This window comes from Hoeflea sp. 108, assembly GCF_000372965.1.
In the GTDB taxonomy this organism is placed as follows: Bacteria; Pseudomonadota; Alphaproteobacteria; order Rhizobiales; family Rhizobiaceae; genus Aminobacter.
The window spans coordinates 1-57671 of sequence record NZ_KB890025.1 but is presented as its reverse complement, the minus strand read 5'-3'; the positions used below and the strand labels follow the sequence as shown (position 1 = coordinate 57671).

Genomic DNA, 57671 nt, shown 5'->3' with positions numbered 1-57671 from the left:
TGGCGTCGCCGATGCCACCGTCGATCAGCGCCACATAATCAGGTGTCTCGATGACGTAGCAATTGAAGCTGAGCGCCACCGTCCCGCCCTCGGGATCGACAGTGCCTTCAGGCGAACGCCTGCGAGCAGCTTCCAGATCCTCGCGTGACAGCCCCGCGAAGATCGCACGCGCCGGCCAGGCAACATTTGCCATGTCGGGGATGCAGGTCACCACAACTGAGCCGGCATGTAGCTGCTCCAGTTCGATGCCGAATTCTGGAAGTTGGAGCCGACGGACCCTCATTCCGCCCTCAGAGGTCGCATTCGCCGGCGAACGGATCGCCATGCGCTTCGAGCAGCTTTTTGCGCGTCTTCAGCGTTAGCTGGCCGGCATCGTCCTTCACCACCTGCATCGCATACCAGTCCTGCACGGGATGCTGGTTCTTGCCGAAGCTGAAGCTGCCGCGCGTGGTCTTGAACTCGGTTTTGAGCAGCGCTGCACGGAATGTATCGAGATCTTCTACGTCGCCCTCGGACTGCTTGAGCGCCGAAGCGATGGCAAGTGCGGTATCGTAGCCTTGCGCTGCATACATCGTCGGCGTGCGCTTGTAGGTCTCGGAGAACCTCGCGACAAACTCGCGGTTGGTGTCATTGTCGAGGTCGGTGTTCCAGGAGCCCGAGACATTCAATCCCTCCGCCGCCTCGCCCACTGCCTTGAGGATGGCGTGGTCCATCGAAGGCTCGGCAACCACCATCGGCACTGTGCCAAGCAGGCCAGATTGCTGGTATTGGCGCAGGAAGGCGATCCCAAGCCCACCTGGCTGGAACTGGAATACCACGTCCGGATTGGCCGCCTTGATCTGGGCCATCTCCGCTGCAAAGTCCGTTTGGTCAAGGCGCGTATAGATCTCGCCCGATATCTCGCCCTTGAAGTAGCGTTTGAAACCCGCGACCGCGTCCTTGCCGGCCTGGTAGTTCGGCGCAAGCACGAACGCCTTCTTGTAGCCGAGGTCGGTGGCGTTCTGGCCCGCGCTACCCTGCATCGTGTCGGTCAGCCACGAAAGGACAAAGTAGTTCGGGTGGCAGCCCTTGCCGGCAAATTCGGAAGGCCCCGCATTGGGGCTGACGAAGATCGCGTCCGCGTCGACGATTTCGGGAACAGCCGCACCCGCCACGTTGGAGAAGACGATGCCGGTAAACAGCCTGACGCCTTCATCGTTCAGAAACCTCTCTACGATCTGGCGACCGTTGCCAGGCTTGAGACCGTCGTCTTCCACCAGCACCTTGACGGGGACGCCGCCAAGCTTTCCGCCTTCGAGGTCGATCGCGAGCTGGAAGCCGTCGCGCACATCCTCGCCGAGATAGCCCGCCGGACCGGAAAGCGTCGTGATCATGCCGATCTTGACCGGTTCCAGGGCGAATGCAGTCGAGTTGCACAGCGAGGCGACCGCGAGGGCAATGAGCGAGGACTTCAGTTTCATGTCTTGGTTCCAGATCTGAGGGGCGGCGCGCCACCGAGTGGCGCGCATGCATCACGAAGGCAGGCCGATCAGAGCTTCACCCAGCCCTCCGGCGGGGTCTTGCCCGGATGAAGCGCGCCGCATTTCGGGCAGGTGCGCGCCTTTTCGTCGGCATAGAACGCCTGGTAGATCGGCGGCAGATCGCGGACGATGCTCTTCAGCGTGACTTCGACGCGCTTGACCAGCCCGTTGCACTCGAAGCAGTACCATTCGAAGGCGTCGAGCAGGCCGTCATTGCGCTTCGGTTCGACGACCAAGCCGATGGAGCCCTCCTGCGGGCGCTGCGGCGAGTGGCGCACATGCGGCGGCAGAAGAAAGATTTCGCCTTCGCGGATCGGCACATCGTAGAAATTGCCGTTGTCCACCACCTTGAGCATCATGTCGCCCTTGAGCTGGTAGAAGAACTCCTCGACCGGATCGTCGTGATAGTCGGTGCGCTTGTTGGGGCCGCCGACGACAGTCACCATCAGGTCGGCGTCTTCCCAGATCTGCTGATTGCCGACAGGCGGCTTGAGCAGGTGGGCGTGCTCGTCGATCCACTTCGAAAAGCTGAAGGCCGAAAGGCGTCTGGTCATTGTCGTTCCTCCTTTTGGTCGGCGCGCAAGCGTCGGATTTGGCAGGTCGGGCCCCAGTCTTCAGGCTTCACCCTTCAGGCTGAGGTCTTCAGACCGCAGGCTTCGAAGGCAGCACGGGTGGCGCGCTTCTCGGCCTCGGTAAGTTCCAGCAGCGGCGGCCGCACACGTCCACCCGACTGACCCAGCAGCTCCTGCCAGTATTTCTGGTGCGAATGCGGCTTCTCGGCCGGGCGTGTGTTCTTGAGCGCTGCGCGCACCGGATCGAGGCTGTCGCGGATGCGGCGTGCCTCTTCCGCTTTGCCGGCAAAAGCAAGGTCGGTGTATTCGCGCATGCGCTTGTCGTGCCTGGTCTGAATGAGATAGGGCGGCGACGAACACAGATAGAGCTGCCAGTTGAGCTCCAGAATGTTGTCCAGCCACTCCTCCTCGGAAGCCGTGCTGACGAGGATGCGATCGCCCGCGAGTCTGGTCAGTTCGGAGTACATCGGCCGCGGTACCGAGTATTTGATGGCGACGACGTTCTCGATGTCGGCCAGCTTGTTGCACAGTTCGGGGCTCATAAGGTAGCCGCTGTCGGGATGGCTCCAGAGCGCTATGCCGATGTCCACCTTGTCGGCAATGGTGCGGTAGTAGTTGAGCAGCGTCTCGTCCTGCTCCTTGAAGAAATGCAGGATCGGTGCGTGCACGACAATGTAGTCGGCGCCGCATCTCTCAGCATGTCTTGCCAGATCGATCACCACGTCCATGTTCTGGTCCGAGCAGGACATGATGGTCTGGGCGCGGCCGGCGCAGGCTTCGACCGCCAGATCAAAGCTGCGCTTGCGCTCGTCGATCGACATCGAGAAGAACTCGCCCTGCTTGCCGGCGATGAAAAAGCCGTCGATGCCGAGATCGCCGATCCAGTGGTCGACATTGCGGCGGAAACCGTCCTCGTCGATCGACAGGTCATCCTTGAACGGCATCAGCGCTGCGGCCCAGACGCCCTTCATAGTCGCCCTCGAATGGGCCTTGGCGGTCTTCTTGTCGTACTTCATCGAATGCGAACCTTTCCGGGGACTTCGGGCTTCGGCTAGATCGCCATGCGGTGCGAGATGTTCTTGACCACGGTGTAGTGCAAGATGCCTTCCGCTCCGCCTTCGCGGCCGAAACCACTCTCCTTGACGCCGCCGAACGGCGTCTCGGCGACCGAGGCCTCCAGCGTGTTGATCGACACGTTACCGGCTTCTAGGTCGTCGGTGAGCTGGTCGACATTGGCGGCCGAATTGGTGAAGGCGTATGCGGCAAGTCCGAAGGGCACGCCATTGGCCTTCTCGATCGCCTCATCGAGCGAGGAAACGGGATTGATCACCGCCAGCGGGCCGAATGGCTCCTCGCGCATGACACGGGCATCGTCGGGCAATTCCGACAGGATCGTCGGCGGGTAGAAGTAGCCGCTGTTGCGCGGACGCTCGCCACCGAGCAACAGCTTGGCGCCCTTCGACAGCCCGTCCGCCACCAGCATTTCCATCGCCTCGACACGGCGGTGGTTGGCCACCGGGCCCATCTCGGTGCCCTCGTCGAGGCCGTTGCCGACTTTCACGGCGCGAGCACGCTCGATGAAGGCTTCGGTGAACGGCTTGTAGATGCTCTCATGGACGAAGAAGCGCGTCGGCGAGGTGCAGACCTGACCGGAATTACGCACCTTGCGGATGGCCGAGGCGATGCCGGCCTTCACCGGGTCGGCATCGTCGCAAACGATCACGGGTGCATGACCGCCGAGTTCCATCAGCACCGGCTTCACATATTGGGCCGCAAGGCCGGTGAGGCGCTTGCCGACAGCGGTCGAGCCGGTGAAGGCGATCAGGCGCACCGGCTCCTGCGGGATCAGGTATTCGGAAATCTGGGCAGGCACGCCGAAGACGAGGTTAAGCACGCCAGCCGGCAAGCCGGCGTCATGGAAGGCCCGGGCGATGTGCAGGCAGCCGGCCGGGGTTTCTTCCGCAGCCTTGATGATGATCGAACAGCCTGCGGCCAAGGCGCCAGCGATCTTGCGCGCCGGCTGGCTCATCGGAAAGTTCCACGGCGAGAATGCCGCCACCGTGCCGATCGGCTGGTGATGGACGATGTAGCGGATGCCCGGCTCGCTGGGGATGACGCGGCCATAAATGCGCTGTGCTTCGCCCGCATCCCATTCGAAGAACTCGGCACCGCGGATCACCTCAAGGCGCGCCTGCTGGAATGGCTTGCCGTGCTCCCGGGTGATGTCGGCAGCGATCTCGTCAATACGCTCGCGCAGAAGCGACGCCGCCTTGCGCAGCACTTCGGCGCGGCGCGCCGGCGAGGTCTTGCGCCAGGTGACAAAACCACGCTCGGCAGCCTCAAGGGCCGCGTCGAGGTCGTGAGTGGATGCAACCGGAACCGCGCCGATCACGCTCTCGTCGGCCGGATTGATGACAGGCAGCGTTTCCGCCGTCTTGCGCCAGGCGCCGCCGATATAGAGCTGGAGATCGGGATAGTTGGGCATTGGGGCGTCTCAGCTCCGTAGTGGCATGTTTCTGCGAGGCGCCTGGAAGCCCTCGGCTCCGACGTCGTGGACCCCAAGATCAATGGAAACGATTATATCGACAAGACGGATTTATCTGATAAATTAATATTCTTTTCTGTATAAATGCCGGGCATGCGGCAGACGTCTACATTCCAGCCCTGCGTCAAGGAGGCCGCCTGCGTGAAGATCACCATCAAGCAGATCCAGCAGTTCCTGGCGGTCGCAGAGCTTGGCAGCTTTTCGCGCGCCTCGAAGCGGCTTGGCACGGCGCAGCCGGCCCTGTCGCAGGCAATCCGCGATCTCGAGGCGGAGCTGTCGGTGCGCCTGTTCGATCGCACCACCCGCCGCGTCGAGCTGACCGATGCCGGCCGCGAATTCCAGAACTCCGCAACCAAGGTGGTCGAGGAGCTGGAGCACGCAGTGGAAGGCGTGCACATGCTGGCGGAACGGCGGCGCGGACGCCTGCGCATCGCAGCGCCTCCGCTGCTCGCCTCGGTCGTGCTGCCCCAGGCCATCGCCGAGTTCCAGAAGAGTTATCCCGGCATCTCGGTACAGCTGGCAGACGTCGGCACCGAGCAGATCGTCGAAAGCGTGCGCAGCGGCCAGGCCGATTGTGGCCTCGGCACCTTCTCGCCGGCAGAGGATGGCATCGAACGACTGTCCCTGGTGCGCGACAGCCTGATGCTGTTCTGCGACCACCGCAGCCCGTTCCATAGCGAGTTGCAGGTCAAATGGGCCGAGCTGGCGGAGCAGCCGCTGATCACGCTGACACGCGACAGCGGCATCCGGCTGCTGGTCGAAGTAGGCTTCGAAATGGCGCAGATACCGTTCAAGCCGGCCTTCGAGGTGACGCAGGTGACGACGGCCATCGCCTTGGTCGAGGCAGGCCTCGGCATCGCCGTGCTGCCCACCTACGCACTGGCGGCAGCGCGTTTCCGCAAGGTCTCGGGCAAGCCCTTGGCAGAGCCTACCATCTCGCGCGAGGTGTCGTTGATCCATGCGACCGGCCGCTCGGTCTCGCCTGCCGTCTCGGCCTTTGCTGCCGTCGTGCGCCGCTACGCCCAGCAATTGACGCCGCGCGAAACCAGCTGACGGTCAGCCGTTGATGAGCCTGACCAGAGCCTTGGACAAGGCGGCATCTGCGGAGGCGAGGTCGAGGAGCACGTCGAAATGGTTGCGGTCGGGGATTACCAACAGCTCCGAGACAAAGCCTGCCTCGCGCCAGAGACGATCATATTCGGCCGATTGCCGCCGGAACCCGTCCGGCTCACCATCGGCATAGGCGACGATAATTGGACAGCCGACCCTGGGCAGGTTTGCCGTAGGGCTCAGTCGCTCGACGGCCGCCTCGTCCAGCTTAATCCAGTCCTGCACGAAGGATCTCGAGATCGGCGCGAGATGGAACAGGCCGCTGATCGGCAAAGCGCCCTTGATGACATTCTCTGGCACGCCTGAAGCATCGTGCCAGCCGCCCGAAAGCACCGCACCCGTCAGGTGTCCGCCGGCCGAGCTGCCGCCGACATAGATACGATCGGGATCGACGCCGAACGCGCGGCCGTTCTTCCACAAGAAGCCGATGGCCGCCCTCACCTCGCGCACGATCTCGTCAAGCGACGCCTCGGGCGCCAGCTTGTAGTCGACCACGGCGGTGGCGATACCATTCTTCGCCAGCATCGCCGCCATGAAGGCGGAGTCGTTTTTGGACAGCATGCGCCAATAGCCGCCATGGATGAACACGAACACCGGCCGCAGCCCGCCTGATGTGCCGTAGATGTCGATCGTCTGGCCGCTCTGCTCGTCATAGACGACATCGAGATGCGTGGCGTGGCTCCGCATCTCTTCGGAGCGGCCGCGATAACAGCGCATGGCGGCCTCGAAGACCTCAGGCGTCACGGAAGCCCGCGCGCCGTAGTCGCGGTCGAGGACTTCACGCTTCCAGTTGGCTTCTTCGGCAAGCACGCTCATGCGTTACTCCTGTCAGGCGACGAAAGCGCGGATGGTGTCGGCCACCACCTTCGGCTGCTCGAGCGTCGGGAAGTGCGTCTTGCCGGGCAGCTTGTTGGGCTTGTACCAGCTGTTGCCCGCAGCGAAATCGAGCTGCGCCTGAGCATATTCCGGCTCGAAAGGCTGCGAATAGATGTGGGTGATCGGACGCTTCTCGCCGAGCGCGGCCATGCGCTGCATCGGGTTGCCCCATTTGCGGTAGGCCTTGCCGATCTCGCGGCCCGAACGCGCCCACATCTCGAAGCTGTACTTGGCCATCTCGTTGTTGACGTGATTGATGATGTCCTGGTTCTCGGTGTCGCCGATCCAGTAGTTGAAGAAGTCGCCGCGGCCATTCTCCCAGTTCGTCCGATCCTGGATATGGTCGATCATGCGGAAGAAGTCTTCGTGGGGCGTGGTCTGAATCCAGTCGATCACGACTGAACGCGGGATGCGCGCCGTGCCGAGACGGTCGGTCACCTCGATGTTGGCCCAGCCGCCATGCGAGGTCGACACCGGCACCACCTTGTCGATGTTCATCTTGTCGAGGAAGGCAACGACGTCAGACGCCTGGTCGTCGACGGTGAAGTCGCCGTCATGCTCGCGATGCTCGCCATGGCCGCGCCAGTCCAGGCGGACGACGCGATGGGTCTTGGCCAATTCCGGCGCGAGCGTCTTGAACAGACGGTGGTCCTGGCACCAGCCCGACAGAAGCAGCAGCACCTCGCCCTCGCCCGCTTCGTCATAAGAAAGCGTGTTGGCACCGATCTGGATGGATTTCATCATTGGTCTCCGGAAACTCAAGGCGCGATGCGCCAGTCATCTGTGGTCAGGCGAGCGGCTCGGTGGCCGTCGGCGCATAACGCGCCGTCTTCATGCGCTCGGCGCCAAGTTCGCGGCTCTTGCCGGTAATCTTCATCACCTGCGAGCGCAGATCGTCGGGCCAGAAATTCATGTCGCCGAGACGCTCGGCGGTATCCTGCGTGTGCTCGGTGATCGGCCGCTCGCGTTCTTCCCAGGCGGCCAGCGCCTGCTCGATGTCGACAGCATCGGCTACGGCAGCGGCTAGCCCCAGGCCGTTCATCAGCGCGCAACCACCGCCCTGGCCGAGATAAGGCGGCATGGCATGCGCCGCATCGCCGAGGATCGCCGTGCGGCCTTTGCTCCACTTCTTGAGCTTGACCACCTCGAAGGCATCCCAGCGGCCGGCATCGCCGAAGCGCGAGACGAGATGGGCGAGATGCGGGAAGGACTCGGTCCACAAAGCGCGGTCGGCCGGAACCTTGAGCGCCGCCGCATCGTCGGCCGCGCAACACAGCGCGACATAGAGGTCTGTGGCGCTGGCCGGCGTGTAGAGAATGCGGCGCGTGCCCGTGAAATGTTCGATATAGCGGTCGCGATCCTCTGATGGCACGTCGGCGTCGTCGCGGGAAATCAGCATGCGGATCGCGCCATAGCCAAGATGCTTGCGGTACATCATCAGGTCGAGTGAGTCGCGCACCTTCGAATTGATGCCATCGGCGCCGACAACGAGATCGGCCTTGCGCCTGGTTCCGTCGGCGAGCAGCAGTTCGCCCTCAGCGGTCGCGCCCACCGCTTCCGAATTGGTCAGGATCTCGACGCCGCTGCGGCGGCAGGTGTCGACGAGCGAGTTGATCAGCTGCTCGCGCAGGATGGTGATCAGCCTGGCGTCACCCGCGCCGTTAATGGGGATTTCCTCCATCGTCGTGTTGTCGTGGTCGCGGGTGTGGAACTGCGGCCCGATATGGGCGCCGACGACTGCCTGGTCGTAGGCGCCGATCGCCTGGAGCACGCGCAGGCCGTTGCTCCAGATGTAGATGCCGGCGCCGAAGGTGCGCAGGTTCGGCGCGCGCTCATGCACCGTCACCGACCAGCCGCGCTGGGCCAGCGCCGCAGCAGCCGTGAGCCCGCCAATCCCCGCGCCAGCGATTTCTGCGCGGCGTCCGGTTCCACTTGTCTCGGTCATGTCTGGATTGTCCTCCCCGTACGGCATGCCCGCCGACGCTTGCAGCCGGCCCGCAACGGCGGCGGATACCGGCCAAAATACCTCCACGCGCCGGCCATCCTCGTGGGCGGCCAACGCCTCTGGGACAAAAGTTCCAGCGAATGGAAATGCAGACAAGTGAATTCTCTGGAAATCTCTATGAGGATTTGGAATACCAATTCTCGGACAATCATTTGGGAGGATGATGCGCAATGAAGCTTTTGACGAGCCGGCTCACCATCCGGCACCTGCGCATGGTCGTGGCCATCGTGGAGGAGGGAAACCTGGTTCGCGCCGCCAAGCGGCTGAACATGACCCAGTCGGCCGTCACCAAGGCGCTGCAGGAAATCGAGGCGATCACCAAGGCGCGCCTGTTCGACCGCACCAACCGCGGCGTCGTGCCCACCATGTTCGGCGACACGCTGGCACAGCACGCCCGTCTCGTCATCACCCAGCTGGCGCACGCCGAGGAACACCTAGCCGATCTGCGCGACGGCACCGGCGGCCGCGTCGCCATCGGCACGCTTTTGTCGGCCGCCGCCGAGCTGTTGCCGACAGCCATCGCCCGACTGCGCAAGGAACGGCCCAAGCTGGTGGTCAAGATCGTCGAGGGCACCAACGACGTGCTCATCCCGGCGCTCCGGGCCGGCGAACTCGACATGGTCGTCGGCCGCCTGTCCGAACTGCGCGACAGGCTCAACGTCGTCCAGGAGGTGCTGATGGACGATATCGCCTGCGTCGTCGCCCGACGCGGCCACCCGCTGGCCGAGCGCACAGATCTCAGCCTCTCCGACCTTATCGGCTGGGAGTGGATCCTGCCGCCCCAGGAGACCAGCCTGCGGCGCCAGATCGACATCGCCTTCCGCGAGGAAGGGCTTGAGCCGCCGCCGCATGCGGTGGATTCCGTCTCGCTTTTGACCAATCGGGCGCTGCTCATCGACGCCGACTATCTCGGCGTTTTCCCGGCCCAGGTGGCGCGGCGCGAAGCAGCACTCGGCGCCATCGTCATCTTGCCGGTGACGCTACAGGCGACGGCCATCCCGATCGGCATCACAACTCGCACCAATGCGCGCCTGTCCCCTGCGGCCGAGGTGTTGGTCGAAACGTTGAGGCGTACCGCCGGCGACCTCGCGCAATGACGTATCAGTAATCGGCTTTTCCCAACTATTCCTCTTAGTCATGTCTGGATGACGAGTTTTCCATTTACCGGATTGCCCGTTGCGCCAAGTTTGACGGGTCGGACAACACTGCGGAGGAGCAGCGTGTTGCCTGCGACCCCTCATTCGCTGCCGCCCGCCCGAGAGGAGGCCGGGCGCCACCCAAGCGCGGATGCATGATCGCCTGACGCTGCAACTCCCGTCCTATCAGGCTTGTCTGCAACGGTGCCGCACACAACCGCGAAGCTCAGATCGCGGCAGCAGCGCCCGAGCGGTGGGGAACTTTTGACGAGAGGAACGCAAATGAAATTCAAGGGAATTCTGTCGGCCGCCGCCCTGGTGCTGTCGGTAAGTGCCGCCTACGCCGAGGATCCGGTCAAGATCGGCATGATCACGACGCTGTCAGGGCCGGCCGGCTATCTCGGCCAGGACATCCGCGACGGCTTCCAGCTGGCTATCGACCAGGCCAAGGGCAAGCTCGGCGGCAAGGATGTCGAGCTCGTCGTCGAGGACGACGGCCTCAAGCCCGGCAACGCCAAGCAGATCGCCGAGAAAATGCTGTCCGACCAGGGCATCAAGCTGTTCACCGGCATGGTCTTCGCCAATGTCGCTTATGCCGCCGTGCCCGACATCCTCGACAATGACGCGATCTATGTCAGCGCCAACACGGCGTCTGCCACCTTCGCCGGCAAGGATTGCCACCCCAACTATTTCGTCAGCTCGTGGCAGGACGACAGCCAGGGCGAAAGTGCCGGCGCGCTCGCCCAGTCGCTCGGCTACAAGAAGGCCTTCCTGATCGCGCCGAACTACCAAGCCGGCAAGGAAACGATGGGCGCCTTCAAGCGCTTCTACAAGGGTGAGATATCAGGCGAGACCTATACCGGCCTCGACCAGACCGACTTCGCCGCCGAGATGGCGCAGATCCGTGCCGCCAAGCCCGACGTCGTCTACGAGTTCGAGCCGGGCGGCCTGGGCATCGCCTTCATGCGCCAATACCAGCAGGCCGGCCTGCTCAAGGACATCCCGATGGTCGTCCATCCGGCCTCCCTCGACCATGTCATCGTCGGCGCTGTCGGCGACGCAGCCCTCGGCGTGAAAGTCACCAGCCACTGGAACGACGACTTCGACAATCCGGTCAACAAGAGCTTCGTCGCTGCCTGGAAGGCCAAGTTCGGCGATCGCCCGATCACCTACTACGCCGCCCAAGGCTATGACGCAGCACTTCTGATCGGCACCGGTCTCGAAAAGTCAGGCGTCGACGATCTCAAGGCCTTCCGCAAGGCTCTTTTGACCTCCGAGATCCCGACCGTGCGCGGCTCGTTCAAATTCGGCCCCAACCAGCACCCTGTCCAGGACTGGTACTCGCTCAAGGCCGAGAAGGGCGCCGATGGCAAGATGGTGCTGAAGACCGAAGGCAAGGTGCTCACCGCCCACAGCGACAGCTACGCCGCAGAGTGCAAGATGCCGGCGGAGTAATCGTCTGGAGCAAACCGGGAAAGGCGTTTTGCGGTTTCCTGGAATTGCGCCACCGGTCCTAGCACCGGATAAGTGCCCGTCGGCCGGGAAACCGGCCGACCAAATGGCTGCCGGCGGATCAGTGCGATTGGTCCCCGGCCTTTCACCCATCTCCCTGGCGATCGCAAGACGCGAGCCAGGTCTCGCCATGCGGCAATCATTCGAGCTCGCCGCCGCCATCGATTTCGCCGGCGCGACCGATCGGCATGTCCTCGGCCAGTCCCCGCTCCTTCGAGAGCAGGCCGGCGTCCTCGAGCGCTTCGAAGTCCGGCAAATCGCGCAGCGTTGCGAGACCGAATGCCGAGAGAAAGAATTTTGTCGTCACATAGGTGTAGGGCGCGCCGGGCTTGGGCGAGCGCGGGCCGGAGGCAATGAAGTCCTCGCCGCGGAGGACCGATATCAGGTCGCGGCTCACCTCCTTGCCAAGGAAGGTCGAAAGCTCGCCGCGCGTGACGGGCTGGAAATAGGCGATGCACATCAGCACCAGCATCTCCTGCCGCGACAGCGGGCGGATATCGCCGCCCTGGCCGGTCGCGGCGCGAATGACATCGGCAAAGGCTTTTTTGGTACGATGCTGCCAGCCGCCGGCGACCGCGACGAGTTCGTAGGGTCGGCCGCGCAGCTCCGCCCTGATGTCGTCGATGATCAGGTCGATGTTGCAGTTTCTGCCGACGATACGTGCCAGCGTTTCACGCGCCACCGGCTCGCTCGCAGCAAAGATCACCGCCTCGATGCGCCCCATCCATTCGCGCCATCTGAGTTCGGCCGGAAGATGCTCGAGTTCGGTGTCGATCAGCCGGCCTTGGGTCTTGGACGCAGTCTCTTCGTCCATCGTCAGAGCCCGTAGAGCCGGAAGGAAGAGCGCCCGGAGAGCTCACGCACGGCCTCGAACATGTCCAGCCGTTCGAACAGCCGCCGTGCCGCAAAACGCGACAGCCTTGCGGTCGTAAGCGTGCCCGGCACTGCGTCGTCTTCCAGCAGCCGCTTGATTGCGTCTCCCGCACCCTTGGCGCGCAGCTTGGGCGTAACCGCTTCGAGCCGCTCGGCACGGCGGGCAACCTCCCCCGCTGTCCGGCAGGCCTCCGCTGCACCTTGCGCCAACCCGAGGCAAAGCGCGCCAGCAAAGCCGTCTTCGCCTGGCCGAATCCTGCTGCCGCTGGCTGCCCTGAAAGCCGGGCCAAATGCCTGTGCCATAAGCAGCGGCACCGGTCGCGGCCAGCGCAGCTTGGCTGCCAGCGTCATATCCGCGACCCACCAGGCCAGCGACTCGGCATCAGGTGCCGCTTCCACGACGCGCTGGGCCATTTCAGCTGCAGCAAAAGGGGCCGGCCGGCCGGTACGGACCAACTCGTCAAATTCGACCGGCAGGCTGGCAAAACGATCATCTTTGCGCAGGCCGAGGCCTTCGACCGCCTGCGCAAGGCTGTCCGCGTCGAGCGCCGTCGGCCGAGCCGCCTGCTGCCGAAAGGCCCGGTAGACATTGCCGGCAGGACCGGGGTCGTCGCTGGCCTTGCGCAGATACCAGGCGTCGCGCAGGTCCGCCTCGTCTTCGCTTCGCCCCAGCAGACGGCAGGCGCTCGCGGCACATTTCAGTGCAAGGCGCTGGCGCCAGGCGCCGGCCCAGGCCGGTTGCGCGCGCACCAGCTGATCCAGCGCGCCAACTGCCGCACCGGCGAGAAACGCCGCCTCGGCAACGTCGGTCACCGGCCCGCGCGGGTTCGCCCACCCGGGCAGGACAGGCGGAACAAAAGCAGGAACAGCGGTGGAAACGTGCCGACTCATCGCCTGCAAGCGTAGTAACCACGTGCGGTTCTGGCCAGAAGCGGCATGATGAAACGCACATCTTGTCAACCGCTTTGCCTGTGTCTACTGCCCGGAGCAGGGAAAATCCGCATCGACATTGACGGCATGGCGCGGCCAGTCCACCTTCACTGCTGCCAGCCAACAACCGACTGAAAATGCAAGAGAAACACGCCCATATGCCAGACAGGTCCGCTGGAGCCGACGAAGACCGCAGCGTGCAGGTAGACCTGACCGCGGTGCTTGTCGCGACGGTCAATGGCGACCCTGCCGTGCTGACGGTCGGACATGCCGCTGCCCTGCCCTCGGGTCCGCTCGAATCGGGCCATCGTTCGTTGCAGGCAGGGCTGCACGACTGGGTGCTGCAGCAGACCGGGCATCCGCTTGGCTATATCGAGCAGCTTTATACCTTTGCCGACCGCGACCGCAGCGGCGAGGAGCCCGGCCGGCGAGTGATTTCGATCAGCTATCTGGGCCTGACGCGCGAAGAGCCGCAGCATCGCGCCGCCCCCGGCGGCTGGCGCAACTGGTATGAGTTCTTTCCCTGGGAAGACCACCGCTACGGCGCGCCTGCAGTTGTTTTCGACGTCATCGAACCGGCCCTGCGGCAATGGGCAGAGGCCGCCGACCAGGAAGAGCGGCGGCGCAAGCGTCTGCAGCGCGCAGCCACCGCCTTCGGCTTCGACGATCGCCCCTGGAACGAGGAGCTGGTGCTGCAGCGCTATGAGCTCCTCTATGAAGCAGGGCTCGTCGAGGAGGGCATCCATAGCAACCGGCAGGCCAACGCCCGTTTCGTGCCCGGCCGGACGATGAACGGCGACCATCGCCGCATTCTCGCGACCGGCATTGCCAGGCTGCGCACCAAGATCAAGTACCGACCCGTCGTGTTCGAATTGATGCCGCCGGCCTTCACGCTGCTGCAGCTGCAGCGGACTGTCGAAGCGCTGGCCGGAATGACCGTGCACAAGCAGAATTTTCGCCGGCTCATCGAACAGCAGGACCTCGTCGAGGAGACGGGCCAGATGTCCGCCGACACCGGTGGACGCCCGGCGAAGCTGTTCCGCTTCCGCCATGCGGTCCTCGACGAACGTGCCGTTGCCGGAACGAAATAACCCAAACGACGCTTGACAGCCCTTATACTCATGATAAGCATATGTCCTTGTTATACTCATATCGAGCATAATAAGGAGGATGAATGACTGGCATGTCCCTGTCCGCAGCCGCGCTCTACAGCCGCGTCGAAAAGGTCATTCCCGCCATCGAATGGCCCGCCTTCACCGATGACATCGAGGCGATCCTGAAGCTCAAGCGCGAGCGCAACGCCGTCATCCTGGCCCACAACTATCAGACGCCGGAAATCTTCCACTGCGTTGCCGACATCGTCGGCGACAGCCTGGCCCTGGCGCGCAAGGCGATGGACGTTAAGGCCGACGTCATCGTGCTGGCGGGCGTGCACTTCATGGCCGAGACGGCAAAGCTGCTCAATCCCGGCAAGACGGTGCTGATCCCCGACATGGCTGCTGGCTGCTCGCTTGCGGATTCGATCACGCCGGAGGACGTGCAGCTGATGCGACAGCGCTATCCCGGCGTCCCCGTCGTCACCTATGTCAACACCTCGGCGGCGGTGAAGGCCGCCTCCGACATCTGCTGCACCTCGGGCAATGCCAAGGCGGTGGTGGAGTCGCTCGGCGTGCCGCGCGTCATCATGCTGCCGGACGAATATCTGGCGCAGAACATCGCCGCCCAGACCGATGTCGAGATCATCGCCTGGAAGGGCCATTGCGAAGTGCATGAGCGCTTCACGCCAGACGATATCCGCGAACTGCGCGCCGCCCATCCCGGCGTAACCGTGCTTGCCCATCCCGAGTGCCCGCCGGAGGTGGTTGCCGAGGCCGATTTCGCCGGATCGACCGCAGCGATGTCGGACTATGTCGGCACAGAAAAGCCGGCGCGCGTCGTGCTGATGACCGAATGCTCGATGAGCGACAATGTCGCGGTCGACCATCCCGACGTCGAATTCATCCGCCCCTGCAACCTATGCCCGCACATGAAGCGGATCACGCTGGCCAACATCCGCACGGCCCTTGAGCAGATGCAGCATCCGGTAAACATCGAACCCACGCTTTCGGACCGCGCACGGCTCGCCGTCGAGCGGATGCTGAGGGTATGACCACCGACCTCCGCGCCCTCGATGGCCGCCCTGTCATCATCGGTGCCGGTGTAGCCGGGCTGATGACAGCGCTGGAACTTGCGCCCATGCCCGTGGTCCTGCTCTCGGCAGCACCTCTCGGCGGCGAGGCGTCGAGCCCGCTCGCCCAAGGTGGACTGGCGGCGGCAATCGGCAAGGACGACTCGCCGGTGCTGCATCTCGCGGACACTCTGGCTGCCGGCGACGGCCTGTGCGACGAGACGGTCGTCACGCGCATCGTCGAGGCAGCGCCCCTGGCAATCGAGAAGCTTGAACGACTGGGCGTCGCCTTCGACCGGACACCCGGCGGCATCGCATTGGGACTGGAGGCCGCCCATAGCCGGAGGCGCATCGTCCATGCCGGCGGCGATGCCACCGGGCGGGAACTGGTGCGCGCCTTGGTGGCGGCGGTGCGCCGCACACCGTCGATCACGGTGCTCGAAGGCCTTGCGGCCAGGAGGTTAGTTGCCAAGGACGGCACCATTTCTGGCGTCATGGCCTCGGGCCTGGACGGCGATATCGCGCTTGCCTCGAGCCATGTCGTGCTCGCCACCGGCGGCGTGGGCGGCCTGTTTTTCGACACCACCAATCCGCTCGGCTGCTTCGGCCAGGGGCTGGCACTCGCCGCCCGTGCCGGCGCAGAACTTGCCGACCTCGAATTCGTCCAGTTCCACCCGACAGCGCTGGACACGCCGGCGCGCCCGATGCGGCTGGTGAGCGAAGCCGTGCGCGGCGAGGGTGCCGTGCTGGTCGACGAAATCGGCCGGCGTTTCCTCGCCGATCTGCCGGGCGCCGAGCTCGCGACGCGCGATGCGGTGGCGCGCGGGGTCTTCCGCCACCTCGCCCGTGGCCACAGGGTTTTCCTCGACACGCGCCAATGCCTTGGGCAGCGCTTCGCCACACGCTTCCCGGCCATCGATGCGTTCTGCCGCGAGGCCGGAATAGACCCGGCAGTCGACCCGATCCCGGTGCGTCCCGCCGCCCATTACCACATGGGCGGCGTCGCAGTGGACGATCAGGGCCGCAGCTCGATCGCGGGCCTCTGGGCCTGCGGCGAAGTCGCCTCGACCGGCCTGCATGGCGCCAACCGGCTGGCCAGCAACTCGCTGACCGAAGCCGTCGTTGCCGCCGGCTGGGTGGCTGAGAGCATCAGGGGCGCAAGAAAGGTACACGCAACGCAGCCCCTGCCGGAACAGGTTCCCGTCCGCCCCGACCCGTCCTTCGTGCGGTCCATCGTCTCGCAGGCGCTGGGCGTGCTGCGCGACGGCGAGGGTCTCAGGCAAGCAGCTTCCGCTCTTTTGCCTCTCGCAACCGGCACGACGGCTGGCGCCGCCCCTGCAGCGGTCGGGCTGATGATGACTGTCGCGGCACTCAGCCGTGAGGAAAGCCGTGGCGCGCATTGCCGCACTGACTTTCCGACCAAGGATGCAACCGCGCGCCGCTCGAAACTCACCCTCGACCAAGCAATCAAGACCGCTTGCCACGTCGACCTCAAGCCACTGGCCCGGAGCGCCTGATCATGCACCTGACACCTCTGCCCCGGATGATGCTCGAACCGCTGGTTCGTACAGCACTGCTGGAAGATCTCGGCCGCGCCGGCGACATCACCACCGACGCAATCGTGCCGGCAATGGCGCAGGCCGCCATGGTGCTTGCGGCACGCCAGCCGGGCGTGGTCGCAGGCCTTGATCTCGCATCCCTCGCCTTTGGCCTGATCGATCCGTCGATCGAGATGAAGGTCGAAAAGCCCGACGGCAGCTGCGTCGCATCGGGCGACGTCATCGCGACGCTGCGGGGCCCGGCACGCGGCCTTTTGACCGGCGAACGCGTTGCGCTCAATTTCCTCTCCCATCTCAGCGGCATCGCCACCGCCACATCTGCCATCGTCGACGCCGTCAGTGGCCACAAGGCGCGCATCGTCTGCACCCGCAAGACCACGCCCGGCCTGCGCGCATTGGAGAAATACGCAGTGCGTGCCGGCGGCGGCTCCAACCACCGCTTCGGCCTCGACGACGCGGTGCTGATCAAGGACAACCACATCGCAATCGCAGGCGGCATACGCCCAGCCATCGAACGTGCCAGGGCCAATGTCGGACATCTGGTGAAGATCGAGGTCGAGGTCGACACGCTGGAACAGCTGGGCGAAGTGCTTGCGCTCGGCGTCGAGGCAGTCCTGCTCGACAACATGTCGCCGGAGATGTTGGCGAGCGCCGTCAACATGGTCGACGGACGGGCGATCACCGAAGCTTCCGGCCGGGTCAATCCCACCACCGCGCCTGCCATCGCCGCCAGCGGCGTCGACCTCATTTCCGTCGGCTGGCTGACCCACAGCGCACCTATCCTCGACATTGGACTGGACACGATCTCCTGACGGGACAGCCTGGTCGGCAGCTGCCTCGACGACTGCAGCCAATCGCGTACAGACAGACAAGCGGATTTTTGCGGACCAGCCCAACCAGGGGCTGGCGAGCGCCGTGCAATGCGGATACCACTTCGTCGCCGCAAAAGACTGGAAGAGACAATGTTCGAAAAGCTGCAGCCCGCACCCGCCGACAAGATTCTGGCGCTGATCGGCCTCTACCGGGCCGACCCACGAGCAGACAAGGTCGACCTCGGCGTCGGCGTTTACAAAGACGAGACTGGCGCAACACCGGTGATGCGCGCCGTCCGCGAGGCCGAACAACGGCTTTATGCCGAGCAGAATACAAAGACCTATCTCGGCCTCGCCGGCGACACCCAGTTCAATTCGGCCATGGCCAGGATGGTGTTCGGCCCGACAGCCGACATGTCGCGCATCCGCGCCGCCCAGGCGCCCGGCGGCTCCGGCGCGCTCAGGCTGGTGGCGGAGTTGCTGAAGCGGACCCGTGCCGATGCGACAGTCTGGGTCTCCGACCCGACCTGGCCGAACCATATTCCGATGATGCGCGGCGCCGGCCTGCAGGTTGAGCAATACCCCTATTTCGACGCCGCGACCGGCGGCGTTCGCTTCGACGACATGCTGGCAACGCTTAGGCAGGCGCCGAGCGGCGATGTCGTTCTGCTGCACGGCTGCTGCCACAACCCCACCGGCGCCAACCTCACCGCCGCGCAATGGGAGGCGATCGCTGACCTCCTGGTGGAACGCCAGCTCATACCCTTCATCGACATCGCCTATCAGGGCTTTGGCGAAGGTCTCGATGCCGATGCCGAGGGACTGCGGATCGTTGCGGCGAAGGTTCCCGAGATGGTCGTGGCGGCAAGCTGCTCCAAGAATTTTGCCGTCTACCGCGACCGCGTCGGCGCAGCCATGGTGCTGGCCAAGGATGGCGCCCAGGGCGACATAGCGCTCAGCAACATGCTTTCGGCAGCACGCGCCATCTACTCGATGCCGCCGGACCACGGTGCCGCAGCGGTACGGATCGTGCTCGAAGACGACGCCTTGCGATCCGATTGGGAAAGCGAGCTGAACGCGATGCGCGAGCGCATGCTGAGGCTGCGCGTCGAACTGGCCGACGCCTTGCGCCTCCAGTCGAACTCCAACCGCTTCGATTTTCTGGCGCAGCATCGCGGCATGTTTTCCCGGCTCGGCCTGACGCCGCAGCAGGTCGAGCGCCTGCGCGTCGAGCACGGCATCTACATGGTCGATGACAGCCGCATCAACGTCGCCGGCCTGCCAGAAGGCAAGATGACCGAACTCGCCAAGGCCATCGTTTCGGTCCTGGAGTGATGCTGGGCCGGCAGGCCGCGGTTCGTCGCCTCGACTTCCGACTTCAACTGACGGGCGGCGGCCACCGGTACAGGCGAGGGTATCGCCCTGCGGTTGGAAAACCTCGTGTTTCAGCCGCCCATCAGCGCCTCGACCAACCTGTCCCGCGTGAGGGGCAGGTCGCGCATCCTGAGGCCAAGCGCGCGGGACGCGGCGTTTCCGATTGCTCCGGACACCGGCCCCTGCGACGCCTCGCCGGCGCCGAGCGGCGGTCGTATCGGATCGATGATGAAGCGCGTTTCGATCTCGAGGATCTCCGAAAACTTCAAGATGGGATAGGCGTTCCAGTCGAAAGCAGGCACCCGGTCGTTCTCGACCTTCACCTCTTCTGGCTTGTTCCGACCAAGACATCAGAGAAGCGAAGCCGAGCGATGTTTCGATGCCGAAGCCAGCCGTCAAATTGTTGCAGCTTTATTGTGGGCTGTAGATTATCCGCTTGCTGACAGTGTTCGACGAGGAGTGCCCACCAATTGAGCGTAGCGTTTGCCAAGGAGGAAAGTGCCGAGGCGGCATCCGAAACCATCCTGCCGGCGCGTCCCATCTCCGATCGGATCAACCTCGTCACCGAGGCCGGCCTCAAAATGCTGCAGGACGAATTGGCCAGCGCCCAGCAGGCTCTTGCGGCCGCCAACGAGCTGGAAGATGTCAACGAGAGGCGCCGGCAATCGGCGGTTCCGGTCCGTGACATGCGCTATTACGCCGAGCGCGTTCGTACGGCCCAGCTGATGCCGGTGCCGACCTCCAATGAAGTCATCGCCTTCGGCCACACCGTCACCTTTGAGCGCGACGACGGCCGCACGCAGACCTTCCGCATCGTCGGCGAGGATGAGGCAAACCCGTCCCAGGCTTCCATATCGCACGGCTCGCCTGTAGCCATCGCGCTGACAGGCAAGAGAGTTGGCGACGTCGTCCAGCTAGGCCAGCGCGAACTCGAGATCCTGTCCATTTCCTAGTTGGCATGTCGAGTGCGACGCGCGCAGCATGTTCTTCGGCCTCAACAGCATCAACGCCGCCGCCCTTCACCGCCAGGTGTCGCAGGTGTCCATCATGGACACCTGGAGTTACCAACTGCCTGTCTCAGGCAGCGTTTGCTCCGGCCTGGTAGGTCATTGTCCTCGCCACATCCTGCGCGGGGCGCTTTTCGCCGGCGAGCACCTCAAAATCGAGCTGGTTCTCGCGAGGGACGAGCGGACAGGTGACGAAGTTGGTGAAGGCGCATGGCAGCGCGACAGCGTAATTGAAATCGATCCAGTCGATGCGGCTGTTGGTGTCATCGGTGAATTGAAGCTCGATGACACGGCCGGCGCCGTAGGTGACGGGGCCGCTGGTCTTGTCGCGGACATGCGCCACCGGCTGTATGCCTGATGCCGTGTCCTTGCCGATCAGCTCGACGGTGTAGCTCTTGCCGTTGTGATCGAAGGTGAAGGTGCCGATGCGCGGCGTCGATTCACGCACGCCGGCCTCCACGGTCTCTGCTTCGTATTCGGTCGTTCCGGTCGGCGTGTAGACGCCGGGGATGCGCCACGCGGGATCGTAATCGAAGGCGGTGACGCCTGCCTCTTCGACCGTCGTCGCCACCCTCGGATCGCGCACGCGCACGCCATAGAGCGACTGGCCGTCATTCTTGCTGCGCAGAATGGTCTCGACCTCGTTGACGCCAAAATAGACCGGCTCGCTCTTACCATGGCCATAAGTCTGGTTGCGGCCAGGGATGATCTCGACCGGCCCCGTCGGATACTTGCCGTTGACCGAAAGGTTCGCCCCCGAGGCAGGCGGAGTATACATGACCCGGCCGTTCTCGACCGACCAGGTGCCGGGCAGCAGGTCGAAGCTCAGGTCCTTGTCGTCCGCTTCCAGCCAGTACTGGGCAACCAGCGAGGTCCAGCCATAGGGGCGGAACATCTTGGCGACATGGGCGTAGCGCCATTCACGCCACTGGCCTTCCAAATGTTCTTTTGTGGGCATGTTCGTCTCCCTTTCGAAGAATTCAGCTTTTTGCTTGGGCATTCCGAGCTGTACCGGTGGTCTCCTCCAGGAAGGCGAGCATCCCGTGCCAGGAGCCGGTGTCGGCGCTTGAGTTGCCGGAGGGCGTGCCGCCGTTCGTGTAGGGCACCTTCGATACCGGATGCAGGCGGCTGATCTGGGTCGACGGCACGATCGGCAGGTTGATGGCGTGGCCGGCGTCGTCGAAGTCGAGATGGCGGACCAGATGCGGATGATCGTGCTTCCGCAATGTCGAGACGACCATGCGGGAATAGAGGCTGGACGGCCAAGCGCGGTCGTCGCGGCCTGAAATCAGCAGAACCGGAGCGGCGATGTTTTCGACCGGAATACGCGCACGTGCGGCAAGTTCTGTGTCCTTCAACCCCTCGAAGAAGACCGAATGATGCCGGCTGGGCGGGACATCGCCGGCCCAGGGATGCCAATGGACGGCAGCATTGTTCTGCCACAGATGCGGCAGCGGCTCGCCGCCCCTCGTCCAGGTCGTGCCTTGCCAGCCGCCGCGTGCCGGGTCGCCGGCGCCCTGGGCACCGTGGACCATTGCACCAGGCACGAATGCGATCACGGCGGAGACGAGTTCCGGGAAGGTGGCGCCAAGCAGCAGAGCGAGCTCACCGCCACGCGACTGACCGCTGACCGCAACGAAGCCGTCCTTTGGCTGAAGTTCCCGCCGCGCCCAACGCAGGCCGGTCTCGAGATATTCGAGCGGAGTTTCGGTGATGAAGGGCGACAGACCCGGCGCCTTGAAGTAACCGAGCGCAAAGGCCCGGTAGCCACGGGAGGCAAGCAGGGCCGCCCGTGGCTCATTGATCCCGCCACCGGAGCCGTTGAGCACCACCACGACGGGATGAGGACCTTGTCCGACCGGCGTGAACAGCGTGCCCACCAGCCCGTCCTTGCGGATTTCCTGCCGCTCCACGCCAGGCGCGGCGAACCCCTGGGAGAGCCTGGCCTCGGCCCGCACGCCATCGGCGGTTTCCGCGGTCAGCGTCGTCCGCAGGGGCTGCATGACATCGTCGGCAAAAAGCTCGGCGCTGCTGCTGTCGACCGGCTGCTGGCTCCAGATCAGCCCCATGGCCGAGACTTCGGCATAGTCGCCGCCGACGGGCGCGTCACGGGTCAGGTCGACCACGCCTTGCCCATCGGCCATGAAGGTCGCCTGGCTCATCCAGGTCACGCCGCGTGAACGCTCGGTGCGGGCGGAGATGGCGACGAGCTCATCAGGCGCGAGGCCGGAGACGACGATCCGGCGCGGCTCGTCGATCAGGCCGTCGACGGCATCGATGGAAAAGACGGGGGCTGAAGCGGGCTTTGTGGTCATCGGGATTACAAACTCTGCAACAGGGTAGCCGACGTGATCATCGGCCTGCCTGGCCGGTCATGTGGGCGAGATAGGAGTCGAGACGCTCTTCGAAATCGCCGCCCAGCTTGGCTTCTGGCGACAGGCTGCCGCCACGCGGCCAGTGACCGCCGCCATCGGTCCAGTCGCTGTTCAGCCCGGCGAGCCTGGCTTGCCAGTCGATGCTGACTTCGGCCCGGGCCGGATCGAAGGCGAGCAGGAACACGCCCCGACCTTTCGGATCACCCCTGCCGCCGCCGGCGACGCCAGCCATGAGTTCGACAACGAGCCCTAACAGCGAACCGATCTGTCCGCCGCGCGGCAGCAGGGCCGCAACCTCTGATGCGAGACTGGTCGGCCGGCCTTCGCTGTTCAGAGCGATCCCTTCAGGCAATGTCGCGCCAGAAACACGGGCATTGCGAATATCGGCCATGGTGGCCGTGCTGGTGGCAACATCGATGACCACGCGATCGACGCCCTGCCCCATGGCAAGCGCCAGTGGGTTGGTCCCTATCACCGGACGGGTGCCGCCATGGGGCGCTACGAAAGGCGGCCCCTCGGCGCCGGCGATGGCAAGCAGCCCGGCATCGGCGAGATGGCGGACAAAGGGAGCGAGTCTACCAAAGCCCCTGACGCCGCGCAGGAAGACGGCAGCGACGCCGAACTGTCGCGCGGTCCTGGCCAGGTCGAGCGTGGCACTTGCGACCGCCAGTGGCGCAAAGCAGGAAGTGCAGTCGAGCCAACTTATGGCCTGTTCACCATCGCTCGCCGGCACCGGGGCAGCATCGACAGTCCATTCATCGAGCATGGCAATGCCGAAGCGCGGCAAGCCGAACGCATCGGCCTCGACCAACGCCGAAGCCGCCAGCTTCGCTGCCGGGCTGTCGCCCAGCGCTGCGGACAGCCGACCAACTGCTTCAGGGATCGGGATCATTCGCCGGGGCTCCGCGCGCCACCAAGCTGGATTTCGCTTTCCGACAGATAGCCCAAGGTCATCAGGCGCTCGATAAGGAATTCCCTGGAATGCTTGATATGCTCGAACTCGATTGCCGCAGCCCGCTCACCGTCGCCGGCCGCAATTGCATCGACGAGTGCCGTGTGCTCGTCGGAGTGCTCCCCTGCCTTGACGGTGAAGTCGATGGCGAAGCGCAGCAGGCGTTCGAGCTCGTCGAACAGCGTCTCCGAAAGGGCGACGACGCGCTTGTTGCGACTGCAACGCGCAATGGCGATGTGAAAGCGCCTGGCCACCTGCTGCATGGTGCCGATATCCATCGGCGCGGCATATTCCCTGACGATCTGGCGCAGCAGCGCAATCTCGGCAGGCGTGGCATAGCGCGCCGCTTGCCTCGCCGCATGCGGTCCGATTGCCATGCGCATATCGAGGATGTCGTGCACGGCCTGGAAGGTGATGGGCGCGACACGGTAGCCGCTGCGTGGCAGGATCGTCACCAGCCCGTCGGAGGCGAGCTTCTGCATGGCATCGCGCACCGGCGTCTTGGAGACCTCGTACTTGCTGGCGATAGAAGCTGCGTCGAGCGTCGTTCCCGGCACGATCTCGCAGCGCATGATTTCCTGGCGCAGCGCCAGGTAGATGCGCTCCGAGACAGGTGCATGGGCGATTGCATCGGCGTCGACGATCATGCGCTTGTGCTCCTCAGCCCCTCAGTGCTTTGCCCAGGGCACGAAACGCCGCTCCAGCGCCTCGAGCGCGAGGATGGTGAGATAACCCATGGCGGAGATGGCGACGATGCCGACGAACATGCGCGACACCGCAAAAGTCTGCCACGAAGCCCAGATGAAGAAGCCGACGCCGCTGCGCGCACCCAGGAACTCGGCGGCCGCGATGATGATGTAGGACGAACCGGCGGCGAGCTTCAGTCCGGTGAAGATACTCGGAAGCGCTGCCGGGAAAGCGATGCGCCGGAATATCTGCAATCTGGTCGCACCCGCATTCTTGGCGACGTCCATGTAGATCTGCGGCGTCTGCATCACCCCGCCCATGGTGTTGTAGAACATGAGGAAGAACACGCCGATGGCGATGACGACGAACTTCGATGCGTCGCCAACGCCGAAGATCAAGAGGATCAGCGGCAGAATGGCGATCTTCGGCACGGGATAGAGAGCTGCAAAAATCGGCCCCAGCATCCGGCGCACCGGTCGTGACAGGCCGAGGATGAGCCCCATGATGATGCCGGGCACGGCACCCATGACATAACCGATGCCGACGCGACGCAGCGTAGCGCCTATATGCTCGAACAGTTCGAAGCTTACGATCATGCGCCAGGCGGTGCCGGCAATTGCGCTCGGCGCCGGGAAGAAGCGCCGGTCGATCAGATTGAACTGGCTGCACAGTTCCCACAGCAGAAGCAGCAGCAGCGGGCTGAAATAAGACACGATGCGGAAGATGCGTTCGCGCCGCGCCGGCGCCTTCAACCGACGCCATTGCTCTTCCGTCAGCGTCAAGGGAGTGGCGCTCATCTCAAGCTCCCGCAGGAGAGGCCAGCAGACGCCAGACCTCGTAAGTCATGTCCCAGAACCGCTTGTCCCGCCGCATCTCGACGACGTCGCGCGGCCGTTCGAAGGGAACCGTCAGATTGGCGACCAATGTGCCGGGGCGCGGCGACATGACGATCACGCGGTCGGCCAGCGTCAGCGCCTCGTCGACACTGTGAGTGATGAAGACGACGGTCTTGCCGGTCGTCTCCCAGATCCGCAACAACTCCTGTTGCAGGACGAGGCGAGTCTGCTCGTCGAGCGCGCCGAAGGGCTCGTCCATCAACAGGATTTCGCGGTCGTCGACCAGAGCGCGCGCCACCGAGACGCGCTGCTTCATGCCGCCTGAGAGTTGGTGAGGGCGTGCGTTGGCAAAGTCGGTGAGACCCGTCAGCGCCAAGAGCTCGCTCACCCGCGCTTCCTGCTTTGCCCGGGAGACACCCTTGAGGCTGAGCGGAAACGCGATGTTCTCCGACACCGTCAGCCAGGGCAACACGGATGCCTCCTGGAAGACCATGGCCGGCGGGGTCGCGCTGTGCAGTTTCACCGTGCCGGCGAGCTGCTGCTCGAGATCGGCGAGGATGCGCAGCACCGTGGTCTTGCCGCAACCGCTGGGGCCGACGATGCAGACGAACTCACCACGCGCCACCGAGAAGCTGACATCGGAGACGGCCACGGTGACGCGGTCGCCTTCGCTGTCATAGAAGGCCTTGGTCAGATTGTTGACCTCGATGGCCGGCGCAGTTGCCTCCGCCACGGACGGACGCACCGCCTCACCCACGGCCGCCATCACTTTTTGCTTGCGAGCAGGTCGTTGGCGGCTTTCAGCAGATCGAGGCGATAGACCTCGTCGATCTTGGCCTGCCCCTCATATTCGAGCGTGCCGCGCTTCCGGAAAAATTCCTCCTGCTCGCGCACCGAAGCCATGTCGATGGCGCCGTCCTCGGAACGCACGGTGTAGGGGATGCCGCGCAATGTGTCTGGCTCGGTGCCGGTATATTTCGACACGACCGAAACGACCTTGTCGTCCTGCCATCCGCCATTGTCGAGCAGGCGCGCCGCCTTCAGATAACCCGCCATGAAGCGCACAACGAGATCCTCGTTGGCGGCGACAAAATCCTGGTTGAAGGCGATCAGCCCGAGTTCGGTGCCGAAAGTGTGGTCCTCGACGAGGCGACGACCAAGGCCTTCCTTCTCGAGCTGATGGGCGAAGGGCTCGATGCTCCAGCCGGCTTCCAGCGCGCCGTTGGCGAAGGCGGCTGCAGTGGCGGGCGGCGGCAGGAAGACCGCCTCGACGTCCTCGAGCGTCAGCCCGCCCTTTTCGAGCGCCTTGGCCGTGGAGTACATGCCAAACCCGCCCGGACCGGGAATGCCGACGCGCTTGCCCTTGAGGTCGGCGACCGTCTTGATCCCTTCGTCCCAGGCCTTCTGCGAGACCATGAAGGGCGACGGCGACGGAACCGTGTTCGGCATGCGGGCCAAGGTAGCGATAATGGAAACAGTCGCGCCACGGTCAAGCGCGTTGAACAGGCTTGCACCCCAGGTGGCACCACCGGCCTCGATGTTGCCGGAAGCGAGCATCTGGATCGTCTCAGCCGTATCGCCCTTGGGCGAAAGCGTCACCTCGACGCCGAATTCGTCGAAATAGCCGAATTCCTTGGCGACGAAGAACGGCGCGTAGTCGGCGTAAGGCGAATAGAGGAACTCAAGCTTGGGCTGCTTTTGCGCCCAGGCAGGCAGGGCAAGAGAAGAGGCCAAAGCGGTGGCTGCCGCGACAGCCAAGAGCTCACGACGAGTGATTGAAGACATGCGCGAGACTCCTCCGTACCGCGTGCAGCCGATCATCTGACCGGAACCGAATGCTTACAACTGATGTATCACCTCCGCAACCTGATATTTCCATCAGAATAAGAGATATCGCGCCGGGCGCGGGATTTTGTCGGGCGGCGCCGGCCTTTCGCACTCTATGAGCCATTTCTTACGCCCAAGGCTTCACGCTGCTGCGGCCGGCGGCGTTGGTTCGCCCAGCGACAGCATCAGGCGGTTGGCCCAGTTGAAGAAGGCCGCGCCGTTGATCACGTCGACGATCGCGACGTCATCCAGCCCGGCCCGACGCAGCTCGTCGATGTGGCTCTCGGTGAAGCCTTGCGGCGTCTTGGTCAGAGCGGCGGACGCATCGATGATGGCGTTCCAGCTCGGGTCGATGTCGGCGTAAATGCCCTCGCCGAGCAACTTCTGAACATCGTCGCTGCGCTTGGAGTGCTGCCAGGCGAAGCGCGCGTGGACGGAGGCGCAGAAGATGCAGCCATTGGTGCGCGACGTAGCGGCGGCTGCGATCTCACGCTCGGCCCGCGGCAGGCCGGTCTTGGTGTTGTAGAAGATATCCTTGTCGGTCTTCGTGCGCGCAGCAAGGATATCCGGGTCGCGCGCCAGAAGCATGAAATAGGGCGACTTGGCGCGTGAGGGGTCGACCAGGCCGGCGCGATGGCGGTCGGTCAGTTCGTCCTCGGACAGCGGCTGCAGCCATGGCACCCAGCCAAGCTCTTCGCGGGTGAAGACATTGGGCTCGATGTTGTCGGGATAGGTGATCACTTGATCGGTCATGGTGATGTTCCCTGTCATTCCGCCGCGTCGAGGCGGTCGGCTGCAAATTTCCTGTCGAGCACGCGCAAGCCGACCACCACCCTGATCTGGAAGGCGAGGAAGGCAACGATCTGCGACAGCGTGACGATGCCGGTCGTGCTCCAGCCGGTGTCAAGCAAGGCCTGCAACGCTGCCGGGCCGGCATCACGCGGATGCAGCACCAAAAGATGCGCGTGTTCGAGCGCGGCAGTCAGCTTCGAGCCGAGCACATCGCGGTTGGCGGCGGCGACCCTGTAGGCTGGACCGGTCACATTTTCCCGCGTCAGCGGCCCGGCGGGATAGGCGCCATAAGGGCCGCTGGCCTTGCCTTGCTGCACCTCGTGCTCGATGGCGCTCGACACCGCCTTCGACGGCTTCTCGGCATCCAGCTGGGCAAGATAGTGCCGCGTCACCCTGTCGTCGCCATGCAGGCCAGCGACGAAGCTTGCGATGGCGAAGCGGTCGCGGACCGAGACGTCGCTTTGGTCGTCGGGATCGAACAGCGCCAGGTAGCTTTTCTGCGCATTGTCGCGGGCTTCGACGCGGTCGTAGCGGATGAGATCCAGCCTGGAGCCGACAACGATGCCGGCAAGCTCGTCGATGATGTCAGGGTTGCTCATGGTCATGGCCTCCGTTCAGGCAACAAGTTTCGGGGATGCGGGTGCGGCCCTGCCCCAGCCGAGCGCTGGTGCGACCTTTTGGGCGGTGAGTTCGATGGAACGCAGCGTTCGCTCATGTCCGGGATCGACCGAATGGACCTGGAACACGACGTCGGTGACACGCCTGAGACTGGTGTCGGCCGACAGACTGGCGACCACCGCATCGGGCGATCCCGCATGGGTGTCGAATGCAGTCGCAAGCTCCTCGACGCTGTCGCCAGGCGGGGTATGGCCGGTGGCGATGAAGTGATCGCGCACCCGGCGCAGTCCCTTCTCGGCAAGCTGCAGGGCTTCCAAATGGCTGTCGGCCACGAACAGGCTGCGCGACCCAAGGATGCGCGGCGCGATGCCCGAAGGCAGCGCCTCCAGATAGGCGTCGATGATCGGGTTCTGTACCTCATCCAGCGTGGCGTTCGGATTGTCCTTCGGCCGTGGCTGCGTACGCGAGAGCATCAGACCGTCGCCGGCGAGACCGGCGCGCCGACCACCCTCTACCGAGAAGGTGGCCTGCCAGATCCGTCCGGCAAGGGCAGGTGCTGCCGGGTAGAGCGTGTCGCCGCCGGCGAGCGGCCGATTGGCGAAGGCGTTGCGCAACACCTCAAGATGCGCGCCGAGCAGCTCGCCGCGCCTGGTGCTGTCCAGCCCGAAAGCGGTGAAGGACGAAGGCGTTCCGCCCGAGCCGACCCCCAGTTCCAGCCGCCCTCCGGACATGAGGTCGAGCACCGCCGCATCCTCGGCGACGCGCAGGGGATTTTCCAGCGGCAGCGTGATGATGCCGGTTCCGAGCCGGATGGCACGGGTGCGGGCGGCCACATTGGCAAGCAGGATCAGCGGCGACGGAAGCCCACCTTCCGCGGCCCGGAAATGATGCTGCGCCACCCAGGCGGTGTCGAAACCTTCCCGCTCCGCGGTCAGGATCTGCTCGGTGGCGAAGCGATAGCGATCGGCAGGCGACGCCTCCTCCAGCAAACGGGTGAAGAACCCGAGCCGCTTGGTCTTCTCGGTCATTGTGCAGTTCCTTCAGCTGGTTCGCGTATCCTGCCAACGAGGCCGGCGCTGGCCTTCAGCCGGTTGCCCGGTATCGCGGCGATGAGTTCGCCGGTGTAGTCGTGAACAGGACGCTCGAAGACTTCCTCGACGCTGCCCTGCTCCACCTGTTTGCCGTCACGCAGCACCGACACGGTGTCGGCGATCTGCCTGACAACGGCGAGGTCGTGGGACACGAACAGATAGGTCAAGCCGAGCGAACGCTGGAGTTCGTCCAGCAGCTCGAGGATCTGGGCCTGCACGGTGACGTCGAGAGCGGAAACTGCCTCGTCGAGCACAAGAATCTCAGGGTTCAGGATGATCGCGCGAGCAATCGCCACGCGCTGGCGCTGCCCGCCGGACAGTGCCGCCGGCAGGCGGGTCAGCGCGGCCTCCGGCAGTCCGACCCGCTGCAGGATGGCATGCACACGTTCCCGGCGCTCGGCTTTCGGCACGGGGTCGAAGTTGAGCAGCGGCTCCTCGACAATATCGAAGATCGATTGCCGGGGATCGAGCGAGGCGAACGGGTTCTGGTAGACGAGCTGGATCCGCCGGCGAAACTGGCGCAGCTGCTCGCCGCGCAGGGACGAGACCTCCTGACCGTCGACCACGATGCGGCCGGACTCGAGCTTCTGGAATCCGGCGATGGCGCGGACCGTCGTCGTCTTGCCCGAGCCGGATTCGCCGACGAGAGCGTGAGTGGTGCCGCGTGCGACCGTGAAGGAAACGCCGTCGACAGCGCAGAGCTGCCTGCCGCCCGACAGCGGAAAATGCTGCACCAGTTTTTCCACGACGACCGCTGGTTCGGCGTTCGCCCGGAACCGGCTCCTCGTCGCCTTCGGCGCAGCAAAGGCCGGCGCGTCCTTGAGCAGTTGCCGGGTGTAGGCCGACTTTGGCGAGGCCAGCACGTCGGTCACGGTGCCCGTTTCCTGGATCTGCCCGCCTTGCAGCACCACGATCCGGTCGGCCCTGTCGGCGGCGACGCCGAGGTCGTGCGTTACCAGCAGCACCGATGTCCCGAACTCGACCCGCAGCTCGTCGATGAGATCGAGCACGCGGCGCTGGACGGTCACGTCGAGCGCGCTTGTCGGTTCGTCGGCGATGATCAGCGCCGGCCGCAGCGCCACGGCAATCGCGATCAGCACGCGCTGGCGCATACCCCCTGAGAGCTGGTGCGGATACTGCCTGGCCCTGAGCTCCGGCTGTGGCAATCCGACACGATCCAGCAATTCGATGACACGCTCGTCGATCGCGCGCCGGTCGCCCCACTGATGAACCTTGAGGATCTCGCCGACCTGGTCGCCGATGGTCTTGACCGGATTAAGGGAGCTCACCGGATCCTGCGAGATGAGGCTGATCACCTTGCCGCGGATCGTGTCCAGGCGCTTGTCCGGCCAACCCGCAATGCTTGTGCCGCTCAGCCTGATGTCGCCGCCCTCGACGCGGCCGTTTTCGGGCAGAAGCCCGATCACGGCATGCGCCGTCGTCGATTTGCCTGAGCCGGATTCGCCGACCAGCGCCACCACTTCGCCCGGCTGCACCGAAAACGAGATGCCGTGAACGACAGTCTCGCGGTGCGTCCCGTGCCCATAAGAGACCTCAAGCTTGTCGACTTCGAGCACAGGCGCCGCCGAACCGGCCGGTGCTGTCTTGTTGGCCACAGTCAACTCGGTCATGCGCGGCTCCTGCCGAAGGAACGGCTGATGCGATTGGCCGACAGCACGACCAGCACGACGATGACGCCGGGTGCCGTCGTCAGCCACCACGCTGTCGAGACGTAATTGCGGCCCTCCGCGATCAGCAGGCCCCATTCCGGCGTCGGCGGCGGCGCGCCATAGCCGAGAAAGCCAAGCGTCGAGATGTTGAGGATGGCATTGCCGAACTGCAGCGCGGCAAAGGCGATGACTGGGGTCAGCGAATTTGGCAGCACGTGCCGCAGCAACACCGACGTGAAGCGGCCGCCGCTGCCAAAGGCAGCCTCGACATAGTCGCTGCGACGCACGCGGACCACCTCGGAACGAGCCAGTCTGGCAAAGCTGCCGATGGAGGCGACGCCGACGGCAATGGCCGCATTCACCGTGCCGAAGCCGAGCAGAATGATGATGCTGAGCGACAACAGCAGGCTCGGGATCGACAACAGCACATCGACGACGCGCATGACGACGTCCTCGACCCGCCCGCCGACTGCCGCGGCAAACACGCCGAGCGCAGTCCCGACGAACAGCCCGACGCCGACGGCGGCAAATGCGCCGCTCAGTGAGTGGACCGCGCCATAGACGATGCGCGCATAGACGTCGCGGCCCAGCGCATCGGTGCCCAGTATGTGTTGCGCGCTGGGCCCGGCGAGCTTCTCGGAGGCGACGCCCTCGGTGCCGCTGTAGCCGGTGAACAGTCCCGGCAGGAGTGCCCACAGCACCACCAGGGCAATCACCAGCCACGCCAGCACCAGGCCTGGCTGCAAGCTTTTCAGCCTTGCGAAAAAGGCATCGCGGTCAGCGTCGGCATTACCGGCTTGGGGGGCGATACCACCGACTGCACCCAATGAATCGATGATGGTCATGCGCTGGCTCCTGCTGGATTGCGAAGACGGGGATCGAAGACGGGATAAAGCAGATCGACGATGAGATTGGTGAGCACGAAGCCGGCCGCGGAGATCAGCACGATCGCCTGGAGAACGGCGACATCCTGGGTGTTGACCGACAGATAGGTCAGCGCGCCGATGCCATTGAGGCCGAACACCGTCTCGGTGATGACCGCGCCGGCGACGAGTTCGCCGAACAGGACGCCGCCGATGGTCAGCACCGGCAGTATGGCATTGCCGGCGATATGGCTCACGAGCACGCGCCTGCTGCTCGCCCCTTTGGCCCGCGCTACCGCCACGAAGGGACGCGTGCGCACCTCGTCGATGCTGCGGATGAGTATCTGCGCCAGCGGCGCCGAAATCGGCACGGCGATGGCCAGCACCGGCAGCACCAGCATTTCCACCGGTCCCGGATTGATCACCGAAATCAGCTTCAGGCGGAAGGAAAATACCTGGATCAGGGCAATGCCCAGCCAGAAGACCGGGATCGAGATGAACAGCGACGGAAGTGACTGGAGCGTGTTGCGCAACCAGGCACTTCGGCTGACGGTCGCCACATAAGCGATAACAGCAGCGACCAGCACCGACACGGCAAGCGCCACGGCCGCCAGCCGCAATGTCGTCGGCAGTGTCGTCGCAAGCAGGGACGTCACCGGTACGCCGGCACGGACCGAGTAGCCGAAATCACCCGACAGGAACGACCCTAACGTCGACAGATATTGCTGCCAGACCGGAGCGTCGGCGCCATAGGCGATACGGATCTCGGCAATCTGCTCGGGCGTGAGGCCCAGTTCCGGATTGAGGAACTTGATCAGCACCCCGTCCGCCGGCAAAAGCTGCAGCAACACGAAGCTGACGGTAAACGCCGCCCACAGGACGAGCACCGCCTGGCCTATCCGGCCGATGACATATCGCGACATTGGAGGTCTCCGTCGAAGATGATCGCACTACAGTCCCGCCCGGAGACGGGACCGTCCTCGCCTTAATCGCGCGGCGACAGCCAGACGCGGTAGAATGACGGGCGACCAACCGCCTCGAAGGCGACGTCATGAACGTTGGGCGCTCCTGCGAAGGCCTGCGGCTCCTCGAAGATCGGAATGGCATAGGCCTGGTCGATCACGTAGGCCTGCACCTCTCCAGCAATCGCCAGCCGCTTGTCGCGGTTCGGCTCCGAGGCGAGCGCTTCGAGCAGGCCATTGAGTCTGTCGTCGACGAAGCTCTGCACCTTGTCGCTGACGCCGCCCTTCTGCTGCAGCACGTTGCGGTTTTTCGGATAATACTGGCTCTTGATGACATCGGGATCGGCGCGGCCGACCATTGCCGGGGCGACAGGCGTCTTCAGCGGATCGAGGTTGTCTGCCACAGCACTGCCGGAGTCGCCCGCCAGCACGCTGAGCTTGACGCCGACCTTGTTCCACTGCTGGGCGATCAGCTGCAGCGTCTCCTTGTTCTGCGGTTGCGGCAGCGACTCGTAGACGGTCAGCACCAGTTCCTTGCCGTCCTTGGCGCGCACGCCATTGGCGCCCAGCGTCCAGCCCGCCTCGTCAAGCAGCTTGCCGGCCAGGGCCGGATCGTAGGCGAGCTTTGCCGACTGGTCGACATAACCCTGGGCGGCCTTGGCGATGATCGAGGTCGCCTGCGGATAGTTGGCCGAAAACAGCGTCTCGACGATTTCCTTGGCGTTGGTAGCGTGCAGCAGTGCCTGTCGCACCTTGACGTCGGCCACCAGCTGATTGTCCGGTCGGAAGACGACCGAGTTGTTCACGCCGCGGGTGCCGGGTGCGTAGACCTTGTACTCCGCCGCCTCGACCTGCTTTTCGTCATAAGCCTGAACCTGGCGGATGAAATCTGCCTGGCCGGCGAGCAGCGCGCCGATGCGCACGCTGTCCTCTGGTGTGATCAGATACTTGATCTCGTCGAGCAGTGCCCGGCCCTGATGCTTCAACTTCGCCGGTCCCCAGGCATAGTCGTCGCGCGCCTTCAGAACGAGCTCTCGTCCAAGCGTTTCGCTGGCGACAACGAACGGCCCGGAACCGATAATCTTGGTCGCGTCGCCCAGCTGTTCGAACGGCAGTTCGAGCGTCTTGGGCGACACAAGGCCCGAGCCGATCACCGAAGTGCCCTGCAGGAAGCCGGGCGACGGCGCCTTGAAGTGGAACGTCACCGTCAGCGGATCGATCACGTCGCTGCGGTCGTAGTTGTTGATGACCTCCGAGACCGGTAGTTTCAGCTCCTTGTTGCCCTTGCCGAACGTGTCGAAATTCTTGGCGACGGCGGCAGCGTCGAGCGGAGTGCCGTCGGAGAAGGTCACGCCTGGACGCAGCTTGAAGGTGTATTCGGTGGCAGTGTCGTTGACCGTCCAGGATTCGGCGACCCACGGCTCGATTTCGAGAGTCTCGGGGTTCTGATAGGTCAGCTTGTCGGTGATCTGGTTGAGCACTCCGCCATTGGGATAAAAGCCACCCGCCGGCGGGTAGAGATTGGTGTGCGCCTGCTGCTCCAGATAGACCAGCGTGCCGCCCCTGATGGGCGTCTCCGACTGCGCGAACGCCTGGGCCGAGAAGCCCAGCACCGTCGCGGCCATCAACGCCCCGAGAGCGAGTTTGAGTGTCGAGCGTCGTGTATGTGACATAGCCATCCCCTTGATAACGACCGGAAATCGACGCTCCTTGGGAGGATCGGGATCGCACCGGTCTGCCTGTTTGCTGTCAAAAGGATAGGCGTGCTGACTGCCTGGGTGACAGGAACTGAGTTCCATCGTCGCCGCCGGAGGAGGATTAATTCTACTTAACTGATAGACTTTATGGAATTCCTTAGGTGGCTTCCTGCGTGCGACCTATGCGGCGCAAAACAGCCATCCTAGGCCAACCCTGCCGCGGCGCACCTTTGGTGCAACAGCTGGCCAAAAGCGCTGGTGGACTGGCGTTGCGTTCCCAGCCAATCCACCAGCGGCGCCGGATCATGGGAACATGCGGTGGGGAAGCAAACCGCAAATGATCTCGGCGCGACCCGCGGCGCTAGAGCCGCGGGGGAGAGGTCGAACGTCTAGCCGGCGTGAACCACTGGTGCCGACGATGACGTTGTCAAAGCCGGTCGCGTGGACAGTTCCGCTGCCCGGAAGCACCTGGTTTCGCGTCCCGGCGCGAGCGAGAGCGGCGGTGGGCTGTCCTTGGTGCAGATGGCATCGACGGCAAAGCGGCAGCGCGGCGCAAAGCTGCAGCCGTCAGCGAGCCTGCTCATGTCGGGCGGCGTGCCTGGGATGGCGTCGATGTCGGTGTCGCGATCCTGGCCATGCACTGTCGAGGCCAGCATGCCCATCGTATAGGGATGCGATGGCCGCATCAGAACGTCGCGCACGCTGCCATATTCGACGATGCGCCCGGCATACATCACCGCTACCTTGTCGGCGATCTGGGCAGCGACGCCCAGGTCGTGGGTGACGAAGATCACACCCATCCCGAGTTCCTGCTGCAGCTTGCGCAGCAGCAACAGCACCTGGATCTGCACTGTGGCATCAAGTGCGGTCGTCGGCTCGTCGGCAAGCAACAGCTTCGGTCGGCATGACAGCGCGACCGCGATCATGGCGCGCTGGCGCAGGCCGCCCGACAGCTCATGCGGATAGGCCCTCAACCGTCGCTCGGCATTCGGCACCTTGACAAACTGCAGCAGCTCCAGCGCCTTGGCCATTGCCTCGGCGTGGCTGCAATGCTGGTGGCGGACGATTGTTTCGGCGATCTGGTCGCCGATCGTGTAGGTCGGATCGAGCGCCGTCATCGGCTCCTGGAACACCATCGAGATGGTCGAGCCCCTGATGTCGCTCAGTTTTCGGTCGCTGACCGCCATGATGTCGTGTTCGGCAACGCGGATGCTACCGGAGACGCGGGTGATGCGCGGCGAGAACAACCGCATCAGCGCACGCATGGTCACCGACTTGCCTGAGCCGGATTCGCCGATGATGCACAGCACCTCGCCCGGCATCACGTCGAACGACACGCCGTTGACGGCATGCACCGTGCGGTCGCGCGTCTCGAACCTGACATTGAGATCCCGCACCTCGACCAGCGGCCGGGCGCTCTGTTCAGTTGCGGGCGCGGTCATCGTATCGCCTCCCCTGCAAGCGCGTCGTGGGCCGCGGTCCCTGCTCTTGTGTGACCCGATTGCGGGTCGGCCATGTGACAGGCGGCGACATGCGAACCTCGGTTGGCCCAGGCACCGAGCGCCGGCGCCTTGCTTTCGCAAATGCCTTCGGCGAACTGGCAGCGGCTGCGGAAGCGGCAGCCCGGCGCCGGATTGATCGGATTGGGCGGATCGCCGGTCAATGGCGGCGTGACGATCTTGTCGTCGGGGTCCATCGCCAGCCGCGACCTCAGCAGCGCCGCCGTATAGGGATGCTTCGGCCCGTTGTAGATCTGGTCCACGGGCCCCATTTCCACGACCTGGCCGAGATACATCACCATGACGCGGTCGGAGATGTACTGGACCACGTTGAGGTCGTGCGAGATGAACAGGTAGGTCAGGTCGAACTCGCGCTTGAGCTGGCGCAGAAGGTTCAGCACCTGTGCTTCGACCGACTTGTCCAATGCCGACACCGCCTCGTCGAGGATCAGCATCTTGGGGTCCAGCGCCAGCGCACGCGCAATGTTGACGCGCTGCTTCTGTCCGCCTGACAGCTCGTGCGGGTAACGCGGCCCGAACAGTTCCGGGCGCAGGCCGACCTTGCCGAGCAGGCTGCGTGCCGCCTCGCGCGCCTTGTCGCCGCTCATGCCGTGGACGCGTGGTCCATAGGCGACCGAGGCCTCGACCGGCAGGCGCGGGTTGAGCGAGGAATAGCTGTCCTGAAACACCATCTGCAGATTACGCCGGAGTTCGCGCAGCGGCAGGCCGTCCTTGTCGCCGACGGTGCGGCCGCCGAAGGCGATCTCGCCGCTATCCGGCGGCATCAGGTACATCAGGAGCCTGGCCAGGGTCGACTTGCCGCAGCCGGACTCGCCGACGACGCCGAGGGTCTCACCCTTGAAGACGGTGAATGAGATGTCGTCGACGGCGTGCACATTGCCGATCTCGCGGTTGAGCAGCCCACCCTTGACCGGGAAGTACTTCTTCAGGTTCTTGACCACCAGCATGGCCGGCATCGCGGCCGATCCGCCGCGCAGCGTCTTGCTGCCGCCCGTTTCGGGCGTGGCCGGGGCGTCGAAAAGTGCTGTGGCAGGAATTGCCAATTGTCCGTCCATTTTCGCCTCCGATCTCACTGCCTGACGTCCATTGCCTGCCGCAAGCCGTCGCTGACCATGTTGAAAGACAGCGAGGTGATGAAGATCGCGACACCAGGCAAGGCGCACAGGTACGGGTCGATGTAGATTGCCTGGCGCAGGGCCGAGAGCATCAGGCCCCAGTCGGGCGTAGGTGGCTCAACGCCGAGGCCGAGGAACGACAGGCCGGCGGCCAAAAGCACCGAGACCGAAATCAGGCTTGAGGCGTAGATGAACACCGGCCCGAGCACGTTTCCGAGGATGTGGTGCACGATGACCGAGCCCATGCCGGCGCCACTGGCGCGGGCCGCTTCGACGAAGTCGAGGCTGCGCACCTGGGCAGTGGCCGTTTCCGAAATGCGGCACAGCGGCGGGATGAACACCAGGGTGAGCGCCAGCAGGCCATTGAGCATGCCGCCGCCCATCATGCCGGAAACGGCAACCGCCAGAAGCACCGAGGGAAAGGCGTAGAAGACGTCCATCACCCGCATGATCACAGTGTTGATGAAGCCGCCGGCATACCCCGCGACCACGCCGAGGAAACCTCCGATGACCGTCGCCAGCATGACCGGCACCAGTCCCATCGCCAGCGACACGCGGCCGCCATACAGCAGGCGGGCGAGCATGTCGCGGCCGAGTTCATCGGTGCCGAGCAGATGACCTGAAGTGCCGATCGGCTTCAGACGGGCGATCATTTGCGGCTTGTTCGGGTCGACCGAAGTCAGCCACGGCGCAAAGATCGCCGACAGCACGACCAGGAGGATGACGCCGGCGAAGAACAGCGTCACATGGTCGTAGCTCAGCCGGTGGCCCACGCTTTGCCAGTAGCTCCGAACCTTGGGGGCGGTGGAACGCGAAGCAGCGTCGAAAGTAGCGTCTGTCATGATGTCCTCCCGTCAGCCGCGCTTGATGCGTGGATCGACAGCCGTCTGGATGAGGTCGACGCACAGGTTGGTGATGACGAAACAGATGGCGAGCACCAGCACCACGCCTTGCACCACAGGCACGTCGCGGGTCAGGATCGCCTTGCCGAGCAGGAAGCCGGTGCCCGGCCAGTTGAAGATGGTCTCGACGAGGATCGAGCCGCCGACGAGATAGCCGAACTGCAGCCCCATCACCGCAAGCACTTGCGGCAATGCGTTCCGGATGGTGTGGCGGGCAACCGCCCACTCGCCCAGCCCCTTGGCGCGCAGCGCCTGGACGAAATCCTGCGACAGCACGTCGGCGACCGCCGAGCGCGTGTTGCGCATGATGACGCCGAGCGGCACCAGCGACATGGTGGCGATGGGCAGGATGGCGTATTTCAGCTGCTCCCATTCGAAGATGCTGAAGTTTTCCGAGCCGCCGCTGCCCATGCCCATGGCCGGCAGCAGGTTGAACTCGACCGCGAAGATGATCACCAGCACGACGCCGAACCAGTAGTTCGGCACGCTGACGCCGGCGATCGACAGGCCGGTGACCGTCCGGTCGACCCATGTGCCGAGATGATATGCAGCGATGGTGCCGAGCACGAAGGCAATGGAGAAAGCGACCGCCACCGCGCCGAAGGACACGAGAACCGTGTTCATCAACGCATGCGAAATCTCGGTCAGCACCGGCCGGCCGCTCTGGATCGAGTTGCCAAGGTCTCCGCTCACGACACGCATCAGCCAGTCGAAATATTGCACCGGCAGCGGACGGTCGAAACCGTAGACGCCGCGCAGATACTCGATGTCGGCCTGTGACGCGTCGGGCGGCAAAAGCGAGCCGAGCGGGTCGCCAGGGGCCAGGAAAACCAACCCGAAGCAAATGATCGATACGCCGAGGGCGATGGGGACGGCATAGAGAATCCGCCGCAATGCATAAAGCCACATGGTCCTGTCTCCTGTTCGTCCTCGGCGCCTTTCTCCTTGTGCTTAGGGTTCGACGACGATCGGCGTCAGGTCCTGGAACCAGCTCTGCGCCTGGACGAAACCCTTGACCTTGGGCGACATGGCACGCGGGTTGAGGTCATGGGCGATGTAGACCATCGGCGCCTGGGCGACCGTCAGCTCGTGAATCTTGGTGACCATCGCGTCGCGCTGCGGCTCGTCAAAGGTCTCCATCGCCTTGGCGCCCAGAGCGTCGATCTCGTCGGTCGAGAACCAGCCCCAGTTCGGGCCGTTGGGCGCAAAGCGGTTCTTCATGACAAAACCGAGAATGCCGTTATAGGGCTCCATCGGCGCACGGCTGACATTGATGGCGTCGATATCGGGAAACGCTTCTCGGCCCTTCAGGCTGATGTCGTGCAATGCGCTCCAGTCCATGACGTTGAAGTTGACCTTGAAGCCGACTGCCTCCAGCTGCGACTTGACCAGTTCGTTCATCGCCAAAGGCTGCATCTGGCCCGAACCGGCGGTCGACATCGCCACATTGATCTCGCAGGGGAAACACTTCGCTTCCTTGAGCAGCGCCGTCGCCTTCTCCGGATCGAAATCGTATTTCACCGGGTGGCCGAAATAGCGCGAGCTTGGCGGCAGCATGGCATAACCGGGCTCGCCCGTGCCGTTGAGCAGAGCCGCCACATCCTCTCGGTTGACCGCGTAGTTGGCCGCCTGCCGAACCTTGATGTCGTTGAACGGCGGATCGATCATGTTGACCTGGTAGGTCCAGTTGTGCGGGTAGGTGTTGGTGACGATGGTCATCCCCGCCGACTGCAGCCTGGGAATCGTGTCGGGCGACGGCGCCTCGATGAAATCGACCTGGCCGGACAGAAGAGCGGCCGTGCGCGTCGTCGCTTCCGGCATCGGCACCAGCACCAGGCGGTCATGCTTGGGGATGCGGTCCTTGTCCCAGTAGTTCTCGTTCCTCACCAGTTCGAGGCGCTCATGCGGAACGACTTTGTCGAACTTGTAGGGCCCGGTCCCCGCCGGCGCCTTCGCATAAGCGGCGTAGTCCCAGTTCGCCTTTTCGAGCGCCTTTTTCGAGATCATGAGGAAGTTGGTCAGGCTGAACGGCGTGAACGAATCCGGCGCCTTGGTGAACAACGCCACCTGATTTGCGCCGAGCGGCTCGACATGGTCGATGTTGCTGGCGCGGGTGCGCATACGGGCAAACTGCGCCGGGTCGAAGCCCTGGGTCGTCTTGTCGGTCAGGCGGGCAAAATTCCAGGCGACCACCTCGGGTGTCAGGTCGGAGCCGTCATGGAATTTCACGCCTTCGCGCAGGGTGATGATCCAGCGCTTGTGATTGGCGGGATCAACCTCCCATTTGGTCGCCAGCCCCGGGCGCAGCGCCGGTTCCCTGTCGGACTTGGAGAGATCCCAGTTGATCAGCCCGTCATGCAGATTGAAACCGACGAAACGGTAGCCCTCGTAGCCCTGATCAGGTTGGCCGGTCCAGGCCGGGATGTCGCCAAGCGTCATGGCGACGCGCAGCACCGTCTCCGCCGAAGCGGCTCCTGGCGACAGCATCGTCGAAGCGAGCGCGACGGCAGCGCCCCATCTGATCAGGTTCCGTCCGAACGTGTGTTTGGTCATGTCAGAGTTCCCTTTGTTATTGTCGACGCGTCGAAGGTTCGGTCCTCCCTGGACCGCTCCTTCCGGGCCGCCGCGCCGTTGGCGGCCATTCTAGCACCGGACATCAGGTCCGGCTCGGTTCAGCCTTGGGCGCCCTCCTCCAGCCGACCATCGCGGGCGACGATGCAACCGTCGAGGATGACGACCGAAGGCACCGCCTGGGCGATGTCGTCCACGATCAGGAGGTCGGCCAGGCGTCCCGGCGCCACGGAGCCGACATCATGTTCGATGCCGTGCTGTACGGCGGCGTTGAAGCCCGTCATCTGCACGGCGTGATGAAGCGGAATGCCGGCCTGAAGGGCAGCACCCATGACAGGCCGCACGGCAATGGAACCGTCATTCGCCTCGCCGTGGCGAAGCATCAGCCGCGCGGTCTCCAGGCCGGCAGCAGCCACAGTGCGCAGCAAGGCAAGGCGCTTGACTGGATCGGATCCGACTTCAAGAACCACCGACATTCCCGCAGCAACCGCATCGACGGCGGCTCCGGCTGTGGAGCAGACCCGCTGCTGATGGACAAGGCGAGCGCGGCCAACACCGTCCAACCAGCCAGGTCCTTCGGCGGTCAGATGCCAGCTCCTCACATCAGCCCGTCCGGACCTTAGCTCGATTGCGCTTGCCTCGGCCGCGACAATGGATGTCACGCCCATCGGTAGCAGGGCCGCAGCGAGCCGTTCGGCATCCGGCGACACATCCGCAAGGGGCTCGACGTAACCGGGCAGGACATAGCGCCCTGTGCAATCGATGACGTGCCTGGCGTCACCATCATAGCCTGTGCGAATCGCAACGATGCGCGAACCTGATATGGCGATTGAGGCCGTGTAGGTCTCTTCCGACCAGACATTGATCAGATTGCAATTGGCAAGCAGCAGATCCGCCGGCTGCTGGGCCAAGGAAACGCGAACGCCTGCCAGCGCTGTTTCGACGGAAGCGTCAGTGGCCAGCATCGTGAGCTCCTTCCACGACGACGGTGGTGCCGACGCCGATACGCGAATTGATCAGCCCCTTGTCGGTCAGGCCGAGGTCGGGAAGCGTGGTGTGGATGGTCGAGACCAGCGTCTTGAACGGGTCGGTAAGCGTGCAGCCCAGCTCAGCCGCCGCTGCCTGCGCCGTGTCGATGCTGGAAAGCAGCACCTCGTAGGGTTCCTCCGACATGATGCCGCCGACGCGCAGCGGCGCTTCGGCCAGCACCTTGCCATCGGCAACGGCGATGAAGCCGCCCTGGATCTCGCCCATGCGCTGGATGGCATGCCAGATGTCGTCGTCGGTAGCGCCGACCACAACGACATTGTTGAACGGCACCGATATCGAGGTCGCCAGCGCGCCGCGCTTCAGCCCAAAACCCTTGACGAAGCCGGTGCCAATCTTGCCGTGCAGGCCATAACGCTCGACGACCGCAATCTTCAGGATGTCGTTGGCCGGGTCGGGCTGGATGCCTTCGCCCGTAACAGGGAGCCTGTGAACGAAACCGCGATTGAAGGAGTCGCCGTCGACCACTTCGAAGACACGCGCCTGCACCGACGTCGCATCTTCAGGCGCTTCGCATTTGAGCGACGCACGCTTGACCTTGTCCAGCTTGATCGAGTTGCGGTAGCCCTCGGGAAAGTTCGGCTTCGGAATGTCGACGAGCAGCTCGCCACGGCGGGCCACGACCTTGCCGCCAACGATGACATATTCCGGCGGGAATGCATCGGGCGCGGTCATCAGAAGGATGTCGGCGAAGCGGCCGGGCGCGATCGAGCCGACCTGGTCCGTCACTCGGAAATGCTCGGCCGGATTGAGCGACACCATCCTGTAGGCGTCGAGCGGCGAGACCCCCGCCTCCAGCGCAATGCGCACCAGGTAGTCGATATAGCCGTAGCCCTTGGTCACCATGTCGATCGAGGTGTTGTTGTCGATGCACATGCAGACCTGGCGGAACGACAGCCCCTTGCGCAGCATCTCGTCGAGCAGCGGCCGCAACTGGCCGCGCCGGCCGGTGCATTCGACAAAAAACAGCTTCAGCCCGCGCCGCAACCTGGGCAGGATGTCCTCGCCCCGGCCAATACAGTGGTCGTCCTGGATGCCGCTCGCGACATACCCGTCGAAGGCAGCTTCGTCGCCGCGGCGGATCTCGCCGCCATGGCCGCTGACCCGGAAGCCAGCTTCGCGGCAGGTCTGGATGACACGCATGTAGTCGAAATCTTCGAGCGCGATCCGCGACCACACCGTTTCGCCGATGCTCATGCAGCCATCGTTGAGCAGTTCGGCAATGTCGGCCGAATTCATCTCGACCGCCGCCGTGCCAAGCGACGCATCGAACGGACAGTAGGAAGGTGCCGCCACATAGCCTCGCAGTGGCAGCCCCTCGAAAGAGCGGCGCAGCACGTCGACTGCCTCGACGCCGCCGGTATGGGCATTGTTGGTGGTGTCGACGAACACGGTCGTGGTGCCGAGCGGCAGGAGCACCCGCGCCAGTTCACCCGGCCAAAGGAACGTCGTGTCGACATGCATGTGCGCGTCGATCATGCCGGGCATAGCCCACAGGCCCTGGCAGTCGATCACCTCGGCGCCGGCATGGCTGTCGCGCCTTGATATCGAGACGATGCGCTCGCCTGAAATGGTGATGTCGGTCTCCTCAGTCACGCCTGAATAGACGTTAAGCAGCCGGCAGCCCTTCAGGATCAGCGTCGCCTCCCCTGTCGTCGCCGGCGCTGAGTCATGCAGCGGCGTTACGGGGCCAACCGGTGCGTCTTCAAGCGTCATCCTAGTGTTCCTCCTGATGTCGGGCAGCTGCTTGGCCACCGACCTTTTCATCATCGTGGCACCTCTCCAAAAATGTTGCAACATAATTTTGATATTTTTGTTACAATCACTTTTGAAGATCATTCACAAAGATAGCATTGCAGTTTGTTCAAAATTTTGGCGGTATGCGCGCAACGCAGGCAGACGGCTGGTCCGCTGCCCGGCCTCGCGGCACAGCCGCAGCGTCAGGATCAACAATGGAAGGAGCGATGAGATGATTACGCAGACATCAGGCCCGGCAACGGTCGACCTGGTGGTCAAGGGATGCGACCTGATCACCATGAATGACACCGACACGGTCATCCGCGATGCGGCACTTGCCGTGGACAAGGGCCGCATCGTCTGGACCGGCAAGGCCTCCGAAGCCTCGGGGCTCTACCGGGCGGACCGGACCATCGATGCCAGCGGCCAGATCGCGATGCCCGGCATGGTCGACGCGCACTTCCACACCGCCCAGCACCTTTTGCGCGGCAAGCTGTCGGAGATCACCCGCACGCGCGCGCCGAAGATGCCGGTGTGGAAGCACTATTATCTGCCGTTCGAGGCGATGCTCGAACCGGAGGACGTGCATCTGTCGGCGCTCGCCGCCTACACCAACATGCTGCGCGTCGGCACCACCTGCTTCGCCGAGGCCGGCGGCCCGCATCCCGACGAGATGGGTCGCGCCGCCGACGAGGTCGGCATCCGAGGCTTCATCGCACAATCGACTTGCGACACCGGCATGGGCGTGCCTGACGCGCTGATGATGAAGACCCAGCAGGCCTATGACCGCAATGTCGAGCTAGTGCAGCGCTGGTCGAAGCACGAGCGCGTCAAGGCATTCCTTTCGCTGCGCCAGATCGTCGTCTGCACGCCAGAGCTGGTGAAGGGCATCGGCCAGGCGGCCAAGGATCTTAACGTCAAGGTCCACACCCATCTCTGCGAAGGCATCTACGAGATCGACTTCGCATTGGAGCGCTACGGCAAACGGCCGACGGAGTATCTGGAAGAGCTGGGTGTGCTGTCGCACCACTTTCACGGCGCACACTCGATCTTCCTGTCACCGGAGGAAGTGGACCTGTATGCGAGGCACAAGGTGTCGGCCTGCCATTGCGGCCTGCACAACTACTCCGTCGGCCAGCCACGCGTCGCCGAGATGTGGCGCCGTGGCATCGACATCGGCCTCGGCACCGACGGCGCGGCCTCCTCAGGCACGCTCGACGTGTTCCAGGTTGCGCATGCCGCACGCATCGGCCAGCAATTGGTCGCGGGCACGCCCTGGCACATGCGCACCGCGATCTCGAGCGACGAGCTGCTCAAGATCGCGACCCATGGCGGCGCGCGGGCGCTGGGCGTCGGCCATGAGCTCGGCCGGCTGGAAAGCGGCTTCAAGGCCGACTTCATCCTTGTCGACGCCTCCGACATCGACCAGCAGCCGATCTACGATCCGCTGTTCACCGCGTCGACGACCACTGTCGGTCGTGACGTCCGCACTGTCGTCGTCGACGGCAAGGTGGTGATGAAGGATCGCGAGATCCTCACCGTCGATGTCGAGACGATCAAGGCACGGCTCGCCAGAAGGCGGCCGGAGATCATGGACAGGTTTGAAAAGCTGGTCGCCTAAGGCACCAATACAGCGATGGAGACGGGCCGTCCTTCGGGGCGGCCCTACTTCGTTTTGGCGGAGCGCGTCGCGTAGCGTGAAAGAATCTCGCCCAACCCCGGCTCCTCGGCCGGTTCGCCATCGAGGCTGACCCGCTCCAGGATATGTTCGAGGTGATGCACCATGGCGTCGGACGCCGCCGCGGCATCGCGCTTGCGCAGGGTTTCCAGAATGGCGTCGTGCTCGTCGATGCCGCATTCCGACGACGAACTGCGCCCATAAAGCGCCATCACCAGCGCGCTGCGCGTGATCAGCTTGCCCAATGTCGCTTCCAGCACACGATTGCCCACCATCTCGGCCGCAAGCTGATGGAAGCGCTCGGCATAGCTGCGCGATTCAGCGTCGCGGCCGGCGCGGTAGGCATCGCGATGGTCGGCAACCTGCCTTTGCAGGGTCTCCAGCTGCGCCGGCGTGATCTGCCTGGCCAGTCTTGCAGCCACCTCGCGCTCCAGCACGATGCGCAGATCGAAGATCTCGCGCGCCTCCTCAACCGTCGGCGACGACACATAGGCGCCGCGGTTCTTGTGGATCTCGACCAGCGCCTCGCCATGCAGGCGGTTGAGCACCGCGCGCACCACCATGCGGTTGACGCCGAAAGAATTGGCGATCGTCTCTTCCGACAGCTTCATCGCCGGCTTGAGATCGCGCGACAAGATCGCCTCGACCAAACCGGCATAGACGTCATCGGTGCTGAGCTCGGCAGTTTCGGGTTCGACAACTTCGTGCTTGGACATCCTGCTTCCTGCTGAACGAGGCGACGCAAGCGCCCTATCCTGAAGCAATCAGCTATATCTCAGGACAACCGTTCTGCACAATCGCCCAGCGCAACGGCGCCCAATCCGCATGATCTTTTGTTACATAGCATCCTTGGGAACCTGCTCGCCGTGTCGTTCCGACCGTCAGCAGGACGGCAAGTCCGCAAAGTCCGAACCGAATAGACGAACGCCACCGAGCGTTTCCAACGACATCAGCTTCTCTCACTTCGACAGCGAAGACGAAATCCTGTTGCCGCTCGGTGCACATGCTGCCGATGGCGATAGCCTTTCTCTCCGCCTCGCAGATGAAGAGGAAGGCTCCGCTATCGGAGCACAAAACAGCAGCCAGATTGATGACGCGGGCCGTCAGTTCGCCAGATGCTCGAACAGCCTCGCCACGGCCTCGGCACCCGGATCGACGTGGCCTTCGAGTTGCTTGGCATTGATGTAGGCGGCACGGCCGGCCTTGGCGCGGGTGAGCGTCGCCGTGAAATTGGCGCCCTTGCGGGCCGCTGCGGCTGCGGCGGCCAGGCTCTCATCGAGGGCCACGAGCGCAGGGGAAAGGGCATCGACCATTGTCCGGTCGCCGACGCTTGCTCCACCGATTTCCTGCATGCGCGCCAACCCCGCTCGAAGCGCCTCGCGCATTGGCAGGCCACTCGAAGCGCCGTCACCGGCGGCGGCGAAGAAGATGGCGAGCAGGACGCCGGATGAGCCACCCATGGTCTGGCTCAGTTCCTGGCCGATGGCGCGCAGGAGCTGCGTGTGATCGGAGAGCGGCAGCCGGTCGATGGCGCTGATCAGTGCCCGGGCCGCCCCCGCCAGCGTCGACCCCGTGTCGCCGTCGCCAGACTTGGCATCGAGCGCGTTGAGGTCCTGCTCGGCCGCGATCAGCACGTTGCAGCAGTTGATCAGGAAGGCGCGCGTCGCCGCATGGTTGGACGGCATCGGCGTGATCGGCGTCAGGCCGTCGGGCATCGGCGCGACCACGAGCGGCTTGACCAGCGAGACACCCGGCCAGGCGGGAATGGCGACGGACGCCTCGAGCAGTGCCAGTTCTGCCGCATCGGCCGGGAAGACCGAGATCGAGAAGCCCTGCATGTCGAGCGAGGTCATCAGCGGCGACGGGCCGATGGCATGGGTGATCCTGCCGCCAATGGACGACTGCAACAGGTCGTGGGCGAGCACCGACATTTCGAGCACGGAGGTGCCGCCGAGATTGTTGACGAGCACGACATGCGGGCCTTCGCCCATCACGGCTGCCAGCCGCTCGACCATGGTGGCGACCGAAGCGCGGGCGCCGGCGAAGTCGATCTGCTCGACGCCGACTTCGCCATGGATGCCCAAGCCGAGCTCGGCCTTGCCGAGCGGAATGCGATCCTCCTTGGGCGAGCCCGGCACGCTGCAGGTGTCGAGCGACATACCGATCGATCGGGTGCCGGCGATGACGTGTTTCGCCGCCGCTGTCACCGTTTCCAGGTCGGCGCCGCGTTCGGCAAGCGCCCCCGCAATCTTGTGTACGAACAGCGTGCCGGCGACGCCGCGGGCCTGCGGCAGGTCGGGCAAGGCGATGTCGTCGCCGACGATCACCATCGAGACGTTGAGGCCGAAGGCGCGGGCGCGTTCGGCAGCGAGGCCGAAATTCAGCCGGTCGCCGGTGTAGTTCTTGACCACCAGCAGACAACCGGCCGGCCCTGTTACCGCCAGTATGCCGGCGAGCACGGCATCGACACTGGGCGAGGCAAAGACGTCGCCGCAAACCGCCGCCGTCAGCATGCCCTTGCCGACGAAGCCGACATGGGCCGGCTCATGACCGGAGCCCCCGCCCGAGACAATCGCCACCTTGGACCTGTCCCAGTCGCTGCGCAGTACGACGCGGATATGCGGATAGCCGTCGAGGCGGGTCAGCGCGCCGCCCGACAGTGCCAGCACCCCGTCGATGGCCTCGGTGACGACGTCCTCGCGCCGGTTGATGAATTGCGCCATGGATTGTTGCTCCTCAAGCTAAACGCATGCCTGCCGCATCGAAATAGAGCGGCCGCGACGGTTGGATCCGGATGGTTTCACCGCCCTTCAGCGGCGTGTGGGCGTCGGTGACGGTGACGAGGTCGTGCCGCCTCAGCGTCAGATGCAGGCGTGTCTGGTCGCCGAGATGCTCGACGCGCTTGACCAGCGCCTCCTGTCCATCGCCCTGCACGATGTGCTCCGGGCGCAGGCCAATGCTTTTGGCGCCCGATGGCGCGCCGGCAAAGAGATCGGCAGGCAGCACGTTGATGCGCGGCTGGCCGAGCCGGGTCGCAGCATAGACGCTGACCGGTTGCTCGTAGACCTCGCGCGGCGAGCCGAACTGCACCAGCCTGCCCTCGTTCAGCACGCCGACATGGGTCGCCATGGTCATCGCCTCGATCTGGTCGTGGGTGACGTAGAGCAGCGTCGCCCCCAGCTTTGCCTGGATGCGCTTCAGCTCGATGCGCAGGTCGGCACGCAGCTTGGCGTCGAGCGAACTTAGCGGCTCGTCCATGAGGAATATCTGCGGATTGCGCACCAATGCCCGGCCGATGGAGACGCGCTGCATCTCGCCGCCCGACAGCGCAGTCGCCTTGTTGTCGAGCTTGTGGGCGATCTGCAGGACCTCGGCAACCTCCTTCACGGTTCGGTCGATCAGGTCGCGCGGCGTGTTGAGCAGCGGCGATTTCAGCGGGAACTCGAGGTTTTGCCGCACTGTCAGATGCGGATAGAGCGAGTATTGCTGGAACACCATTGCGACATTGCGCTCGGCCGGCGACAGCCCCTTCATCGGCCGGCCGACGATGTGCACTTCGCCGCTGTCGGGTACGTCGAGGCCTGAGACCATGCGCAAGGTCGTCGTCTTGCCGGCGCCCGTCGGGCCGAGCAGCACGACGAAAGAACCGTCGGGGATCGTCAGCGACACATTGTCGAGCGCGACGGTGCCGCCAAAGGCCTTGGTCACATTTTCGAGGACGACTTCAGCCATGTCCCAGCACTCCGTCATTGGCGTCCGACCGCAGCGCCTTGCCGGTTTCGGCGTCGAACAGCGACAATGTCCTTGCGTCGAACGCGAGCCCGACCAGCTCGCCCTCGCGAACCGGCTGGTCCGAGGCAATGCGCGCCTTGAGATCGCCGTGGCTCGACCGCAGCGTCACGATCTGGGTGGTGCCGAGATATTCGGCCGCGGTGACCCGCCCCCGGTAAGCCGACTCGGTCACGAAGCGCACATGTTCGGGCCGCACGCCGAGCGTCAGCTTGCCGGCCCTGCCCTCGCGTGCCGCCGGCACCTCGATCCTCGCCTCGCCGAACTCGACCGACGTGCCGCCGATGCCGATCATGCCTTCGAAGTCGAGGAAGTTCATGGATGGCGAGCCGATGAACTGGGCGACGAACTTGGTCGCCGGCCAGTCGTAGATCTGCTGCGGCTTGCCGAACTGCTCGACGACACCGTGGTTCATGACGACGATCTTGTCGCCCATCTGCATGGCCTCGAGCTGGTCATGCGTGACATAGACTGTCGTTGCACCCATGCGGTCGTGCAGCGCGCGCAGCTCTTCGGCCATATGCTCGCGGAACTCGGCATCGAGCGCGCCGAGCGGCTCGTCCATGAAAAAGGCCTTTGGGCGGCGCACGATGGCTCGGCCGAGCGCGACGCGCTGACGGTCCCCGCCCGACAGACCACCCACCGGCCGGTCGAGGATGTTCTCGATCTTGAGGATGCGGGCGACCTCCTCGACACGCGTCTTGACCTCCTCGAGTTTCATCCGCTGGCTGACCAGCGGATAGGAGATGTTCTTGCGCACGTTCATGTGCGGGTAGAGCGCAAACATCTGGAAGACGAAGGCGATGTCGCGCTTGCTGGCCGGCTTCATGCCGACCTCCTCGCCATCGATGAAGATTTCGCCCGAGGTCGGCAGCTCGAGCCCCGCCATCATCCTGAGCGTCGTCGTCTTGCCGCAGCCGGAGGGGCCGAGCAACATGAAGAACTCGCCGTCCTCGATGGTGAAGGTCGAGGAGCGCACAGCGGTGAAAGTGCCGAACTCCTTGCGCACATTCTGGATTCTGATCTGCGCCACGGGCCTACTCCGGGAAATGGCTGACGATGATGAACATCACCGTGCCCAGCAGGGTTACGAGGAAGGACCAGGAATAGAGGACCAAAGCGAAAGGCTGCATGAGCATGAATACGCCGGCGGCGATCAGCACCGAGGCCAGCATCTCCCAGGCGCCGCGCCGGAAATGAAGCAATCCGTCGAGAAACCCTGTCATTTGCGTACCGCCCCAAAGGTGATGCCGCGCAACAGATGCTTGCGCAGGAGAATGGTGAAGACCATGACCGGCACCAGGAACAGCGTTGCGCCCGCGGCGACCGCCGGCCAGTCCTGGCCGCTGACGCCGATGATGGTCGGAATGAAGGGCGGCGCGGTCTGGGCGTTGCCGGAGGTCAGCAGCACGGCAAAGGCATACTCGTTCCAGGCAAAGATCAGGCAGAAGATTGCGGTCGAGGCGATGCCCGTCGCCGCCTGCGGCAGCACGACCTTGTAGAAGGCCTGGAAGCGCGTGTAGCCGTCGATCAGCGCCGCCTCCTCGTATTCGATCGGGATCTCGTCGATGAAGCCCTTGAGCAGCCACACCGACAGCGACAGGTTCACCGCCGTGTAGAGCAAGATCATGCCGGCATGGGTGTCGCTGAGCCCGAGCGAGCGGAACATCAGGAAGATCGGGATGGCGACCGCGATCGGCGGCATCATCCGTGTCGACAGGATGAAGAACAAAAGATCATCCTTCAGCGGTACCTTGAAGCGCGAGAAGGCATAGGCCGCCGCAGTTCCCAGCACGATGCAGAGCACCGTCGAGCCGAAACCGATGATGACCGAATTGGTGAAGCGTTCGGCAAAGCGCGACGGCCCCGAGATGACGAGCCCGTCCTTGCGCACCAGCTTGTCGTACCAGGTCTGGGGCTCGCCGACCGCCTGCAACTGTTCTTCGGTCAGCCGGGTGCGGGTGGTGAAGACGTTGACGTAGCCTTCGACCGTCGGCGTGAACAAGGTTTTTGGCGGGTAGGCGATGGCATCCGACGGCGACTTGAAGCTGGTGCCGATGATCCAGACCAGCGGCAGGATCGTGATCAGCGCATAGAGGACGACAAGCACTCCGGCGAACCACTTCTGCCGGCGCGACGGCTCGGTGATGGAATAGCTGCTCATCGCTGTTTCACCTTGTTCAGGGCTTTGACATAGATCGAGGCCAGGCCGAAGACGGTCACGAACAGGATGACGGCGTAGGCCGAGGCATAGCCGGTGCGCCACTTCTCGAAGGCTTCGCGCTTGAGGTTGATCGAGGTGAGCTCGGTGATCGAACCCGGGCCGCCGCCGGTGAGTTGGACGACGAGGTCGAACATCTTGAAGTTCTCGATGCCGCGGAACAGCACGGCGAGCATCAGGAACGGCAGCACCAGCGGGATGGTGATGGTCCAGAACTGCCGCCATTTGCTGGCGCGATCGCATTCGGCGGCTTCATAGATGCTGTCGGGAATGGAGCGCAGCCCGGCCAGGCAGATCAGCATGACGAAGGGCGTCCACATCCAGGTGTCGACGATGACGATCGCCCAGGGCGCCAGCGCCACATCGCCGATCATCGAGAAGCTGGAGGGATCGGCGCCCGTCAGGAAGCCTATGGCATAATTGAACAGGCCGATCTGCGGCTGGTAGAGAAAGGTCCAGAAATTGCCGACCACCGCCGGGCTCAGCATCATCGGCAGCACGATGATCGTCGTCCAGAGATCGTTGCCGCGGAACTTCTTGTTGATCAGATAGGCGAGCGAAAAGCCGATCAGGACCTGGAGCACGATGGTCCAGATCAGGAAATGCGCCGTCGCCTGCATGGTCAGCCAGATGTCCTTGTCGGACAGGATGCTGATGTAGTTCTTCAGGCCGACGAACTCGACCTCGGCATTGGGGCGGTTGACGCGGAAGTTGGTGAAGCTCAGCCGGATCGTCCAGATCAGCGGAAAGATGTTGACCGCGAGCAGGAGCACGATTGAGGGAGCGACGAAGAGCCAGGCGAGCGAACGGTCAGACAGGCCCCGAAAACGCTTGGCAATGGCGTGCGGCGTCGCTTCGGCGACGCGATCCACCGGTGAATGCAGCATTGATAGTCCCCTGATTATCAACTGTGCGGCGACGGAGCCGGCAAGCGCCGGCTCCGCACCGTAGCATGGCCCGCTGGGAGGATGCGGGACAGGGCTTTGCAGCGATCAGTACTTGCCTTCGTCGTCGAAGATCTGCGTCCAATCCTTGGCGAGACCGTCGAGCGCATCCTGGGCGGAACCCTGGCCGGCAACGACATAATCATGGAAGCGTTTCTGCGTTGCCTGCAGCAGCGAGGCATAGGCAGGCTCGGCCCAGAAATCCTTCACGATCGCCATGGAGTCGAGGAAGGTCTGGGCATAGGGCTGGCTGGTGGCGAAGCCCGGATCCTCGACGACCTTGCGCAGGGCCGAATAGCCGCCCATCTGCCACCATTTCTGCTGGATCTCGGGCTGGGCGAACCACTTGATGTAGGCGAGCGCGTCGTCCTTCTTCTCCGACGCAGAGACCACTGAGATACCCTGCCCTCCGAGTTGGGCAAACGCCACCCCGTCCGGACCCGCCGGGTTGGGGAAATAGCCCGACTTGTCGCCGCCGACATTGGCGTCGGCATTGATGCCCGGCCAGGTGAAGGCAAAATTCATGTGCAGCGCGACTTGGCCCGACTTGTAGGCGTCGATGTCCTCGGACATGTAGGCGTCGGAATGGCCGGGAGGCGTGCAGCAGTCATAGAGCTGCTTGTAGAATTCCAGCCCCTGCACGGCCTTGGCCGAATTGACGAAACCGTCGAGCTCGTAAGGCTTGTCGGGGTTCTCGTACTGGAAACCGAAGCTGTAGAGCACGTCCATCGCGCCCATGGTGATGCCTTCGGAGCCGCGCTCGGTGTAGATCGCCGCACCATAGACCGTCTTGCCGTCGATCTCGCGCTTCTGGAAAAACTCGGCGATGTCCTTGAGCTCGGCGAAGGTTTTCGGCACCGCGAGGTCGCGGCCGTATTTCTGCTTGAACTCGGCCTGCAGCTCGGGCCGCGCGAACCAGTCCTTGCGATAGCTCCAGCCGACGACGTCGCCGAAGGCCGGCAGCGCCCAGTAATTGGGCGAATTCTTTGGCCATTCTGCATAACCGACCACCGTCGCCGGGATGAAGTCGTCCATCTTGATTCCTTCCTTGTCGAAGAAATCATTGAGCTTCACATACTGGCCGTTCTCCGCCGCGCCACCGATCCACTGGCTGTCGCCGATCATCAGGTCGCACAGCTTTCCACCCGAATTCAGCTCGTTGAGCATGCGGTCGGCGAAGTTCGGCCACGGCACGAACTCGAACTTCATCTTGACGCCGCTCTTGGCCTCGAAATCCTTGCTAAGCTCAACCAACGCGTTGGCCGGATCCCAGGCTGCCCAGCAGAGCGTCAGGTCCTTTGCGCTGGCTTGGCTTGTACCTGCCACGCCGGCAGCCAAAACGGCGCCGAACGCGGCCAATGATCTAACATGGCGAAATGTCATGGCTGGGACCTCCCTCCCATTCTTCCGACCTCCATCGGAAGGCTGAAAACGCCCTTTACGGGCACCTGACGCGGAATGATCTTCCCGGCGGGCCAGTCTCCTCCGCGCCGCCTGTGTGGCCCGCTCAATCCTCCTGGCGACCACGATGAGAGTCATAATTGAGGTGCGCACCTCAACGCAAGCGATTTTTGAGGTACGCACCTCAAAACTTGCTTTTCATCTGCTTTTGTTGGAGAAATCCGGTTCGAAGCTGGAAATGAGATCAAAAGCGTGCGGCCAACCACAAAAGACCTGGCAGAAGCCGCGGGCGTCAGCCTCGCGACCGTCGACCGCGTCCTCAACGAACGGCCGAATGTCAGCCCGAAGGCAGCAAGGAGCGTGGCCGAGGCCATCGAGCGCATCGGCTTCATGCGCAATCCCGCCGCCGTAGCGCTGGCCCGCAACAAGACCTACCGCTTCCGCTTCGTCCTGCCGACCTCGGGTGACCAGTATCTTGCCGAGCTCATCGCCCGGGTCACCGAGGCCAAGGAGGCACTGCGCGCCGACTCGACCGATGTCGAGGCCGTGCAGATCGCCATGAGCGACCCGCACCATGTCGCGAAATACTTGACGGCCATAGACCACGACATTGTCGATGGCGTCGCCGTCATGGCGCCCGAGTCACCACAAGTGCGTGACGCGATGCTCAGGCTGGTCGAGCGCGGCGTTCGGGTGGTGCAGTTCCTGTCGGGCCAGGAGCGGCTTGAGAGCGCCGACTATGTCGGCGTCGACAACTTTGCCGCGGGCGCCACCGCCGGCAAGATCGCCGGCCGCTTCCTCTGCGAACGGCCGGGCAAGATCATGGTCGTCGCCGAGACCATGATGGCGCTCGACAGCATCCAGCGCCGCCTCGGTTTCGACAGCATCATCAACGCCCAGTTCCCGCATCTCGAGACCCTGCCGTCGCTGGAAACCTATGCTGACGAAAAGCGTGCCGACCTGATCATCCGTCGCACTCTGGAACACAACCCGGATACCGTCGCCGTCTATGTGCTGAGTTCCGAGGCCCGCGTGCCGCTGACAGCCGTGTGGAACACACAAGGCGCCCGGGCGCTTACCGTCGTCGCCCACGAGCGCACTCCGTTCAGCGAGCAGGCGCTGATGGACGAGCGCATCGACGCCGTCATCGCCCAGGACCCGGGCCATGCCGTCCGCAGCGCGCTGCGTATCCTGCGCGCCCGCTCCGACCACCGCGAACCCCTTGCCTCCCAGGAACGCATCCGCATCGAGGTCCTGCTCAAGGAGAATCTGCAGTTCGAGTGAGATGGCGAAAGGTCATGGGGGCAAATGCGGCGACAGGAAGGCCTTGGCTCCTACCTGCACATGATCTCATTTGATGGCCTTCACCCAGAAGCAGGCTAAGGCTGCGGCACCCTTTCACGGATGTCTCGCGAAAAATCATCGGTCAGGCCGACCGCCAGCGCCCGCTGGGCGATATGGGAGCGGCTGCGCAGCTCCTGCATCGACAGGCTGCCGTCGAGCGCACCACGTGCATAGGCATATTCCGGCAGGTAGCCGTTGACGATCAGCCGCCAGTCGAAAGGACTGACGTCGCCGACGGCGCGCATCATCTTGAAGATTACGGTGGTGCAGTTTGTGGTGATCGAATTGTAGAAGCGCGGCGTCTCGGCCAATGCGTTGGCATCGGCGACATAGCCGAGCAGCAGCGCCCGGGCGTCGCTTGGCTTGACGTTCAGCCGGTAGAGCTGGACATCCTCGCCACGGACATTCGAACGGACACCGACGACGTCGCGTTCGTCTGCGGCGACGATGACCAGCGGGTTGGCCTTGAACAGGTCGGCGATCGGCGAGAACTGGCCGCCATTCTGCCGGCGCACCTCGACCGACCAGGCGAGCTGCTCGCCACCCTCGAAACCGAAGCTCATGATGACATGCGCCATCTCGGGGCCGGCCCAGTAGGACATGAACAGGTCAAGCGTCTTGAGCTTACTCAGGTCGTAGCTGCGGGTCGTCCAGCGTTCGGTAAAGTCGGTGTTGCTGCGCCAGTCAAAGTCGCGGACGTTGGTCAGGGTCAGCACGTCGCCGTCGCGCGCGCCGGTGACCTGGCGGGCCACGTCGGGTGCGAATTCGGCATGGTTGGACGGGACGATGGTGTTCCACCACACCAGCACCGCGGCGAAACCGATGACGAACAGCGCCAGCGCGTGGACGCGCCAAACGGTGAAAAGCCCGATGGCTGCCGCAAGGCCGAGCAGGACGAAAAGGCAGGCAACGAGCGCCTTGGCAAGGTCAGGCGCAGGCAGCCGATACCAAAGCGCCAGCGCCGCCCAGGCGGTCGAAAGCACGATGGCGACGACAAGGACGATGGCCGAAACGATCAAGCCCACACTGCGCAATGCCAACTCCACGTGGATCCAGTTCTTTGCCCGGTACCGGGATCGCAGATCGATCGCCCGGCGGCAAGTGCCGGTTGGCGGGTGAGAGGTATGGCGCGACACGACGCGCCCTGCAGCACGATCGCAAAAGCAAAAAGCCCGGCGTTTTGCCGGGCTTTTCGTTGTCGGTGATGTCGATGGGCTGGCTGAGCTTTTGGCTCAGTGGTCCATGGCCTTGACGATCTCTTCGGTCATCTTCTTGGCGTCGCCGAGCAGCATCATGGTGCCGTCCTTGTAGAACAGCGTGTTGTCGATGCCGGCATAACCCGAGCCTAGGCTGCGCTTGACGAACAGGCAGGTGCGGGCCTTGTCGACGTCGAGGATCGGCATGCCGTAGATCGGCGAGCTCTTGTCGTCGCGCGCCGAGGGGTTGGTGACGTCGTTGGCGCCGATGACATAAGCGACGTCAGCCTGGGCGAACTCCGAGTTGATGTCTTCGAGTTCGAAGACCTCGTCGTAAGGCACGTTGGCTTCGGCCAGCAGCACGTTCATGTGCCCGGGCATGCGGCCTGCCACCGGGTGGATGGCGTATTTGACCTCAACGCCATTGGCCTTGAGCTTGTCGGCCATCTCGCGCAGCGCATGCTGGGCCTGGGCCACCGCCATGCCGTAGCCCGGCACGATGATGACCTTCTGGGCGTTCATCATCAGATAGGCCGCATCGTCGGCAGCGCCCGTCTTGACCGTGCGCTGGATGCCGTCGTCGGTTGCAGCCGCCGTCTCGCCGCCGAAGCCGCCGAGAATGACGGAGATGAACGAGCGGTTCATGCCCTTGCACATGATGTAGCTGAGGATCGCACCCGAGGAGCCGACCAGCGCGCCGGTGATGATCAGCGCCAGGTTGCCGAGCGTGAAGCCAAGTGCTGCTGCCGCCCAACCCGAATAGGAGTTGAGCATCGAGACGACCACCGGCATGTCGGCGCCGCCGATCGGGATGATCAACAGCACGCCGAGCGCCAGCGACAGGGCGACGATCAGCCAGAAGATGGTCGTCGACTGGGTGGTGACCAGAAGCACGATCAGCACGACCAGGCCGATGCCGAGTGCGGCGTTGATCAGATGGCGGGCCGGCAGCATGATCGGCTTGCCCGACATGCGGCCGTCGAGCTTGAGGAAGGCGATGACCGAGCCGGTAAAGGTGATGGCGCCGATGGCGACACCGAGGCTCATCTCGACCAGGGCCTGGCCATGGATGGCGCCGACCGAGCCGATGCCGAAGCTTTCGGGCGCATAGATCGCGGCAGCCGCGACCATCACGGCGGCCAGACCGACGAGGCTGTGGAAGGCAGCGACCAGCTGCGGCATCGAGGTCATGGCGATGCGGCGTGCGGTCAGCGCACCGACGCCGCCGCCGATGACCAGGCCAAGCACGATCAGGCCGAGGCCGGTCGCCGACGGCTTGGCCAGCGCCAGCGTGGTGGCGATGGCGATGGCCATGCCGATCATGCCGTAGGTGTTGCCCTTGCGGCTGGTGGTCGGATGCGACAGGCCGCGCAGCGCCAGGATGAACAGGATGCCGGAGACCAGGTAGAGGAAGGAAGCGAGGTTCACGTTCACGTCACTTGTCCTTCTTCTTGTACATGGCCAGCATGCGCTGGGTGACGAGGAAGCCGCCGAAGATGTTGACCGAGGCCAGCACCAAGGCGACGAAGCCGAAGCCGGTGGCAAGGCCGGAAGCGGCGATGCCGACGGCAAGCAGCGCGCCGACCACGATGACCGACGAGATGGCGTTGGTGACGGCCATCAAAGGCGTGTGCAGTGCCGGGGTCACCGACCACACGACGTAGTAGCCGACGAAGATCGCCAGAACGAAGATGGCGAAGCGGAACACGAACGGGTCGATCGCCCCGCCCGAAGCGGCATGGGCGACATTGCCCGCGGCTTCGACGGCGGCTTGCGAATTGGCCAGATCCTGGACGCCCAGACGCACGGCGGCAACCGCCTGGTCGAGCTGGTCGAGG

54 protein-coding genes (1 of these 54 running past the window's edge) are annotated in these 57671 nt (G+C 64.1%); 11 read left to right on the top strand and 43 right to left on the bottom strand.

The genetic code is table 11. The features are described from left to right. The 5 genes from B015_RS31615 to B015_RS0126280 form a co-directional block, all read right to left on the bottom strand. On the bottom strand, positions 1-283 hold the 5' end (the start) of the coding sequence (locus B015_RS31615) for an MBL fold metallo-hydrolase (protein WP_051092002.1). The gene continues 680 nt to the left of window position 1, outside the view; the window shows 283 of its 963 coding nt (coding positions 1-283); it begins with the start codon at positions 281-283; its stop codon lies off the left edge, out of view. Between the two features lie 7 nt (positions 284-290). Continuing rightward, on the bottom strand, positions 291-1460 hold the full coding sequence (locus B015_RS0126295) for an ABC transporter substrate-binding protein (RefSeq protein ID WP_018430746.1): 1170 nt from the start codon (positions 1458-1460) through the stop codon (positions 291-293). Positions 1461-1528: 68 nt separating this feature from the next. After that, positions 1529-2074, bottom strand: coding sequence for a 3-hydroxyanthranilate 3,4-dioxygenase (locus B015_RS0126290; protein WP_018430745.1), 546 nt, complete (start codon positions 2072-2074; stop codon positions 1529-1531). Positions 2075-2148: 74 nt separating this feature from the next. After that, complete coding sequence (locus B015_RS0126285; RefSeq protein WP_018430744.1) at positions 2149-3108, bottom strand: dihydrodipicolinate synthase family protein; 960 nt, start codon at positions 3106-3108, stop codon at positions 2149-2151. 35 nt (positions 3109-3143) lie between these two features. Further along, complete coding sequence (locus B015_RS0126280; protein WP_018430743.1) at positions 3144-4577, bottom strand: NAD-dependent succinate-semialdehyde dehydrogenase; 1434 nt, start codon at positions 4575-4577, stop codon at positions 3144-3146. A gap of 201 nt (positions 4578-4778) precedes the next feature. Between B015_RS0126280 and B015_RS0126275 the strand changes: the two genes are divergently transcribed. Beyond that, entirely contained in the window at positions 4779-5690 is a 912-nt protein-coding gene (locus tag B015_RS0126275) for a LysR family transcriptional regulator (RefSeq protein WP_026227755.1), read from the top strand. A 3-nt stretch (positions 5691-5693) separates the two neighbouring features. On the opposite strand, the gene B015_RS0126270 is transcribed toward B015_RS0126275, so the two are convergent. The 3 genes from B015_RS0126270 to B015_RS0126260 are packed head-to-tail and all read right to left on the bottom strand — an operon-like array spanning position 5694 to position 8568. Next, a complete protein-coding gene (locus tag B015_RS0126270) occupies positions 5694-6563 on the bottom strand; it encodes an alpha/beta hydrolase (protein ID WP_018430741.1) in 870 nt (289 codons plus the stop codon). 12 nt (positions 6564-6575) lie between these two features. Beyond that, positions 6576-7367, bottom strand: coding sequence for an alpha/beta hydrolase (locus tag B015_RS0126265; RefSeq protein WP_018430740.1), 792 nt, complete (start codon positions 7365-7367; stop codon positions 6576-6578). 43 nt (positions 7368-7410) lie between these two features. Next, on the bottom strand, positions 7411-8568 hold the full coding sequence (locus B015_RS0126260) for an NAD(P)/FAD-dependent oxidoreductase (protein WP_018430739.1): 1158 nt from the start codon (positions 8566-8568) through the stop codon (positions 7411-7413). Positions 8569-8798: 230 nt separating this feature from the next. Between B015_RS0126260 and B015_RS0126255 the strand changes: the two genes are divergently transcribed. Together B015_RS0126255 and B015_RS0126250 are read left to right on the top strand one after the other, a co-directional pair. Beyond that, positions 8799-9725 (top strand): LysR family transcriptional regulator, encoded by a 927-nt coding sequence (locus B015_RS0126255; protein WP_018430738.1) that lies wholly within the window; start codon positions 8799-8801, stop codon positions 9723-9725. A 321-nt stretch (positions 9726-10046) separates the two neighbouring features. Beyond that, on the top strand, positions 10047-11219 hold the full coding sequence (locus B015_RS0126250) for an ABC transporter substrate-binding protein (protein WP_018430737.1): 1173 nt from the start codon (positions 10047-10049) through the stop codon (positions 11217-11219). Positions 11220-11415: 196 nt separating this feature from the next. Here the strand turns inward: B015_RS0126250 and B015_RS0126245 are convergent, their stop codons facing one another. Further along, the gene (locus tag B015_RS0126245; RefSeq protein ID WP_018430736.1) at positions 11416-12090 is read right to left on the bottom strand and encodes an SMC-Scp complex subunit ScpB; all 675 of its coding nucleotides are present in this window, start codon (positions 12088-12090) and stop codon (positions 11416-11418) included. A 2-nt stretch (positions 12091-12092) separates the two neighbouring features. Beyond that, positions 12093-12962: a DUF1403 family protein gene (locus B015_RS0126240; RefSeq protein WP_018430735.1), complete on the bottom strand. Its 870-nt coding sequence runs from the start codon at positions 12960-12962 to the stop codon at positions 12093-12095. A gap of 275 nt (positions 12963-13237) precedes the next feature. Between B015_RS0126240 and B015_RS0126235 the strand changes: the two genes are divergently transcribed. The 5 genes from B015_RS0126235 (at position 13238) to B015_RS0126215 (ending at position 18952) form a co-directional block, all read left to right on the top strand. Then, positions 13238-14170 (top strand): hypothetical protein, encoded by a 933-nt coding sequence (locus B015_RS0126235; protein ID WP_018430734.1) that lies wholly within the window; start codon positions 13238-13240, stop codon positions 14168-14170. Positions 14171-14253: 83 nt separating this feature from the next. Further along, a complete protein-coding gene (gene nadA, locus B015_RS0126230; protein WP_018430733.1) occupies positions 14254-15228 on the top strand; it encodes a quinolinate synthase NadA in 975 nt (324 codons plus the stop codon). After that, positions 15225-16763 carry an L-aspartate oxidase gene (locus B015_RS0126225; RefSeq protein ID WP_018430732.1) on the top strand — a complete coding sequence of 513 codons (1539 nt, stop codon included), beginning with the start codon at positions 15225-15227 and terminating at the stop codon, positions 16761-16763. The genes nadA and B015_RS0126225 overlap by 4 nt, the downstream gene beginning before the upstream one ends. A 2-nt stretch (positions 16764-16765) precedes the next feature. Beyond that, entirely contained in the window at positions 16766-17617 is an 852-nt protein-coding gene (gene nadC / locus B015_RS0126220; protein WP_026227752.1) for a carboxylating nicotinate-nucleotide diphosphorylase, read from the top strand. Between the two features lie 150 nt (positions 17618-17767). Further along, the gene (locus B015_RS0126215; protein WP_018430730.1) at positions 17768-18952 is read left to right on the top strand and encodes an amino acid aminotransferase; all 1185 of its coding nucleotides are present in this window, start codon (positions 17768-17770) and stop codon (positions 18950-18952) included. A 110-nt stretch (positions 18953-19062) separates the two neighbouring features. Here the strand turns inward: B015_RS0126215 and B015_RS0126210 are convergent, their stop codons facing one another. After that, positions 19063-19314, bottom strand: coding sequence for a hypothetical protein (locus B015_RS0126210; RefSeq protein WP_018430729.1), 252 nt, complete (start codon positions 19312-19314; stop codon positions 19063-19065). A 147-nt stretch (positions 19315-19461) separates the two neighbouring features. Here B015_RS0126210 and greA point away from each other — a divergent pair, with 147 nt between their 5' ends. Next, positions 19462-19944, top strand: a complete 483-nt coding sequence (greA, locus tag B015_RS0126205) for a transcription elongation factor GreA (RefSeq protein ID WP_018430728.1) — start codon at positions 19462-19464, stop codon at positions 19942-19944. 124 nt (positions 19945-20068) lie between these two features. Here the strand turns inward: greA and B015_RS0126200 are convergent, their stop codons facing one another. The 21 genes from B015_RS0126200 to B015_RS0126100 all read right to left on the bottom strand — a co-directional run bounded on the left by B015_RS0126200 (position 20069) and on the right by B015_RS0126100 (position 43293). Then, positions 20069-20956: a DUF1684 domain-containing protein gene (locus B015_RS0126200; RefSeq protein WP_026227751.1), complete on the bottom strand. Its 888-nt coding sequence runs from the start codon at positions 20954-20956 to the stop codon at positions 20069-20071. 22 nt (positions 20957-20978) lie between these two features. Next, entirely contained in the window at positions 20979-22313 is a 1335-nt protein-coding gene (locus B015_RS0126195) for an acyl-CoA thioester hydrolase/BAAT C-terminal domain-containing protein (protein WP_018430726.1), read from the bottom strand. A gap of 37 nt (positions 22314-22350) precedes the next feature. Beyond that, positions 22351-23265, bottom strand: a complete 915-nt coding sequence (locus tag B015_RS0126190) for an Ldh family oxidoreductase (protein ID WP_018430725.1) — start codon at positions 23263-23265, stop codon at positions 22351-22353. Continuing rightward, the gene (locus tag B015_RS0126185) at positions 23262-23972 is read right to left on the bottom strand and encodes a GntR family transcriptional regulator (protein WP_018430724.1); all 711 of its coding nucleotides are present in this window, start codon (positions 23970-23972) and stop codon (positions 23262-23264) included. Before B015_RS0126185 ends, B015_RS0126190 begins: the two co-directional genes overlap by 4 nt. A gap of 21 nt (positions 23973-23993) precedes the next feature. After that, positions 23994-24809 (bottom strand): ABC transporter permease, encoded by an 816-nt coding sequence (locus tag B015_RS0126180; protein WP_026227750.1) that lies wholly within the window; start codon positions 24807-24809, stop codon positions 23994-23996. A 1-nt stretch (position 24810) separates the two neighbouring features. Continuing rightward, positions 24811-25614: an ABC transporter ATP-binding protein gene (locus B015_RS0126175; RefSeq protein WP_018430722.1), complete on the bottom strand. Its 804-nt coding sequence runs from the start codon at positions 25612-25614 to the stop codon at positions 24811-24813. After that, positions 25614-26633 (bottom strand): ABC transporter substrate-binding protein, encoded by a 1020-nt coding sequence (locus B015_RS0126170; RefSeq protein WP_051092009.1) that lies wholly within the window; start codon positions 26631-26633, stop codon positions 25614-25616. The genes B015_RS0126175 and B015_RS0126170 overlap by 1 nt, the downstream gene beginning before the upstream one ends. 183 nt (positions 26634-26816) lie before the next feature. Next, entirely contained in the window at positions 26817-27428 is a 612-nt protein-coding gene (locus B015_RS0126165) for an alkylhydroperoxidase domain protein (RefSeq protein ID WP_026227748.1), read from the bottom strand. A 14-nt stretch (positions 27429-27442) separates the two neighbouring features. Further along, positions 27443-28066 carry a CMD domain protein gene (locus B015_RS0126160; RefSeq protein WP_051092008.1) on the bottom strand — a complete coding sequence of 208 codons (624 nt, stop codon included), beginning with the start codon at positions 28064-28066 and terminating at the stop codon, positions 27443-27445. Positions 28067-28081: 15 nt separating this feature from the next. Next, positions 28082-29113, bottom strand: a complete 1032-nt coding sequence (locus B015_RS0126155; protein ID WP_018430718.1) for a putative FMN-dependent luciferase-like monooxygenase — start codon at positions 29111-29113, stop codon at positions 28082-28084. Then, positions 29110-30807 carry an ABC transporter ATP-binding protein gene (locus B015_RS0126150; protein WP_018430717.1) on the bottom strand — a complete coding sequence of 566 codons (1698 nt, stop codon included), beginning with the start codon at positions 30805-30807 and terminating at the stop codon, positions 29110-29112. Before B015_RS0126150 ends, B015_RS0126155 begins: the two co-directional genes overlap by 4 nt. After that, positions 30804-31691 carry an ABC transporter permease gene (locus B015_RS0126145; RefSeq protein WP_018430716.1) on the bottom strand — a complete coding sequence of 296 codons (888 nt, stop codon included), beginning with the start codon at positions 31689-31691 and terminating at the stop codon, positions 30804-30806. Before B015_RS0126145 ends, B015_RS0126150 begins: the two co-directional genes overlap by 4 nt. Beyond that, positions 31688-32632, bottom strand: coding sequence for an ABC transporter permease (locus B015_RS0126140; RefSeq protein WP_018430715.1), 945 nt, complete (start codon positions 32630-32632; stop codon positions 31688-31690). Before B015_RS0126140 ends, B015_RS0126145 begins: the two co-directional genes overlap by 4 nt. A 62-nt stretch (positions 32633-32694) precedes the next feature. Continuing rightward, complete coding sequence (locus B015_RS0126135) at positions 32695-34296, bottom strand: TIGR04028 family ABC transporter substrate-binding protein (protein WP_018430714.1); 1602 nt, start codon at positions 34294-34296, stop codon at positions 32695-32697. A gap of 461 nt (positions 34297-34757) precedes the next feature. Further along, complete coding sequence (locus B015_RS0126130; protein ID WP_018430713.1) at positions 34758-35810, bottom strand: ABC transporter ATP-binding protein; 1053 nt, start codon at positions 35808-35810, stop codon at positions 34758-34760. Beyond that, positions 35807-36844 (bottom strand): oligopeptide/dipeptide ABC transporter ATP-binding protein, encoded by a 1038-nt coding sequence (locus tag B015_RS0126125; RefSeq protein ID WP_157632936.1) that lies wholly within the window; start codon positions 36842-36844, stop codon positions 35807-35809. Before B015_RS0126125 ends, B015_RS0126130 begins: the two co-directional genes overlap by 4 nt. Positions 36845-36957: 113 nt before the next feature. Then, the gene (locus B015_RS0126120) at positions 36958-37845 is read right to left on the bottom strand and encodes an ABC transporter permease (RefSeq protein WP_018430711.1); all 888 of its coding nucleotides are present in this window, start codon (positions 37843-37845) and stop codon (positions 36958-36960) included. Between the two features lie 12 nt (positions 37846-37857). Further along, the gene (locus tag B015_RS0126115) at positions 37858-38814 is read right to left on the bottom strand and encodes an ABC transporter permease (protein WP_018430710.1); all 957 of its coding nucleotides are present in this window, start codon (positions 38812-38814) and stop codon (positions 37858-37860) included. A gap of 42 nt (positions 38815-38856) precedes the next feature. Further along, a complete protein-coding gene (locus tag B015_RS0126110; RefSeq protein ID WP_018430709.1) occupies positions 38857-40458 on the bottom strand; it encodes an ABC transporter substrate-binding protein in 1602 nt (533 codons plus the stop codon). A 119-nt stretch (positions 40459-40577) separates the two neighbouring features. Next, entirely contained in the window at positions 40578-41441 is an 864-nt protein-coding gene (locus B015_RS0126105) for an amidohydrolase family protein (protein ID WP_018430708.1), read from the bottom strand. Next, positions 41428-43293, bottom strand: a complete 1866-nt coding sequence (locus B015_RS0126100) for an adenine deaminase C-terminal domain-containing protein (RefSeq protein WP_026227746.1) — start codon at positions 43291-43293, stop codon at positions 41428-41430. Before B015_RS0126100 ends, B015_RS0126105 begins: the two co-directional genes overlap by 14 nt. 199 nt (positions 43294-43492) lie before the next feature. On the opposite strand from B015_RS0126100, the gene B015_RS0126095 reads away from it, so the two are divergent. Next, positions 43493-44881, top strand: coding sequence for an amidohydrolase family protein (locus B015_RS0126095; RefSeq protein ID WP_018430706.1), 1389 nt, complete (start codon positions 43493-43495; stop codon positions 44879-44881). A gap of 44 nt (positions 44882-44925) precedes the next feature. Here the strand turns inward: B015_RS0126095 and B015_RS0126090 are convergent, their stop codons facing one another. From B015_RS0126090 to B015_RS0126055, 8 genes are all read right to left on the bottom strand, one after another. After that, on the bottom strand, positions 44926-45654 hold the full coding sequence (locus B015_RS0126090; RefSeq protein WP_018430705.1) for a GntR family transcriptional regulator: 729 nt from the start codon (positions 45652-45654) through the stop codon (positions 44926-44928). 387 nt (positions 45655-46041) lie between these two features. Beyond that, positions 46042-47661, bottom strand: coding sequence for a dihydroxyacetone kinase subunit DhaK (locus B015_RS0126085; protein ID WP_018430704.1), 1620 nt, complete (start codon positions 47659-47661; stop codon positions 46042-46044). Between the two features lie 13 nt (positions 47662-47674). Next, entirely contained in the window at positions 47675-48670 is a 996-nt protein-coding gene (locus B015_RS0126080) for an ABC transporter ATP-binding protein (protein ID WP_018430703.1), read from the bottom strand. Further along, entirely contained in the window at positions 48663-49760 is a 1098-nt protein-coding gene (locus B015_RS0126075; RefSeq protein WP_018430702.1) for an ABC transporter ATP-binding protein, read from the bottom strand. The genes B015_RS0126080 and B015_RS0126075 overlap by 8 nt, the downstream gene beginning before the upstream one ends. A gap of 4 nt (positions 49761-49764) precedes the next feature. Continuing rightward, a complete protein-coding gene (locus B015_RS0126070) occupies positions 49765-49953 on the bottom strand; it encodes a hypothetical protein (RefSeq protein ID WP_018430701.1) in 189 nt (62 codons plus the stop codon). Further along, positions 49950-50891 carry a carbohydrate ABC transporter permease gene (locus tag B015_RS0126065; protein WP_018430700.1) on the bottom strand — a complete coding sequence of 314 codons (942 nt, stop codon included), beginning with the start codon at positions 50889-50891 and terminating at the stop codon, positions 49950-49952. Before B015_RS0126065 ends, B015_RS0126070 begins: the two co-directional genes overlap by 4 nt. Continuing rightward, entirely contained in the window at positions 50888-51835 is a 948-nt protein-coding gene (locus B015_RS0126060) for a sugar ABC transporter permease (RefSeq protein WP_018430699.1), read from the bottom strand. The genes B015_RS0126065 and B015_RS0126060 overlap by 4 nt, the downstream gene beginning before the upstream one ends. A 105-nt stretch (positions 51836-51940) precedes the next feature. Further along, positions 51941-53275 carry an ABC transporter substrate-binding protein gene (locus B015_RS0126055; RefSeq protein ID WP_026227745.1) on the bottom strand — a complete coding sequence of 445 codons (1335 nt, stop codon included), beginning with the start codon at positions 53273-53275 and terminating at the stop codon, positions 51941-51943. Between the two features lie 270 nt (positions 53276-53545). Between B015_RS0126055 and B015_RS0126050 the strand changes: the two genes are divergently transcribed. Further along, a complete protein-coding gene (locus tag B015_RS0126050) occupies positions 53546-54577 on the top strand; it encodes a LacI family DNA-binding transcriptional regulator (protein WP_018430697.1) in 1032 nt (343 codons plus the stop codon). Between the two features lie 95 nt (positions 54578-54672). On the opposite strand, the gene B015_RS0126045 is transcribed toward B015_RS0126050, so the two are convergent. From B015_RS0126045 to B015_RS0126035, 3 genes are all read right to left on the bottom strand, one after another. After that, positions 54673-55671, bottom strand: coding sequence for a DUF4105 domain-containing protein (locus tag B015_RS0126045; protein ID WP_040457317.1), 999 nt, complete (start codon positions 55669-55671; stop codon positions 54673-54675). Positions 55672-55869: 198 nt separating this feature from the next. Continuing rightward, the gene (locus tag B015_RS0126040) at positions 55870-57267 is read right to left on the bottom strand and encodes an NAD(P)(+) transhydrogenase (Re/Si-specific) subunit beta (RefSeq protein ID WP_018429416.1); all 1398 of its coding nucleotides are present in this window, start codon (positions 57265-57267) and stop codon (positions 55870-55872) included. A 1-nt stretch (position 57268) separates the two neighbouring features. Next, positions 57269-57634, bottom strand: a complete 366-nt coding sequence (locus tag B015_RS0126035; protein WP_245262427.1) for a proton-translocating transhydrogenase family protein — start codon at positions 57632-57634, stop codon at positions 57269-57271. Positions 57635-57671 lie beyond the last annotated feature (37 nt).

Coding starts and splice junctions, on each gene's coding strand:
- B015_RS0126295 (WP_018430746.1), bottom strand. CDS start 1,460: ATGAAACTGAAGTCCTCGCTCATTGCCCTCGCGGTCGCCTCGCTGTGC.
- B015_RS0126290 (WP_018430745.1), bottom strand. CDS start 2,074: ATGACCAGACGCCTTTCGGCCTTCAGCTTTTCGAAGTGGATCGACGAG.
- B015_RS0126285 (WP_018430744.1), bottom strand. CDS start 3,108: ATGAAGTACGACAAGAAGACCGCCAAGGCCCATTCGAGGGCGACTATG.
- B015_RS0126280 (WP_018430743.1), bottom strand. CDS start 4,577: ATGCCCAACTATCCCGATCTCCAGCTCTATATCGGCGGCGCCTGGCGC.
- B015_RS0126270 (WP_018430741.1), bottom strand. CDS start 6,563: ATGAGCGTGCTTGCCGAAGAAGCCAACTGGAAGCGTGAAGTCCTCGAC.
- B015_RS0126265 (WP_018430740.1), bottom strand. CDS start 7,367: ATGATGAAATCCATCCAGATCGGTGCCAACACGCTTTCTTATGACGAA.
- B015_RS0126260 (WP_018430739.1), bottom strand. CDS start 8,568: ATGACCGAGACAAGTGGAACCGGACGCCGCGCAGAAATCGCTGGCGCG.
- B015_RS0126255 (WP_018430738.1), top strand. CDS start 8,799: ATGAAGCTTTTGACGAGCCGGCTCACCATCCGGCACCTGCGCATGGTC.
- B015_RS0126250 (WP_018430737.1), top strand. CDS start 10,047: ATGAAATTCAAGGGAATTCTGTCGGCCGCCGCCCTGGTGCTGTCGGTA.
- B015_RS0126245 (WP_018430736.1), bottom strand. CDS start 12,090: ATGGACGAAGAGACTGCGTCCAAGACCCAAGGCCGGCTGATCGACACC.
- B015_RS0126235 (WP_018430734.1), top strand. CDS start 13,238: ATGCCAGACAGGTCCGCTGGAGCCGACGAAGACCGCAGCGTGCAGGTA.
- nadA (WP_018430733.1), top strand. CDS start 14,254: ATGACTGGCATGTCCCTGTCCGCAGCCGCGCTCTACAGCCGCGTCGAA.
- B015_RS0126225 (WP_018430732.1), top strand. CDS start 15,225: ATGACCACCGACCTCCGCGCCCTCGATGGCCGCCCTGTCATCATCGGT.
- nadC (WP_026227752.1), top strand. CDS start 16,766: ATGCACCTGACACCTCTGCCCCGGATGATGCTCGAACCGCTGGTTCGT.
- B015_RS0126215 (WP_018430730.1), top strand. CDS start 17,768: ATGTTCGAAAAGCTGCAGCCCGCACCCGCCGACAAGATTCTGGCGCTG.
- B015_RS0126200 (WP_026227751.1), bottom strand. CDS start 20,956: ATGCCCACAAAAGAACATTTGGAAGGCCAGTGGCGTGAATGGCGCTAC.
- B015_RS0126195 (WP_018430726.1), bottom strand. CDS start 22,313: ATGACCACAAAGCCCGCTTCAGCCCCCGTCTTTTCCATCGATGCCGTC.
- B015_RS0126190 (WP_018430725.1), bottom strand. CDS start 23,265: ATGATCCCGATCCCTGAAGCAGTTGGTCGGCTGTCCGCAGCGCTGGGC.
- B015_RS0126185 (WP_018430724.1), bottom strand. CDS start 23,972: ATGATCGTCGACGCCGATGCAATCGCCCATGCACCTGTCTCGGAGCGC.
- B015_RS0126180 (WP_026227750.1), bottom strand. CDS start 24,809: ATGAGCGCCACTCCCTTGACGCTGACGGAAGAGCAATGGCGTCGGTTG.
- B015_RS0126175 (WP_018430722.1), bottom strand. CDS start 25,614: ATGGCGGCCGTGGGTGAGGCGGTGCGTCCGTCCGTGGCGGAGGCAACT.
- B015_RS0126170 (WP_051092009.1), bottom strand. CDS start 26,633: ATGTCTTCAATCACTCGTCGTGAGCTCTTGGCTGTCGCGGCAGCCACC.
- B015_RS0126165 (WP_026227748.1), bottom strand. CDS start 27,428: ATGACCGATCAAGTGATCACCTATCCCGACAACATCGAGCCCAATGTC.
- B015_RS0126160 (WP_051092008.1), bottom strand. CDS start 28,066: ATGAGCAACCCTGACATCATCGACGAGCTTGCCGGCATCGTTGTCGGC.
- B015_RS0126155 (WP_018430718.1), bottom strand. CDS start 29,113: ATGACCGAGAAGACCAAGCGGCTCGGGTTCTTCACCCGTTTGCTGGAG.
- B015_RS0126150 (WP_018430717.1), bottom strand. CDS start 30,807: ATGACCGAGTTGACTGTGGCCAACAAGACAGCACCGGCCGGTTCGGCG.
- B015_RS0126145 (WP_018430716.1), bottom strand. CDS start 31,691: ATGACCATCATCGATTCATTGGGTGCAGTCGGTGGTATCGCCCCCCAA.
- B015_RS0126140 (WP_018430715.1), bottom strand. CDS start 32,632: ATGTCGCGATATGTCATCGGCCGGATAGGCCAGGCGGTGCTCGTCCTG.
- B015_RS0126135 (WP_018430714.1), bottom strand. CDS start 34,296: ATGGCCGCGACGGTGCTGGGCTTCTCGGCCCAGGCGTTCGCGCAGTCG.
- B015_RS0126130 (WP_018430713.1), bottom strand. CDS start 35,810: ATGACCGCGCCCGCAACTGAACAGAGCGCCCGGCCGCTGGTCGAGGTG.
- B015_RS0126125 (WP_157632936.1), bottom strand. CDS start 36,844: ATGCCGGCCATGCTGGTGGTCAAGAACCTGAAGAAGTACTTCCCGGTC.
- B015_RS0126120 (WP_018430711.1), bottom strand. CDS start 37,845: ATGACAGACGCTACTTTCGACGCTGCTTCGCGTTCCACCGCCCCCAAG.
- B015_RS0126115 (WP_018430710.1), bottom strand. CDS start 38,814: ATGTGGCTTTATGCATTGCGGCGGATTCTCTATGCCGTCCCCATCGCC.
- B015_RS0126110 (WP_018430709.1), bottom strand. CDS start 40,458: ATGACCAAACACACGTTCGGACGGAACCTGATCAGATGGGGCGCTGCC.
- B015_RS0126105 (WP_018430708.1), bottom strand. CDS start 41,441: ATGCTGGCCACTGACGCTTCCGTCGAAACAGCGCTGGCAGGCGTTCGC.
- B015_RS0126100 (WP_026227746.1), bottom strand. CDS start 43,293: ATGATGAAAAGGTCGGTGGCCAAGCAGCTGCCCGACATCAGGAGGAAC.
- B015_RS0126095 (WP_018430706.1), top strand. CDS start 43,493: ATGATTACGCAGACATCAGGCCCGGCAACGGTCGACCTGGTGGTCAAG.
- B015_RS0126090 (WP_018430705.1), bottom strand. CDS start 45,654: ATGTCCAAGCACGAAGTTGTCGAACCCGAAACTGCCGAGCTCAGCACC.
- B015_RS0126085 (WP_018430704.1), bottom strand. CDS start 47,661: ATGGCGCAATTCATCAACCGGCGCGAGGACGTCGTCACCGAGGCCATC.
- B015_RS0126080 (WP_018430703.1), bottom strand. CDS start 48,670: ATGGCTGAAGTCGTCCTCGAAAATGTGACCAAGGCCTTTGGCGGCACC.
- B015_RS0126070 (WP_018430701.1), bottom strand. CDS start 49,953: ATGACAGGGTTTCTCGACGGATTGCTTCATTTCCGGCGCGGCGCCTGG.
- B015_RS0126065 (WP_018430700.1), bottom strand. CDS start 50,891: ATGAGCAGCTATTCCATCACCGAGCCGTCGCGCCGGCAGAAGTGGTTC.
- B015_RS0126060 (WP_018430699.1), bottom strand. CDS start 51,835: ATGCTGCATTCACCGGTGGATCGCGTCGCCGAAGCGACGCCGCACGCC.
- B015_RS0126055 (WP_026227745.1), bottom strand. CDS start 53,275: ATGACATTTCGCCATGTTAGATCATTGGCCGCGTTCGGCGCCGTTTTG.